Raw genomic sequence first — 57,671 nt, forward strand, 5'->3', positions numbered from 1 at the left:
TATCCATAAATGCAAAAACATGTTCATCTTCATAAACTTTCACGCTTGGGATTTCGCCTGCAATGATTTTGCAGAAAATACAATTTGTCATTGGTATCATCCTTTCCATTTCCCCCATTTTACCACAATGGACATATCCGAAAAGAATTCAGCAGCTGGTTTTGATACAATAGTTTAATAGAAAGAGGTGTTATGCATGGCAATTTTGGAAGTCGATGCGTTGACTGGAGGATATACACGCAAGCCGGTCTTGCAGGAAGTGACGTTTTCAATAGGAAAAGGGGAGCTTGTCGGGCTGATCGGTTTGAATGGTGCCGGAAAAAGTACGACGATCAAGCACATTATCGGATTGATGCAGCCGAAATCGGGGCAGATCCGTTTGAATGGAAAAACCTTTGAAGAAGATATGGACTCGTACCGTTCCTCTTTTTCGTATATTCCGGAGACGCCGGTATTGTATGAGGAGCTGACGCTGCGGGAACACCTTGAATTGACTGCGATGGCCTATAATCTAGATCCGAAGCTGTTTGAAAAGCGTTCTGCTGAACTCCTGAAGGAATTTCGGATGGAAAAGCGCCTGAAATGGTTTCCGTCGCATTTTTCGAAAGGAATGCGCCAAAAAGTGATGATCATGAGTGCATTTCTGGTGAATCCGGCTCTTTATATCATCGATGAACCTTTTGTGGGGCTGGATCCGTTGGGCATCAAATCTTTATTGGATCAAATGGAAAAGCAAAAGAAAAAGGGGGCATCCGTGCTGATGTCGACACATATCTTGTCGACTGCAGAGCGTTATTGCGACCGGATCATCCTTCTTCACAACGGCCGTGTGCGGGCCAGCGGGACCATGGATGATTTGCGGAAAGCGTTCAATATGCCGGACGCGTCACTTGACGATTTATACATTGCGATGACCGAGGATGAGCTAAATGAAGAATTTGCATGATGTTTGGTCACGGAGGCTCACTAAATACACAGCTGAAGTCCAAAATTACCTGAAATATATTTTCACCGGCCATATTGCGGTCGTGCTGCTTTTTGCACTTGGAGCTGCAGGATTCGCCTATAGTGAATGGATTCAGAATACCCCGCCGGATTTCCCAGGAGCGCTTGTCCTGGCAGTGATTTTTGGGGTGCTGTTAGCCATCAGTCCGCCGTCCACTTTATTGAAAGAAGCGGATTCGGTGTATTTTTTGCCTTTGGAAAGCAAGTTGGATGAATTTCTGAAGCCGGCATTGAAGTGGTCGTTCTTTTCGCAATTGTACTTGCCGGTCATCGTCTTTATTGTTTCATTGCCGATGGTCAACGCTCTCTATGGCCTGCCATCATCTTTCCTGATCGGTTTTCCGATTTTGCTGCTGCTGATTAAATGGTGGAATATCCAGACGGAGTTTGCTTTTAGGAGACAAGGAGCAGGAGACGGTGTCTGGTTGGATCGGCTGCTTCGCTTTCTGCTGATTGGATTATTTGTGTACTTTTATGTAGAAGAACAGTTGATCATTGCCATTGTTGTCTTGTTTGCCATCATTTTCTACGGCAAATGGATTGCCCGGAAAGCGGTCGGAAAGCCTTTTGCTTACGAACATTTTATCGGCTTGGAAGAAAACCGGATGCTTCGCTTTTATCAATTCGCCAATTACTTTACGGATGTTCCTCATCTGAAGGGTAAAATCAAAACCAGAAGCTGGCTGAACTGGGTTTACCGGTTTATCAAGCCGGGTCCGAAAAACGCTCATCTGTTTTTAGTCTGGAGAACGTTTATCCGATCGGATGAATTGTTTTACTTATGGGTGCGATTGACGGCAATCATTATGGTGGGGGCTTGGTTTATTCCGTTCCAGATTGGTGTCGCCTTATTTGCCGGTGCTTTGGCATTTGCAACGGTGATCCAGATTTGGCAGGGACTGACCCATACCCAGCATTTCCGGATGGATAATCTGTTTCCGCTGACACATTTCAGCAGGCAGCAGGCTGTCAGGAAACTCATCATGGCCATGCAGGTCCTGCAAAGCATTGCAGCCGCAGCTGTCTTATTACTGATGGGGGAACTGATTACCGCCTTGTTGACTTTTTGCGTTATTTTAGTCGTTTCTCTACTGACTGTTGCCGTATTGAAAAATAAAAAGAATTGAAACAAGCCCGGCCTCTCTTTTTAGAGGCCGGGCTTGTTTTTGATTTATTTATGGAAGTTGATTGCGGCAGTGCCAAGTGTTTTAGCTGCCAGCAGCATGGCTTCTTCTTTGAAATCGAATTTCGGATGGTGGTGAGGATAGACTTCGCCTTCAGGCATGGCGCCAGTGAAGAAGAAAGCACCTGGAATTTCCTCCAGGTAGTAGGCGAAATCCTCTCCACCCATCTGAGGCGGGCAATCATAGACCTCTTCTACACCAGGAATCGCTTCTGCAATGCTCTTAATATAGAGGGTTTCTTTTTCATGGTTGACGACCGCCGGATATCCCCGTTTGAAATTAAATTCATAGCGGCTGTTGTTGGCCATGCTGGTTCCTTCAATGACCCGTTCCATCTCCATCTCCATCAGGCTTCGGACATCTTCTTTGAATGAACGGACAGTTCCGGACAGTACGGCCTGGTCAGCAATGATATTGAACGGATTCTGCGCAACAAACGAACCGACGGACAAGACCGCAGATTCGAGGGGGTCCACACGTCTCGATACCAGCGGCTGAAGGTTCGAAACGATTTGGGAGCCGATAACGACCGCGTCGATGGTTTCGTGGGGGCTGGCGCCGTGCCCTCCACGTCCCTGGATATTCAGTTCAAAGCTGTCGGCAGCGGCCATGATGGGTCCGACGCGCGTATCGATTCTACCGAATGGCGTCGTAGACCAAAGGTGGGTTCCGAAAATGGCGTCGACCCCGTCCAGGACACCTGCTTCAATCATCGATTTAGCACCACCGGGTACCAGTTCTTCAGCATGCTGGTGGATTAATACATAAGTTCCAGCCAGTTCATGGCGCAAGGAGTGCAGGACTTTTCCGAGCACGAGAAGAGTCGCTGTATGGCCATCATGTCCGCATGCATGCATGACGCCATTGACCGTTGATTTATAGGGCACATCTTCTTTTTGATCTTGTATAGGCAAAGCATCAAAATCAGCGCGCAAAGCAATGGTCTTCCCAGGGTTAGCGCCTTCTATCGTGGCTACCACACCGTTTCCGCCAACACTGTGTTTGACATCGATGCCTAATTGCTCATAATATTGGCGGATGTAGCGGGCTGTTTTGATTTCATGGAACGATGGCTCGGGATTCATGTGCAGGTGGCGTCGGATTTCCACCATTTCAGGATAAGCAGCATCCAACTCAGCGTATAATTTATCAATCATTGTCAAAACCCCTTCCTCTTTTTAAAATCATATCATAACTAACTGTTTATTATGAGAAGTGACGCAACTTTGCAACACCCGTCCGTCAAGCAGAAAAGACTTCAGTGGATTCAACTCAGAACCCTGGAATTAACAAAGCGCAGCCAACTCCGTTTGCCGGAGTCATGCTGCGCCTTGTTTTGCTTAGTTAATAAGTGAAGTTCATATAAGATGCTGCAAAGTACACGATGAGAATAATCACTGATGGCAGTGCGTAAGATAATGTAGACTTGCTTTCTTTCCGGTAAAGCGAAAGCAAAGCCAGCAAGGACATGATCAGAACACCGACAGCGATGATCATATTCGCACCGGAAACACCCGAAATGATAGTTCCCGCAGTGTACACAGGGTCAGACAGGGCAAGGATGATCATGTTGAAGATATTGCTTCCGAGAATCGCACCGACTGCCATGTTGACATTGCTCAATCGAAGCGCTACAAAAACAGAAATGGCTTCCGGAAGGGAAGTTGCTGCTGCAATCAGGAAACTGCCGATAAAGCTGGAGCCGATGCCGGTGATGATGGCGATTTGGTCGCCGGTAATCGATAAAGCGGTACCGGCAGCTAAAATGACAAGTGCTGCGATGATAAAGCGGACAATCGCAGCTTTCGGAGATAGCGAAGCACTCGGATTGTCGGGTTCTTCTTCCGACTCCGCAATCGCTTCTGCTTCAGGATCCAATGAAGGCAGTTTGTTGATGGCCACCATACCGACAATATAAGTGATGGCGATAATCAGTGCATCAAGACCAACACCCAGAATTTGAGTATCCAGGCGCAGCCAAAGTGCCATGATCACCAGGACGGTCAATAAAATCCCAAGGAGGGAGGTATAAATGTTATTTCGGGAAGCCCGGTCTAAAATACGGCGCCTTCTGAGAAGGAAATCAAATCCCGCAAGAATAAATAGATTGAAAAGATTTGATCCGATCATGTTTCCAACTGCGATATCGGCATTGCCGATCGCGGCTGCCGAGAAACTGGTGGACACTTCCGGAAGGGAAGTGGCACCTGCAAGCAATAGTGTACCGACCATCATGCCGCCCATTGCTGTTTTCGAACTGATAACATCGGCGTATTGGGACAGCTTGATGGACGCGAAAACAGTCAATGCAGCTGCTACTATGAAAATAAAGAAAATCAAAAAAACCAAGTAATTTCCTCCTCTTTATATGTGCAAAATCTTGTTGAGTTATTCTTCTTCAGGTTTTGCTCGATACGTACTGATATAGGATACACCCGAGAAAATATTCGGACGCTGCGAACCGGCCGGACTTTCAGGCTTAGCGGAATGGGCTTCTGCAAAAGCCTGCGACTCTTTCCATTTCTCATAAAAAGCAGGGGATTCCCATTCAGTCAGGACCACATACGTATCCGAATCGAGCGGTCTCAGAACACGGAATGCAATATAACCAGGCTCATTTTCAATAGCACCTGCCCGATTCTTAAAACGATGTTCGAAAACAGGACGACCTTCATCGGAGACCGGTATATTATTGAAGACAAAAAATCCTTTTTCCTTCAGCTCACCAGTTCCGTCGACAACTTCATAGCGACGGGGAGTTTGGAAAATCGTTTTTCCTTCTGTTTCATGGATCATCAAGGTCGAATTTTCACCCTGCATGAGGACCATTTTCTCTGCTGGATTTTTGTCGCGCATTTTTTTCATATAATCATATGTTCCGGTTGTCATATAAAAATTCACTAATACCCCTCCTAATAATATGCTTACTGCTTACTATACATCCTTCCCTCTAGAAATCTACATGAAACAGGTTTGACAAACAAGTGAAAAGAGAAGCGTCTAATTTATGACAAATGCGCTGTGAATCTATACAATAAAGGGCGGAACGTCTATAGTATAGACGGATATAGGTAGACAAACAGTAGAGCAGAAGTTTGAAGGGATGAAAAATTCATGACATTTAATGATACTTATCTTCGCGCAGCGCGTGGAGAAAAAACGGATCATGTACCTGTATGGTACATGAGGCAGGCTGGACGTTCGCAGCCGGAATACCGCAAGATCAAAGAAAAATATTCATTGGAAGAAATCACGCATCAGCCGGAACTATGCGCTTACGTGACCAAACTCCCTGTAGATCAGTACAACAACGATGCAGCAGTTCTTTACAAAGATATCGTTACACCGTTGCCGGCAATCGGCGTTGACGTAAAAATCAAATCGGGAATCGGTCCCGTAATTGATAATCCGATCCGTACAATGGCGGATATCGAACGCTTAGGCGAAATCAATCCTGAACAAGACGTCGATTTTGTCCTGGATACGATTCGCTTGTTGACGCAAGAGCAACTGAACGTACCGTTGATCGGCTTTTCAGGCGCCCCCTTCACATTAGCCAGCTATATGATTGAAGGCGGCCCTTCGAAAAGCTACAACAAAACCAAAGCGATGATGGTATCGGAACCGGCTATGTGGTTTGCGTTGATGGATAAATTGGCAGACACGATCATTCCTTATGTGAATGCGCAAATCAAAGCAGGTGCTAAAGCGATTCAGATTTTCGATTCATGGGTAGGTGCTTTAAATGTAGAAGACTACCGCATTTTCATCAAGCCGGTAATGGATCGTATATTCGCTGAATTGCGTACAGAAGGTGTGCCGTTGACGATTTTCGGTGTCGGCGCAAGCCATTTGGCAAAAGAATGGCACGAACTTCCGGTGGATGTAGTTGGATTGGATTGGCGCCTGCCGATTTCTGAAGCACGTGCTATGGGATTGACAAAAACCCTTCAAGGGAATTTTGATCCAGCATACTTATTGGCAGACTGGCCAGTAATCGAAGAACGCGCGAAAAAGATCTTGGATATGGGCATGCAGAGTGATGGCTATATTTTCAATTTGGGCCACGGGGTATTTCCTGAGGTCAATCCGGATACATTGAAGCGCTTGACTTCATTCGTCCACGAATACAGTGCTGCTCATAAAAGTAAATTAAAATAGAAGAAAATTCATTTCGAGGTGATTATGTTGAAGAAGACAATGGGATTATTAGTGATGGCATATGGAACGCCATATTCAGAAGACGATATTGAACGCTATTACACGCATATTCGCCGCGGCCGCAAGCCGAGCGAAGAAAGTCTGGAAGACCTGCGCAGCCGCTACAAAGCGATCGGCGGCCTTTCACCTCTTGCAAAAATCACGCAAGACCAAGCAGAGGGCCTATGTCAGCGTTTGAACGAAATCCAGGACGAAATTGAATTTAAAATGTATCTTGGCTTGAAGCATATCGAACCATTCGTTGAAGACGGCGTGGAAGAAATGAAAAAAGACGGCATCACAGAAGCCGTTTCAATTGTATTAGCGCCTCATTTCTCGACTTTCTCTGTGAAATCATATAATGGCCGCGCAGCTGAGGCAGCTGAAAAAGCAGGCATTTCATTGACCTCAGTTGAAAGCTGGTACAAAGAACCGAAATTCATCCAATATTGGACTGAAAAAGTCAGTGCTTCATTCGCTGAAATGTCGGAAGAAGAACGTGCAAAATCCTGCTTGATCGTTTCAGCGCATTCATTGCCTGAGAAAATCATCGCAAATGGCGATCCCTACCCGGATCAATTAAAAGAAACAGCTGAAATGATCCAACAAGCTACAGGTGTTGAAAACGTAGAAATCGGCTGGCAAAGTGCGGGACAAACAGGCGAACCTTGGATTGGCCCTGATGTTCAGGACTTGACACGCGACTTGTTTGAACAAAAAGGATACACGTCTTTCGTCTACACACCGGTTGGATTTGTAGCGGATCACTTAGAAGTTCTGTTCGACAATGATTATGAATGTAAAGTTGTCTGCGACGAAATCGGTGCAAACTACCGCCGTCCGGAAATGCCGAACGTCCAGCCATTGTTCATCGATGGTTTGGCTGATGTGGTATTGAGAAAGCTGGCAGAAAAATAAACCAAGTGAAAGTGAGGATTAAACGTGACCGTAAAAGCGCATAAAGTAGTCGTCGTTGGCGGAGGAATTACAGGACTGTCAGCGGCATACTACTTACAAAAACAGGCAGTTGAGCAAGGTTTGGAGATCGACATCACATTGGTTGAAGTAGCCCATCGTCTCGGCGGGAAAATCCAGACTTTGCATAAAGATGGTTTTGTAATAGAGCGTGGTCCGGATTCGTTTGTCTCACGAAAAAACAGCATTCAGCAATTAGCTGGAGAATTAGGGATTGAAGACCAATTAATCCAAAGCGCCCCGGGGAAAACCCATGTGGCAGTCGAGAATCAGCTCTATTCGATCCCGTTGGGTTCAGTCATGGGCGTACCGACGAATTTCGGTTCGTTCCTTACGTCCGGCATCAGCTCTTGGTTTGGCAAGGCTCGCGCTTTAGGGGACTTCGTCCTGCCGGCATCGACAGTAGTTGAAGATCAGCCACTCGGTAAATTTTTAAGGCGCAGATTCGGCAATGAGTTGGTCGAAAACTTAATTGAACCATTATTTTCAGGCGTTTTTGCTGGGGATATTGACCGCTTGAGTTTAAAAGCGACGTTTCCTGAGTTGCTTGATGCCCAGCGCCAGCACCGCAGTTTAATACGGGGCTTAAAGAAAAATCAAGTAGCGGATTCCCGCCCCTTCAATACCGTAAAAGAAGGCTTATTCCAAACGTTTACAGGTGGACTTGAAACACTGGTACATACGCTGGAAAAAGAACTTGAAAACTGTACCATTCTAAAAGGCGTCAAAGTGGAAAGCCTGCAACAGCAGCAAAACCAGGTGAAGCTGAAGCTGAACAATGAAGCTTCCATCGTAGCGGATGGTGTCATTTTCGCCTTGCCGCATGCCAAACTGTTGCCGATCTTTGAACCTTTGGGCTTGTTGAAGGGCCTGAAAGGCATACCCTCCACTTCGATTGCAACGGTATCCATCGCTTTTCCGGAAGGTGCCATAGCGTCCGAATCTGATTGCATGGGATTTGTAGTGGCACGAAACAGCGATTTCACCATTACGGCGTGTTCAGCAGCACACTTAAAATGGCCCAGCTTAACACCGACTGGGAAAACCATGTATCGCTCATTTATTGGGCAGGTCGGTGATGAAGCGGTTGTGGAATTATCGGATAAGGAAATTATTAAAGCGGTTTTAGAAGACCTGAATAAATTGCTGGATATTCAGGGAGAACCGGAACTGACTGTCGTTTCCCGAATGAAAGAAGCGATGCCGCAATATTTAGTGGGCCATGAAGAGCGGATTGCTTCCGCCAAAAAAGAATTGCAGGATGCGCTTCCGATGGTACAGATTGCAGGGGGTTCCTTTGAAGGATTCGGATTGCCAGCCTGCGTTGACCAAGGGAAAGCGGCTGCCAATCAATTGATCGAACGATTTACTGCTGAATCTATCAGCACGGAGGGAAATGCATGATGAAAAAATTTATGTGGCTTGGATTGCCATTTTTATTGCTGGCTGGCTGCGGAACGGATGCAGCTGGTACTGGTGAGCAGATAGAAGAAGTGATGGTGGAATTCAACACTGAACAGCAGGCAGCTGTTGCTGAAGAAGTGGTGCTGTCCGTTTCTGTGACCCAGGGAGACGAAGCTGTGGAAGATGCAGATGAAGTCGTTTATGAGGTATGGGAATCCGGAGACCGCGATAACAGCGAGATGATTCCGGCTGAGCATAGAGAAGACGGAGTTTATGAAGCGGAAACCAGTTTTGAAGAAGAGGGCTTGTATTATATGCAGGCGCATACCACTGCACGGAGTTTGCACGTTATGCCGAAACAGGAAATCACGGTCGGCAACCCTGACCCGGATTCCATCGTTCCGGATGACAGCGAGGATTCGCAGGGCATGGATAAGATGGAAGGCCATTCCGGCCATTGATACAGATTACCAAAGGCATCGCTTAGGCGGTGTCTTTTTATTGTGAATAAAAGATTGGGAGTGGCGATTTTTACTGCAGTTCTATAGTCGCCTCGGTCGCTCTGGAGTGGGTTCCCACGATAAGCCGGGCAGCTGAAGGCCGCTGCCAGTCTTATCGCTCCACCCACTCCGTAGCCGCTCCTCAGCTGGGTGTGTAGTTGATAGGTGGATATCCTAGTTGTTTGGGAGAGATAGATGGGGAGTGGTTCTAAAATCGCTCGGCAGCGATGGTAGATGCGCCTTCGCTAAGCGGGTTTTGTGGATAAGTTGGTTTTGGTGAGGTTCTATAGCCGCTTCGGTCGCTCTGGAGTGGGTTCCCACGATAAGCCGGGCAGCTGAAAGACGCTGCCAGTCTTATCGCTCCACCCACTCCGTTGCCGCGCCTCAGCTGAGAGTGTTGAGATAAAAGGAGAGTCGGTTTGTTTGGAGTGGATAGGTAGATTGGGGTTCTAAACTTGCTCGGCAGCGATAGTGCACGCGCCTTCGCTCGGCTTGGGATGGAAGTGTGTGGATTTCGAGGCTTTACCTTACCAGTTCACGTTTCTACCTGAGAGACGTAAGATTTCTACCTTAATATTTTACTTTTCTACATGAAGTTTTTGTATTTCTACAAGAATTTATGGAAATATGATGTGAAAATAATTTGTTTAGTGGTTGAAAAATCCATTATTCACGGACTGTCCACAAACCAAAAGCGATCCGTTGCGCTTCTCCGACATGCCCGCTTTTCACAGGCGAAAAGCATAAGTGCAACTCATTTTTTCATCACTCCTCGAATGAATACGTCTGAAGCGATTTCTCCAACCTACTCAAATTATTCTAAATCTATTTAACACAAAAATTCAACACAAAAAACGAAGCAGCGCCACTTAGCGCTGCTTCGTTTTTTTATAAGTATGTTTTATTTGATCTTATAATTCGTTGCAGGAATCACATTGAGTACCATAACATTCATGTTGCTCTTCCATTTTTTCTCCACAAGACGCACACTGTTTCGGGGGCAAGTTCTTGAAAAATTCAACTACGTTTTCAATCATAACTTCCATCTCCTTTTGTTATAGTACTGTTGGTGTTTAAAACAGTGTATTATAACAGTTTGGATTCGTCAACCCTTAACCGTGAATTTATTTGAAAAATCCGTTAAACTAAATAAAGGAACGCAGCCAAAAGGAGAGAGATTATGTATTTCGTAGACAATAAAGGCATTACAGACCCGAGAATTAACCTGGCAATTGAAGAATATCTGCTGAAAACAATGGATGTTGAAAAAGATCCATTCCTTCTGTTCTATATCAATGAACCTTCCATCATCATCGGCAAGAACCAAAACACGTCAGAAGAGATCAATACCGATTATGTGGATTCCAATGGCATCCATGTGGTTCGCCGATTATCCGGTGGCGGAGCGGTTTATCATGATCTTGGAAATTTGAATTATAGCTTTATCACAGTGGACGACGGCAACAGTTTCCGCAATTTCCGTAAGTTCACAGAGCCTGTGGTCAAAGCGCTGCAAACCCTAGGCGTCAATGCGGAACTTTCTGGACGCAATGATTTGATGGCTGAAGGCCGGAAGGTGTCGGGCAATGCACAGTTCTCAACGAGAGGCCGGATGTTCAGCCACGGCACGTTGATGTTTGATACTGAAGTGGACGCGGTCGTATCTGCGCTGAAAGTCAGCAAAGAAAAAATCGAGTCGAAAGGCATCAAGTCGATCCGCAGCCGTGTCGCAAATATTTCCGAGTTTTTGAAAGAGCCGATGACAGTGGCGGAATTCCGCAACGCGATTCTGCATTCGATTTTTGAGGGTGAAGAAAATGTCCGTTATTATGAATTGACGGACGAAGATTGGAAGAACATCCACGAGTTGTCGAACGAACGCTACGGCAATTGGGATTGGAATTATGGCAAGTCGCCTAAGTTCAACATCAAACATTCCCACCGATTCCCGGTAGGCGGCATCGATGTCCGCCTGCAGGTAGAGAAGGGCATTGTCCAGGATGCCAATATCTATGGCGACTTTTTCGGCGTCGGTGACGTATCTGAAATAGAACAGGCCATCATCGGCTCAAAATACGAACGGGCTTCTTTGGATGAGGCGATTGCAGGAATCGACATTCCCAAACTTCTTGGGGGCATCACGACGGAAGAGTTTTTAAAATTAATTTATTAAGAATTCTCCAGAGCCTGCATTTATGCAGGCTCTTTTGTTAAAATGGAAAGAAAAAGGAAAGGGGGAATCATTGTGGCTGTTCAACGGATCTTCATTGTAGAAGATGATTTGAAAATTGCGGAGTTGTTGGCAGAGACCTTGCGGAAATATCATTATGAAGTGGAAACCGCAAAAGATTTTGATCAAATCATCGAAGAATTCGAAGCTTTTGATCCCCATTTGATTTTACTCGATATTAATTTGCCTTCTTATGATGGTTATTATTGGTGCCGCCAGCTTAGGCAGCAAACCACTTGTCCGATATTATTCATTTCTGCCCGTTCAGGAGAAATGGATCAGGTCTTCGCCTTGGAAAATGGCGGGGATGACTTTATTACGAAACCTTTCCACTATGAAATCGTCCTTGCAAAAATAAGAAGTCATCTGCGCAGAGCTTATGGCGAGTATGCGCCAAAGCAGGAAGAGCGATCGATTAAGGCCGGGCGTATTGTTCTTTTCATGGAACGGATGGAGCTGCATGTAAAATCCGAAGCCATTCCATTGCAGAAAAAAGAATGCACGATACTGGAACTTTTGCTGGCCAATTACCCGAAGGTGGTGTCGCGTGAGCAGCTGCTCGAGGAATTATGGGATGATCAGTCATTCGTGGATGAAAATACATTGAATGTCAACATGACGCGGGTCCGGAAAAAACTTTCCGACTACCACGTGTTATCTGCCATTGAAACCGTACGAGGGGCCGGATACCGCCTGCTGCTCCATGAGGAGGAAGCCTGATGCTGCGATTATTCCTGAAAGAGCATGCAGCATTCATTGTCTTTCAAATCGTGCTAGTGGCGTTCATCATGATGCTGTATTGGCTGGATGGCTTCCGCAATGTGGATACGGCCATCTATTCATTTGTCATCAGCAGCGTGCTGGTGCTGACGTTTCTGGCGGCGCGTTTTGTTAAACGCTATCAGTATTACCAACGGATTTTGGCGAAGCCGCAAAGCATGGAGCATGCACTGCAGCGCGAAGGGAAATCTCCCGAACAGATTCAAAACGAGATTTACCTCCAGGAACTGTATCGCCTGTATCAGCATGAAGTACAGTCGTTATACGCTACCCAGAATCGCCATCTTCAGTTCATGAACCAATGGGTACATCAGATGAAAACCCCCTTATCGGTCATGCACCTGTTGCTGCAGGAAGAGCAGGAACTGGATAAGAGCAGTGTCCGTGAAGAAATGGACCGCCTAAAAACCGGATTGGATACCGTTTTGATGAATGCGCGTTTGGATACGTTCGAGCAGGACATGCAGATTGAACAGGTCGCTTTGCGATCATTAGTCAGCGAAGTGGCCACCGAAAACAAACGGTTGTTCATTTCCAAGCGCGTTTACCCGGAAATTTCGATTGGAGAAGAGCATATCGTCGCGACCGATCAGAAATGGATGAAGTTCATTATCGGTCAATTTTTGACGAATGCGGTCAAATATACATTCGAACCCAATAAAAAAGTATTCATTACAGCTGAGTGTGCCAATGGCAATACTTTATTGACGATTCGCGATGAAGGGATTGGAATACCAGCTTCTGATTTGCCTCGCATAACAAAAGCCTTCTTCACCGGAGAAAATGGACGGAAAACAGGGGAATCCACAGGAATGGGCTTATATCTGGCCAATGAAGTTTGCCGCAAGCTGGGCCATGAACTGTCGATTTCTTCTGTTCAGGGAGAAGGAACGACGATCTCTGTACTGTTCTTCAACCAAGATTTTGCAACACAGGAGGAAAACGATGACAATAGTGAAAATCGACGAAGTGACAAAAGTATACGAGGGAAAAGTGACGCACCGGGCAGTCAACCAGTTGAGCTTCACAGTGGAAAAAGGTGAATTTTTGGCGGTGATGGGACCTTCAGGCAGCGGGAAAACAACTTTGTTGAACTTGATTTCAACCATCGACTCGTTGACTTCCGGAGAGATTTTAATAGATGGCATCAATCCGCATTTGCTGGATAAAAATGAGTTGGCGCTGTTTCGCAGAAGGCAGTTAGGATTTGTTTTCCAGGATTTCAATCTGCTGCAGATGCTGACGGTTGAAGAAAATCTGGTGCTGCCGCTGACGCTTGATTATGTGCCGATTGATGAAATGGCACGCAGAGTGCTAGTCATTGCCAAACGTTTGGGGCTGACATCGATCCTTCACAAGAAACCCAATGAAATTTCGGGAGGGGAAGCACAGCGTACAGCCATTGGCCGGGCGCTCATTCATCAGCCGGCTCTCATATTGGCTGATGAGCCGACCGGCAATCTGGATTCCAAATCATCACGTGACGTATTGGAGATTCTGTCGAATGCGGCCAATGACAGTGAGACGACGATCATTATGGTGACGCATGATCCGATTGCTGCGAGCTATTGCGATCGCGTCCTCTTCATCAAAGACGGTGAATTCTTCAATGAAATCTATGGAGATGAACGGCGCCAGACCTTTTATCAGCGGATTTTGAATGTTCTTTCGTTGCTGGGGGGATCCGTGAATGACCTTTCGGCAACTCGCCTACCATAACGTTGTCCGCAACCGAAGAAACTATGCGGCTTTCTTTTTAGCCAGTGTTGTTTCAGTCATGGTGTTTTTCGTCTACTCGATGTTTATTTTCCATCCTGCATTTGAAGAGGAAGGATTGCGGCTATTGGCAATCCGGGGAATGCTGATTGCCGAAGTCGTGCTCTATATTTTTACGTTGTTTTTCCTGTTTTATTCGATGAGCGCCTTTTTGCAGGCACGATCAAAGGAATTCGGAGTATTGATGCATTTAGGGATGACCAAAAAACAATTGAACAAATTGATTTTCTTTGAAATGCTGATTCTCGGGACTGTTTCAACTGTCACGGGCATTACTTTCGGCTTTGCTTTTTCAAAATTCTTTTTCATGATTGGCCGGGAAATCATGGAATTGGATGATTTGCCGCTGTATGTTTCATGGGAGCCGTTCCTGCTGACGATTGCAGCATTTGCCAGTTTGTTCATCATCATATCTTTTGTCAGTGTCGGCTTTATCCGAACCAAACGCGTGGTGGACTTGCTGCAGGGCTTCTGGAAAGTGGAGGAAGAGACGAAATCGTCGACGGCGCTATCCATCATGGGAGTTGTTTTTTTAGTTATTGCTTATACATTTGCTGCAAATGTGTCGGACCGCACTGTTTACCAGATGGTTTTCATCGTTCCGCCACTTGCCACTTTCGGTACGTATCTGTTTTTTACCCATACTCTGCATTCCTTGTTGCGGCTGTATAAACGGAAAAAGAATGTTTACTGGGAAAAAACGCGGTTGGTTTCATTGGCAGAGGCTTCGGTCAAACTGAAAGACAGTGCGCAAATGTTCTTCATCGTCACCATCGTGTCGACCGTTGCCTTTTTGACAGTGGGAACATTAGCGTCTTTCATGTCCTACACAGGTGATTTCCGTGAGTCGAATCCACTTGGGCTCGTCTATATTTCCTTTGATGGAAACGAACAGGAAGCCGAACATATCGAGCGCCTGACCAGCCAATTAGAAAATGAACAATTGTCTTATGATTTGGTCGAGTTGACGGTCAAGCGCCAAACCTCAGAGGCCACCGGAAACGATGTCGATATCTTATCCCTGTCCGAATTTAACCGTTTAGCGGCTGCGCTTGATTTTGAACCGGCGGAACTGCAAGAAGGTGAAGGGATGTTTGTGCCGTTTTCCTTGGATTCTTTAAAGGAGCTGGAAAGCACGAGCGTCGACACGGCGTTGTTCGAAAGTGGTGTGTCTTTATCGATCCGTTCAACTTATCCGCATGTCGTGTTTCCAATGCATACCTTGAATATCAATACAATCGTTGTCAGCGATGCCGATTATGAAGCAATTGATGAACCTCTACTCGGGTATGGACCAGGGAAGTCGGATTTTTCCTATTATGCATTTGATGTTTTGAATTGGACAGAAACAGTCAATATCGGCGACCGGTTAACAGAGACTGTAAGTGAAGCGGTGGAAAACGCTGATTTCAGCGGTGTCAATTTCTTCTTTGAAAATCCAGGGGATGATTACCGCTGGTTCAAATCCTCGTTCGCTTTGCTGCTGTTTATCGGGGTAATGGTGGCAGCCGTCTTTCTCTTGGCAGCCGGCAGCTTCATCTATTTTAAATTGTATACAGGTCTTGAACGGGACCGTAAGCAGTACAAATTGCTGATCCGCTTGGGTATGACGGATAAGGAACTGGGGAAAATCATCAATCGCCAATTGATTCCCCAATTCTTTTTGCCATGGGGACTGGCGTTGCTTCACAGTGCCTTTGCTTTTATTTCGCTGCAGGTTGTTTGGGAAGAATTCGCCGAACTGTCAATTCTCAGCGAGATGGCTATTGTCCTGGGCGGCTTTACAGTTGCACAAATTTTATATTTCTTTTTGATTCGTTGGCGCTATGTCGCCCACCTTCAGGCACCGTAATTTTACGGTGTCTGTTGTATTGTCTGAAGATTTATTTTATAATGAAAATAGCTCGAAATATGAATGAGTATTCATTCAACACGAAAGAGGGATGGAAATGGATTTAATGTCACGCGTTCATGAAATTGCAGAACAGGATTCTGCCAGAGTCGCCTATAGTTTTATGGGGAAAGATACGAGTTATGGAGAATTCGATCAGGCGATAGCGGTTTTTGCAGGTGCTTTAAAAGAGTTGGGCGTGGAAAAAGGGGACCATGTCGCATTTCTTTTGAGCAATACACCACATTTTTTGATTTCTTTATACGCGACAATGCGTTTGGGAGCTACAGCAGTTCCGATCAATCCTATTTACAGCCCGGATGAAATCGCTTACATAGTCAACAATAGCGATGCAAAAGTTGTAGTAGCACTTGACGCCCTGCTGCCGCTGGTGGAAAAAGCGCATAAAGCACTGCCTGTAGTAGCATCGTATATTATTTGTGAGACAGATCCGGCGACACCTGAAAAAATGGCGCTGCTTCCTGAAGATGTAAAAGGGAAAGTCCATTCCTTTACGGGCATGATGAGTAAGTCAGCGCCGCATGCTGAATTTACGGAAGTGAAAGCAGAGGATAATGCGGTTATTTTGTATACGTCCGGTACAACTGGGAAACCGAAAGGCGCCATGCTGACGCATCAGAATCTGTATTCGAATGCGCGTGATGTAGGGGAATACCTGCAGATTGGAGCAAACGACCGGGTGATTGCGACGTTACCGGTGTTCCATGTGTTTGCGCTGACTGTTGTTGTGAATGCTCCTCTGCTGCAAGGAGCGACCATTGTACTTGTGCCTCGCTTCAATCCGAAAGAGGTATTCGAAGCGATCAAGAAATACGAAGCAAGTGTTTTTGCGGGAGTTCCGACCATGTTCAATTTTATGAATCAATTACCGGATGTCGACCCGGCGGACTTCGCCTCTGTTCGCTTAGCCGTTTCTGGCGGTTCCGCTATGCCAGTCGCTTTGCTGCATAGTTTTGAAGAAAAATTCAATGTCCGCATTTCAGAGGGCTATGGTTTGTCGGAAGCTTCGCCTGTTACCTGCTTCAACCCGATTGACCGTGAGCGGAAAGCCGGCTCGATCGGTACATCCATCATCAATGTGGAAAACAAAGTCGTCAATGAGCTTGGCGAGGAAGTGGCTGCGAATGAAGTTGGTGAGTTGATTGTCCGTGGACCGAATGTCATGAAAGGCTATTACAAAATGCCGGAAGAAACCGCTTCGGCGATTCGTGACGGCTGGCTGTACACAGGCGACTTGGCCCGTGTCGATGAAGAAGGCTATTTCTATATTGTCGACCGCAAAAAAGACATGATCATTGTCGGTGGCTATAATGTCTACCCGCGTGAAGTCGAAGAAGTCCTATTCGCTCACCCAGCGGTATTGGAAGCAGCGGTTGTCGGCTTGCCAGATCCGGATTTCGGTGAAGAAGTCAACGCTTATGTTGTCTTGAAGGACCCGTCAGTGTCAGTAGAAGATTTGAAGGCATATTGTGCAGAACATCTAGCGAAATACAAAGTGCCAAGACAATTTGAAGTCTTGGATGAACTGCCGAAAAACACGACCGGGAAAATCCTGCGCCGTTCACTAAAAGACCAGGCGATGCAGAAATAAGTTTGCATTGTAACGAGAAGGCGAAAACTAGTTCTAAGCAAGAGGCTCCGGGGTTTCTCCTGGAGTCTCTTGCTTTTGCCTTGTTGTGTTAATTTTATCAAGCTGCACATAAAGTGGAATTTGATTGAAAAAACTGACATTTTTTATTATAGTTAAGGAGCAGTATTACGAAATTCGAAATAGTTGGATCCGAGGAGGAAATGGAATGGCGAAAAAAGCGATGGAAATTAAGGATTTAACGAAGTTAGTGTCAGTAACAGATCCCCGGATTTCACCGGATGGAAAAAAGGCGGTATTTGTCCATACACAAATTGATGAAGAGGAAAATACATACAGAGCCCATCTCCATCATATCGACCTGGTAACAGGCAAGCAGACCCAATGGACGTTCGCCAAGGAACGGGTGAGCTCCCCGCGTTGGTCGGCCGATGGAACAGCGGTCGCTTTTTTATCGGATCGGGATGAGAAAAATCAATTGTTTGTCATGTCTGCTGAAGGCGGAGAAGGCCGTTCGCTGACGGATTTCGAAAAAGGGGTCAACGGATTTGAGTGGTCGCCTTGCGGAACAAAAATCTGGTTTAATGCATTAACGAAGGAAGGGAAGACCTTCACGGATAAGGAAGAAAAAGAAGAAAAGAAACAGCCGGAACCTTACCATGTGGATAAGATGAAATACAAGATGGACGGCATGGGCTTGCTGCCGAAAGAATTCCATCGCCATATCGGGTCGGTTGAGCTTGAGTCGAAGAAAGTGGAGCAGCTGACAGAAGGAAAATTTCACTACAGCCTGGAAGCCGTATCGCATGAAGGAAAGAAATTGATTTATGGTGTAACGCGTGAAGAAAACCTGGATTTTGTCTTCCGCCAGCCTCTTTACATCTATGACGTGGAGACAAAACAAGAGTCGGTTTTAATAGAAGAAGAAGGCTATTTCGGTGGTGCGGCATTTTCGCATGACGATTCGAAAGTCGCATTTGTCGGCAATACCCGGCAATATGAGAATGCGACGCATACAGAAGTTTATGTAGCGGATTTAAAAGCCGAAACACGCGTGTGCTTGACTGAAGCGCTCGATGTACCTGTCGGTGACTATGTGGTGGCCGATCATCAGCAAGGTGCTGCTGCACCGGACGTGGTCTGGACGAAAGATGATCATCTGTATTTCCAGGTTTCGACGATGGGGGATGTGCGTCTGTATTTTGCGTCGCTTGATGGCATGATTTTCCCAGCGTCTCCTGATATGGAACACATTTATGGTTATGATATTTCCCGGACCGGCGAATTTGCGGTAGTGGCTATCAGTAATCCTATCAATCCCGGTGAATTATACCGTTTGACGATTGCTACGGGTGAACGCGAGGCTTTAACTCACTTTAATCAGGAATTCCTGGAAGAGACGGAGTTGGCCGAAGCACAGCCGATCATTACAAAAGGGGCGAAAGACTGGGCAGTCCATGGCTGGCTGATGAAGCCATACGGCTATCAGGAAGGTCGGAAATATCCATTGGTCATTAATATTCACGGCGGCCCCCACGCGATGTATGCCAATACCTTTGTCCATGAAATGCAATTGCTGGCAGCACGCGGCTTCGGGGTCCTGTATGTCAATCCGCGCGGCAGCCATGGCTACAGCCAGGAATTTGTAGACGCGGTGCGCAGCGACTACGGCGGCGGTGATTATGAGGACATCATGAACGCAGTGAACCAAATCGTGGAATCGAATGGCTGGATTGATGAGGACCGTTTAGGCGTCACAGGCGGCAGTTATGGCGGCTTCATGACCAACTGGATCGTCGGCCATTCCAATCTCTTTAAAGCAGCCGTGACCCAACGCTCCATCTCCAACTGGATTTCGTTCTTCGGCGTGTCGGATATCGGTTATTATTTCAGTGATTGGCAAATCGGTGCGGATATGACGGATGTGGATAAGTTATGGCAGCACTCGCCACTAAAGTACGCAAAAAATGTCGAGACGCCTTTGCTGATTCTTCATTCTGAAAATGATTACCGTTGCCCGATCGAGCAATCGGAACAATTGTATGTGACACTGAAAAGCATGAAAAAAGAAACGGAGTTTGTCCGCTTCCCTGAAGCCGACCATAATTTATCACGGACCGGCAAACCGAACCTCCGCTTTGCGCGTCTGGAGCAGATTACCGGTTGGATGGAAAAATACCTGTAAACAAAAAAACGGAGCAGCTGATAAAAGCTGCTCCGTTTTTTATTTCCCTTTGAATACCGGTTTGCGTTTCTCGCCGAAAGCGGCAAGCGCTTCAGCTCGGTCTTCTGTCGGAATGGTGATTTCATAAGCTTTGCGTTCGATTTGGAGGCCAGTCTGCAAATCGGTGTTCATGCCATTTTTGATGGCGAATTTTGCCTGTTGAAGAGCGACCGGACCATTGGCAAGGATCGAATCGGCAAAGGCACCGGTCACATCCGCTAGCTGGTCTCGTGTTGCCACACGTGTCACCAGTCCATATTCCAACGCTTCAGCCGAATTTAGGCGACGGGCAGTCAAGATCAATTCCAGTGCTTTGGTTTCACCGATTAAACGCGGTAAACGCTGAGTGCCGCCAGCCCCTGGAATGATCCCTAGACTGGTTTCCGTCAAACCAAGAAGCGTATCTTCAGCCACAATCCGGAAATCGCATGCCAGCGCCAACTCCATGCCGCCGCCAAACGCAAAGCCGTTCATCATGGCGATCGTCGGCTGCGGTAAACTCTCGATCGTAGAAAAAACCTCGCCGATTTTGAAGATATTGCGTTTGACCAGATCGTCGGTCATGTTTTTGCGTTCCTTCAAGTCAGCTCCCACACTGAAGGCCTTTTCACCAGCGCCTGTAAACACCACGACGCGGATATCCGGATTAATGCGGATTGCTTCCACGACCTGGCCAAGTTCGAGGAGCATATCATAATTGAAGGCGTTCAATGCTTCTGGTCGATTCAACGTAATAAATGCTAAATTATTTCGTTGTTCGTAATGAATTGTGTCCATTTTCATCCCCCTTGTATCGTTCCATCCGTTAAAAACATACCACTTTTTGGACTATTTCGCCATCAGTCTCTATAATGAAATCCATGGGAGGGACTGCACTTATGAATCAAATTACATTTATCCGCATCTTCCGGATTGTCTGGCTGGCAGTCAAAATCTTTTTACAAGTGACGTTCTTCCAACGGCGAAATCGCGGCAATTGGAATCCACTGGTTGAAAAAAGATGGAATGATATGATCACAAAGCAAGCAAAAGAATATAAGAACCTGGCTTTGAAGCTGGGTGGACTGATGATCAAGCTTGGCCAGTTCCTGTCAACGCGGGCGGACATCATGCCGCCGTCGTTTCTTGCGGAATTGGAAGGCTTGACCGACCGCGTACCATCTGTTCCAAAGAAGAGCATCGTCTCTGTGCTTGAACAGGAATGGAATACGCCCCACACGAATTATCTGGATCACCTATCGGATTCAGCTGTTGCTTCGGCTTCAATCGGTGAAGTATATAAAGCGGTATTGAAAAATGGGATGGAGGTCGCTGTTAAAGTCCAACGTCCCGGCACGGACCGGATTTTGCGCGCAGATTTCAAGGCTATCCGCATCGTCATCTGGATGGCTGAAAAATTCACTCCGTTTGCCAAACAAATCGACTTCAAACTTCTATATGTGGAAATGACTGAGACAATCGGCGCTGAGTTGAATTTTCTGAAAGAACTCCAAAATGGCCGTGCTTTTGCGGATCGTTTTGATGCGATGGAAGGCGTCCGCATCCCGCTTTATTTTGATGAATTTACAACACGCCGTGTATTGGTGATGGAGTGGATTGAAGGTGCACGCATTACAGACCTGGCATTCATTGAAAAAAATGAATTGGATCGCCATGAGATTTCAGAACGCCTCTTTATTTTATTCTTGGAACAGGTTTTGTACGGTGGACAATTCCACGCAGATCCACACGGAGGCAACATCCTGCTGGAACCGGATGGCGGCATCGTGCTGATCGATTTTGGAATGATCGGCAATATCACCCAAAAGGATTCTCAAGCAGTCTTGCGTGCGGCCGAAGGGGTCATCTTCAAAAACTACGATCAGGTCCTGGACTCGTTGGAAGAGTTGCGGTTCTTGTTGCCACAAGCAGATCGCGCAGTTCTCGGCGACGCCATTTCCCGGCTCGTAGCGGCCTATGAGTCCAACGAGCTGTCGCAGATGGACAGCTTTGTGGTGGAGCGACTGCTTAACGACATGCAGGAAATCGTCCGGACCCAGCCGGTTCAATTACCGGCGGAATTCGCCTTTTTCGGCCGGGCTGCTTCCATTTTTGTCGGCGTCCTGCATGTACTGGACCCGAATGTGGATCTATTGGCTCTGGCTCGTCCACGAATATTGGAATGGGCTTCCTCGCAGAAAGAAGGCAAAGGAATCTTCGGTAAAGAAGATGTCCTGCGCTGGGTATTGAACGCTACCGGACCGCTGCGTGTGCTGCCGCAGAAAGTCATTAATTACCTGGAAGAGCCGGAACGTCTCCGCCGCTATTACGAAAATCGCGACGGGCGTGAACGCGAATACCGGCGCGACTTGCAATCACGTATGTTTGCAGGAATTTTCACCATCCTGTCATTCACCGGTATTTCTGTATCGGTCTGGTTTTGGAATGAACCTTACCTATGGGTGTCATCGGTATTTTTTGTGGGCTCTTTATGGGTGTATCGATCGATTAAATAGGAATGGACAAGCTCCTTTATGGTGTAGAATTTGGCCAATGAAAAAAGAGTTTCCGCCTGAAGTCATTTAACCTGACTGTGGCTGGAGACTCTTTTTTGTGCTGTTCGATGTACGGGAATCTGATTTATGTACAACCTAGAGAAATAGGAGCGGACAGAATTGAAGGAGACGACGGTCCATATGCAGAATCGCCATAGGAAGAGGCTGTGCGGCAATGGGGGTGAAAATATTTTAGGAAGATTTTCGTGGTGTGAAAAAACACTTAATCACGTGGCTGCTGTTTCCGCGGTGGAAAGGTCCGTTTCGTTACATAGGCCATTGGATGATTGTGGACTCGTTGCGCCTTCTTGAAATAGCGGCGGAGTGAACCGGCAAAAGAGTGCTGGTTACGCAAGGCAATGGGTGATACGTCCAAATAAACCGTTTCGCTGTTGCTTAAATAAATGATACTGCCTTTGCCGCTGCTGTCACTTTCGATCAGATCGACGGCGTCATAATTGAACCAGACACATTCCTTGTTCTTTGGAGAGTGGGTCGGGAAGAAAATCAGTGGGTTGCCGTAATACTCGCCGATAATGATAGGGGGTTTATGTTTTACGCCGACTGCTTTTTGGGCATAGAGTGTAGCACTTTCAAGTGAAGCGCGATAGAAACGGCAGGAAGTGGTCACTGTTTTATAAACCGCCTCTTCAACCACTAACTCGCTTCGGTCTTCAATCACTCGCATCCATGTGCGGTGGCCATCCGTATAGGGTAAAAGAGCATACGTATTTGCACAGATGGTATACGAGAACGGTCTATGATTCTTTTTGCTCATGAAAAATAACCCCCTTAATTTACTTTACATACCTTATTATAATAAAAAATGGAAATTTCGCAATGCTCATTAGATTGAAAATAAAATTTTTTCTATTTCATCGGAATTTTCAAATAAATCTTGATTTATTCTATACCGCTAATGTATACTAATGAAAAGCATTCGGGGTGAGGAAGAATGGAAAACTATTATTCTTATGCTGATTTCATGAAAGCGATGGCTCAAACAAAAAAAATCACGGAAGCGGAAAAACTGCTGAACGATATTTATTTAGATCTGTTCTTAAAGCATGTACACCGTTCTCAGCAGGAAGCACAGCTTATGACCCTTATCGACGAAGCCCTGGATAATCATGACCAAAAAGCATTCACCATATATGCTGCTCAACTACAAACTTTAAAGCACGAAGAAACTGAATAAATGGCTGTCTTGAAATAGCCGGGGAAAGGGGAGTCAGGTTAAATCTGACTCCCCTTTTTTCTGTCTGTAATAATAGAAAAACTCCTGGGTTGGATGCACGCATTCCTTTTTTTAAACGGCAGTTTACCATTCTATACTGGCCAGCTTAAGTGCATTTTTTCATTTACTTTCATATAAAAAACATACGTTCGCTTTTTGTTAGTGGTTTTTTAGGGCATATGGTAAAGTAGAAGTAATGAAATAACGGAAGGACGTCTTAATATGAAACAGGAATTTAATCTTCAAGCACCTTATGAACCGGCCGGCGATCAGCCTCATGCCATTGCCGAACTGACGCAGGGCATCATCAACGGCAAGCGCTGTCAGACCCTGCTGGGAGCTACAGGTACAGGTAAAACCTACACGATGTCGAATGTCATCCAACAGGTGAAAAAACCGACACTCGTCATGGCCCACAATAAAACACTGGCTGGCCAGCTCTACAGCGAATTCAAGGAGTTCTTTCCTGATAACGCAGTTGAGTATTTTGTCAGTTATTACGATTATTATCAGCCGGAGGCCTACGTGCCCCAATCGGATACTTTCATCGAAAAAGATGCCAGCATCAATGATGAAATCGATAAGCTGCGACACTCCGCCACCAGTTCTTTGTTTGAGCGGGACGATGTCATCGTCATCGCATCCGTTTCCTGCATCTACGGGCTCGGTTCGCCTAAAGAATACCGTGAACTGGTCGTTTCCCTGCGCAAAGGGATGGAGATTGAACGCAATCAGCTGTTGAGAAAGTTAGTGGATGTTCAATATGAGCGCAACGACATCAATTTCATTCGCGGTACATTCCGGGTTCGTGGAGATGTGGTTGAAATTTTCCCGGCATCACGCGATGAAAGATGCCTGCGCGTCGAATTTTTTGGTGATGAAATCGATCGTATCCGCGAAGTGGATGCCTTGACTGGTGAAATTATCGGTGAACGCGAACATGTTGCCATTTTCCCAGCATCCCACTTCGTCACGCGCGAAGACAAAATGATCAAGGCGATTGCAAATATTGAAGAGGAATTGGAAGCGCGCCTGAAAGAAATGCGCGCGGAAGACAAATTGCTGGAAGCACAGCGCCTCGAACAGCGCACGCGTTACGATCTGGAGATGATGCGGGAAATGGGCTTTTGCTCCGGCATCGAAAACTATTCCCGCCATTTGACGCTTCGTCCGGCGGGTGCCCAACCTTATACATTGATCGATTACTTCCCGGAAGACTTTCTTTTGGTCGTAGACGAAAGCCATGTGACCTTGCCGCAAGTGCGCGGGATGTTCAATGGTGACCAGGCAAGGAAAAAAGTGTTGGTGGATTACGGTTTCAGACTGCCTTCGGCTATGGATAACCGTCCGTTGACATTCGACGAATTTGAAGAACATATCAGCCAGGCGGTCTTTGTTTCGGCGACGCCTGGACCTTATGAAATGGAGCATACACCGGAGATGGTGGAACAGATCATCCGGCCGACCGGCTTGCTTGATCCGACCATCGAAATCCGGCCGATTGAAGGACAGATAGACGACTTAATGTATGAAATCCGACAGCGTGCGGAAAATAATGAGCGGGTCCTGGTGACGACCTTGACCAAGAAGATGTCGGAAGACTTAACAGCTTATTTGAAAGATGCCGGCATCAAAGTCAATTATCTGCACTCTGAGATCAAGACCCTCGAACGGATTGAAATCATCCGGGAGCTGCGGATGGGAGTTTACGATGTGCTGGTCGGCATCAACCTGTTGCGTGAAGGTTTGGATATTCCGGAAGTTTCATTGGTGACCATTCTGGATGCCGATAAAGAAGGATTCTTGCGTTCAGAACGTGCATTGATCCAAACGATGGGCCGAGCAGCCAGAAACGCAAATGGCCACGTCATCATGTATGCTGATAGAGTGACGGATTCCATGCAGAAAGCGATGGATGAAACGACGCGCCGCCGCACGATTCAAGCGGACTATAATGAAAAACATGGCATTACGCCAATTACCATACAGAAGAAAATCCGTGACGTCATCCGCGCAACTGCCGCAGCGGAAGAGACGGAAGAATATGTTTCAAAAGCAGTATCCGGCAAAAAACTCAACAAAGAAGATCGCATGAAGCTGGTGACCTTGCTTGAAACGGAAATGAAGGAAGCGGCCAAAGCACTTGATTTCGAACGCGCTGCAGAACTGCGTGATACAGTGCTTGAATTGAAAGCGGAAGGATGATGGAAGTTGAAGAATCAGGAAATACGGATACAGGGCGCACGTGCGCATAATTTAAAGAACATCGACGTTGTCATTCCGCGTGACAAGCTTGTCGTCATGACCGGGCTGTCAGGCTCCGGTAAATCCTCCCTGGCATTTGATACGATTTACGCAGAAGGGCAGCGGCGTTATGTAGAATCGCTGTCTTCTTATGCCCGCCAATTTCTGGGCCAGATGGACAAGCCGGATGTCGACTTAATTGAAGGGCTCTCACCGGCCATTTCGATCGATCAGAAGACCACCAGCAAAAATCCGCGATCCACAGTGGCGACGGTAACGGAAATCTATGATTATATGCGGCTTATGTATGCCCGCATCGGAAAACCGATATGTCCGAACCACGGCATCGAAATTTCATCCCAGACAATCGAGGAAATGGTCGATCGTTTGATCGTTTATCCGGAACGCACGAAAATGCAGATTTTGGCGCCGATTGTCACTGGCCGAAAAGGAACGCATGTCAAGCTGCTGGAAGACATCAAAAAGCAGGGATATGTACGGGTTCGGGTCAATGGAGAATTGATTGATTTGGACGATGATATTACGCTTGATAAGAACAAAAAGCATTCAATTGAAGTGGTCATCGACCGGGTCGTCATGAAAGAAAATATTGCACCGCGACTCAGTGATTCTCTCGAATCTGCTCTGCGTCTGGGTGATGGCCGCGTATTGATTGATGTGATGGGTGAGGAAGAATTGCTGTTCAGTGAACATCACGCCTGTCCGGTCTGCGGATTTTCCATCGGTGAGTTGGAACCGAAAATGTTTTCATTCAATTCGCCGTTCGGGGCATGCCCCGAATGTGATGGTCTCGGGATGAAGCTGGAAGTGGACCCGGAATTGGTTATTCCGGATTGGAGTGTATCTCTCAACAAGGGGGCAATTGTTCCTTGGCAGCCGACGAGTTCGCAGTATTATCCCCAATTATTAAAAGCCATCTGCCAGCATTACAAGATAGATATGGATGTGCCTGTCAGCGATTTGCCTGAAGAACACATCAATGTCATCATGCGGGGATCCGGAAGCGACAAGATCCGGTTCCGCTACCAGAATGATTATGGACAGATACGGGACAATCATATTCAGTTTGAAGGGGTGCTTTCCAATGTGGATCGCCGTTACCGCGAAACCTCATCTGATTATATCCGTGAACAAATGGAAAAATATATGGGCGAGCAGCCGTGTACGGTTTGTGAAGGCTACCGCTTGAAGCCCGAAACATTGGCAGTTAAGGTCAACGACGTGCATATCGGAAAGGTGACCGAGTTTTCGATTGTTGAAGCTCATCAATTCTTCGATCAGCTGAAGTTGTCCGAAAAAGATCAACAGATCGCTAAATTGATCATTCGGGAAATCCAGGAACGCATCGGATTCCTGATCAATGTCGGGCTTGATTACCTGACCTTGAACCGTGCTTCAGGAACGTTATCCGGAGGGGAAGCACAGCGAATCCGCTTGGCGACTCAAATCGGCTCTAGGCTGACAGGTGTGTTGTATATTCTTGATGAACCGTCGATTGGGCTGCATCAACGCGATAATGACCGGCTGATTGAGACATTGAAAAGCATGCGCGATATCGGCAATACCTTGATTGTTGTCGAGCATGATGAAGACACCATGCTGGCAGCTGATTATTTAATTGATGTCGGACCGGGTGCAGGCGTACACGGTGGTGAAATCATTGCCGCCGGAACACCGGACAAGGTGATGAAAAACAAAAAATCACTGACCGGCCAATATTTGAGCGGTAAAAAGTTCATTCCCTTGCCTGCAGAACGCAGAGCTCCGAACGACCGGAACATTTCCATCCGCGGAGCCAATCAGAATAACCTGAAGAAAGTGGATGTCGATATTCCGCTTGGGTTGTTTACAGCTGTGACTGGGGTTTCTGGGTCCGGTAAAAGTACACTCATCAACGAGATCCTTTACAAGACACTGGCACATCGATTGAACCGGGCGAAAGCCAAGCCGGGCCATTTCGATTCAATAGAAGGAACTGAAGGGCTGGAACGCGTCATCGATATCGATCAGTCGCCGATCGGGCGGACTCCACGTTCAAATCCGGCAACTTATACCGGTGTTTTTGATGATATCCGTGATGTCTACGCGACGACCAACGAAGCGAAAGTCCGCGGGTATAAAAAAGGCCGTTTCAGTTTCAATGTCAAGGGCGGTCGCTGTGAAGCTTGCCGCGGAGATGGTATTATAAAAATAGAAATGCATTTCCTTCCGGATGTTTACGTGCCATGTGAAATCTGCCATGGCAAGCGTTATAACCGGGAAACCTTGGAAGTGAAGTACAAAAACAAAAGCATCTCAGATATCCTGGATATGACAGCGGAAGATGCTGCTTTGTTTTTCGAAAATATTCCTAAAATCAGCCGTAAATTGAAGACGGTGGTAGATGTTGGACTGGGCTATCTCACCCTGGGCCAACCTGCAACCACTCTATCCGGAGGTGAAGCGCAGCGCGTCAAGCTGGCATCAGAGCTGCATAAACGCTCAAACGGAAAATCCTTTTATATTCTGGATGAACCGACAACGGGTCTCCACGCCGATGACATTTCCCGTCTGCTTCTTGTTCTGCAGCGTCTTGTAGACAATGGCGATACGGTATTGACGATCGAGCACAATCTTGACGTCATCAAGACAGCGGATCACATCATCGATCTGGGTCCTGAAGGTGGAGACAAGGGTGGTACGATACTTGCAACGGGAACTCCTGAAGACATTGCGGCTGTTGAAAATTCCTATACGGGCAAGTACCTGAAACCGATACTTGAACGTGACCGGGCCCGTATGGAAGCCTTGGTCAAAGGCGCCAGCCGCAGAAAAAAAGCGGTTAAGTGAAACTTTTGCCGCTGGCAAACGTATCAATTAGAAGAATAGATCTGTTTGCCCAAGTGATTTTCACTTGGATAATCAGACAATGAGGAGGCCACAATACATGCAAAGCGAAAAAGAACGCATTTTGGATATGGTTGAGAACGGTACGATTTCTGCGCGCGAAGCCGTTGAGTTGCTGCGTGCTATAGATGGCAGCAGTTCTTCTTCGAATGAGCCGAATTATGGCCGCAATAACCAAAAAGACAAGTCAGCGAAGCGTGGATTTTTCAGACCGGAAGACATCGTCAAGAAAGTATCGAAGGATTTCTCGAAGAACGTTTCAAAGAATGTCTCAAAAAATGTTTCGCGTGACTTCAATGACTTGGGCACCCGGATGATGGATTTCATGCAGACTTCTGTCGGCAAATTAAAAACGATGGAATTCGACTCGCCATTCGGCGAAGCGGTTCAATTCAGCCATACGTTCACAGATGAAATGACGGACCTGAATACCATCATTGCGGATATCGCCAATGGCCAGTTGGAGATTTTCCCGTCCCAGGATGGCTTGCTGCGAGCTGAGTGCAGCGTCAAGGCATACCGTTCCGAGTCACCGGCACAGGCAAAAGTGGATTTTCTTGATAAGTTTGTCTTTATTGCCGATGACCATAAGCTTCGGATCATCAGCGATTTGAAGACCACCCAAGTGAATGTCATCCTGTATGTTCCCGAAGCTTCCTATGAGCACATCACTGCCCGTTTGTTTAATGGCGGATTCACCATGAAACGCATTGATGCTGCATTGGTCAAAGTAAAAACAGCAAACGGCAAAATCGACCTGAAGCATGTGGAATTCGATGATGCAGAATTGGAAACAGCGAATGGCGCCATTCACGTCCAGGAAACAAAAGGCAAAGTATTGGAAGCGGAAACCTTGAACGGGCGCATCTATATTGATGGCGATATTCAGACCATCGTATCCAAATCATTGAACGGCAATATTGTCGCGACGACAAGATGCAAAGAAGCACGTAAGTTGGAAACAAAAACGTTGGCAGGCAATGTCGAGCTTTACATTCCTTCCCACTTGCCTTTAAAAGGTGAAGTTTCTTCAAACTTGGGCAAGATGGATGTCTTGCTTTCCGACATCGACAGTACGCATGAACAAGGACAATTTATGCAAAAGTCGATCCGGTTCTCAAAACAGGGAACTGAACCGGCTGCTGCTCCGTTATTGGTCTATGGAGAAACCAAAACAGGTTCTGTCCTGTTGCGGTATTTAACAATCGAATAACTATTCTTCAAGTCGGCACTGGTATGCAGTGCCGGCTTTTTTTTCTAAATTCACATAGTTGGTGTTTTCGTGGCTTTTATTTTACTATTTGAATAAAAGAAAGGTTTTGGGATATGATTACGACTATTTTGATCGGCTTCACTGTCATTTTGATGCTGCTCCATCTGTATTACTTTTTCACGAATCAACAGCATAAAGAAAGCTACATCCATACTTCGCTATTTACAAAGTTATTCATCATCATGACAGTAGTGACCTTTGGCTTTGCGCTCATTTATTATTTATTGGCGTTCAACAACGATACTTTAAGGCTGAATGATGAAACAGGGAGAAGAGCAGGAGAAAATTTTTGGGATTATTTATACTTTAGTGGAGTGACAATGTTATCCATCGGTTATGGGGATTTGGTGCCGATGGGCTATGCCCGCTTTTTCGCTGTAGTTCAGGCAGCATTGGGATTGTTATTGCCGTCCGCTTATTTTGTTAAAGCATTCGATGAAATGGGGAGGCATGATAAAGAAGGACAAGGAAACCGAAGCGATAAAAAAAGTGAAGAAAACTAAATAGAATGAGGATGAGACATGGTGGATAAAAATAAGGCTGCTAGGATAAAAGAAGCTTTTGATGAATTGATGAAGGACACCGCGATTCAACAGGCACTCGCATTTATTGCACAGGACCATCAGCGCACAATTGAAGAACAGATTGCCTTGACAGAAATTCCGGCGCCGCCATTCAAAGAACAGCGGCGTGCTGATGATTTCATGATGCGTCTGAAGGATCTGGGTTTGGAAGAAGTCCGCATGGATCCGGAAGGGAATGTCTATGGATTGAGAAGAGGGAAAGGGCAAGGGCCGAAGGTTTTTGTGTCTGCGCACCTGGATACGGTTTTTCCTGAAGGAACCGATACCACAGTCCATCAGAAAGATGGCGTGCTTCATGCGCCTGGAATTGGAGATGATACGCGCGGTTTGGCCGAATTGCTGGCGGTAGTGAGGGCCTTCAATGAAGCAGCTATTGAAAATAGCGGAGATATCATCTTCGGCGGAACTGTTGGTGAGGAAGGAGCCGGTGATTTGCGTGGGGTAAAAGCTTTTTTTACGGAGCACTCGGATATTGATGCCTTCCTGTCACTGGATGGACCTGGCTCTAATGCCATCACCTATTTGGCCACAGGAAGCTATCGTTATAAAGTTACATATAAAGGACCTGGAGGACATAGTTTTGCGGCGTTTGGAACTCCCAGTGCGACGCATGCATTGGGGCGGGCGATGGCTGCAATCGCTGATTTGAAAACGCCGAGCGAGCCGAAGACGACTTTTTCAATCGGAGAAGTTTCCGGTGGAACATCGGTAAACGCTATTGCGCAGGAAGCCTCGATGCTGGTCGATCTTCGCTCCAATGAGCAACAGCAATTGGATAAATTAGAGCAGCATTTTCTTGAAATCGTAAAAGAAGCGGCAGACGCTGAAAATGCACGATGGAGTGATGACCGCCTGCAGGTCGAAATCGATCGTTTCGGCAATCGTCCACCGGCGAGTCAATCTGCGGACGAGCCGATCGTTCAAGTGGCGAGCGGGGCTATCCGGTCGCTTGGAGCAGCACCCGAGTTGAAGGAACCGAGCAGCACGGATGCCAATTATCCGATGAGCATCGGCGTGCCCGCCATCACTATTGGCCTCGGCGGAAAGTTTGATAACGCACACACCCTGGAAGAATGGCATGACCCGAAAGATGGGCATTTAGCTATCCAAAAAAGCTTGATGACAATTTTGGGCCTGGTTGGTGTTGAAGGGATCAGTCAGCCATTGCTTTGAGAAAATAAAAAATCCGGACGGCCTGTGATGGCTATCCGGATTTTTCACTTTTTATCTGGATACAAATCCTGCAGAAAATCGATGGACTGCCTGATCAATTGCTGTAGGACGTCGAGATCGATGTCATCGGTTTTATTGATGTAAACACAAGCTTTCCCACTGCTGTGCTTGCCGAATTTCTCGAGCAGCGGTCCGCGTTTCTCGTCTCCGGTTGCGAAATACAGGCTGATTTTCGCTTTGCGGGGAGAAAATCCGACAAGCGGCGCATCGCCTTCGTGACCCGTTTTGTATACGTAATGATAGCTTCCGAAACCGATGATGCTGGGTCCCCACATTTTTGCGGGAAAGCCGCTGGTCTGTTCGAATAGTTCAAGCAACTCATAAGCATCCTGGCGTTTCTTCGGGTTGTCGACCGATTCGATGAACTCGATGACATCGGCATCGGTTTCTTTTGTTTTTTGTTCGTACATGGCCTATCCCTCTTTTCCTTTAGCTGGATTCTACAGACAATGCATCGCTTTTTCTGCTTTTTGCCATGGCACTTTATAGCCTTGTCCTTTGGCACAGAAGATGGAAGTGGATGTATAGAGGGGATCTGCATCTTTGGCATAGCCGATCCGGGCAATCACTTCATCTTCATTATGACAGAAATCATAGCCGTCGAACAGCAGGCTGAGGGCTCCTTTGCCATGTGTGAAGGCAGCAAATTCCGAACCGTAATTCATGAATGTGGCAACTGGTACGCGGCCTTCAATCGTCGTTTTTCCATCTGTTGTTTCAGGTGCTTGAAAGCTGCCATAAGCCTGTTGAATATCAGAAAGCACTTTTCCCATCTGTTCGAGGTCGACTTTTATTTTGAACCGGTACATCGGTTCGAGCAACCGGTTTTGTGCCTGCTCCAAGCCTTGGCGAAGTGCGCGGAAAGCGGCCTCCCGGAAGTCGCCGCCGGACGTGTGCTGATTGTGGCCGCGTCCGGTCGTTAACGTCACTTTTACATCCGTCAATGGAGAGCCGGCCAGTAAGCCGTGATGATCGCGCTCAGTCAGATGGCGGAGAATAAGGTTTTGATGGCCGACCGATAATGCATCGGCATGGCAGACGTTGTCTAACTGGAAACCGCTGCCGCGTTCGCCGGGTTCGATTTTCAGATGAACTTCCGCGTAATGGCGAAGCGGCTCGAAATGGCCGTATCCCATGACTGGCAACTCGATGGTTTCTTTATACAGAATTTCAGGTTCTCCAAACTGAACCTTGTGGCCGAACCGTTCAAAAACCACTTGCTCCAAAACTTCCAACTGGATGGCGCCCATGACTTGGATTTGTATCTGTTGAAAATATTCATCCCAGTAGACGGACAGGGAGGGGTCTTCAGCACCGAGAATTTTGAAGCTGCCCAACACTTCTTTTACATGGACGGCCGAATCAAAAAGGACAGTCGATTTTAAGGTCGGCATCATTTGGAAGTTGAAACTCTCCTGCCTGACGCCGAGGGTATCGCCGATTGCAGCTTCTGATAAACCTGCGATGGCAAACAGTTCACCCGCCCGTGCCTGTTCAACGGTCTGAAATTTATCGCCGTTATAAACCCGGATCTGTGTGACTTTTTCTTCGAGGTCATTCGGACCATATGTCAATTTATCGCGAACTTGGAGTCTTCCGCTGAAGGCTTTTAGAAAACAGATCCGATTGCCGTTTTCATCATGGCGGATTTTATAGATTTGAGCGCCGAATTCTTCACTGTCGGAATAGGAACTGATCGTCAGTCCATCCAGCTGCATAAGGAATTCCTGAATGCCAGTATCCTGCAGGGCGGAACCGCTGGCGCAAGGGAAAATTTGATTGGCGGCAATCATGCGTTGAAAAGCTTTTAGCCAAAGTTCTTCATCGTACCCCGTTTCGAGATATTGGGCCAATAAGGCTTCATCCCGCTCAGCGATGAATTCAATTAGCTCTTCAGTCATGGTTCCACCGCGATAAGACTCCGTGATCATGCAGGAATCACCGGAAAGGTTTGAGCGGATTTCCTGCAGCACAGCGGCAGGATCAGCACTTTCACGATCGGTTTTGTTGATGAAGAAAAAGACCGGTATCTGGTGTTTTTGCAGAAGCTGCCAGACGGTTTCGGTATGGCCTTCAATGCCATCGACTGCACTGACGATGATGATGGCGTAATCCATCACTTGAACTGAGCGTTCCATTTCCGGGGAGAAGTCGACGTGTCCCGGAGTGTCGATAAGAAAATAAGTCGATCCATTAAATGAAAAACTAGCCTGATCAGCGAAAATCGTAATGCCGCGGTTTTTTTCGATGGCATGGCTGTCGAGAAAAGCGTTTTGGTGGTCGACCCGCCCGCGCTGGCGGATGCTTTTGGTGTGGTACAGCAATTGCTCTGAGAATGTGGTCTTGCCGGCATCGACATGCGCCAGAATTCCAATGGTTTTGTTCATGCGGTCACCTCTTTAGCTTCAGTTTAGCAGATTTTATATATGGAATACGAAAAACGCGAAAGCCGGTGTGGCTTTCGCGTTCAGGTATGGTTTAACCAATTGGAAAGTAATCAACTGATGGCATCATAACAAGCGATCCCAAAACAGATGCCCAGTGCACAGCGTTTCCGGTAAGCGGCAGATTTGAGCAGTTCCACCTCCTGTTTATGCGTCATAAAGCCGCATTCCACGAGGATGGCCGGCATATGCGTGTCGCGGAGAACAGCAAAATCACCTTGCTTGACTCCACGGTCTTTCCGGCCCGTCACCCGCACAAGAGCGTTTTGGACGATAGCTGCCAGCTGTTTGGTTGCTGGCTGCGGCCGGCTGTAGGTGAAGGTTTCCAGGCCATTGACCGAGTTGAAGGCATGGCCCATTGCATTGGCATGGATGGAAACGAACAAGTCCACCTTCAACCGGTTTGCGAGCGCTGTACGTTCGTGCAGCGGAACATCCAGATCGTTTTGATGGCTGAACAATACGTTGTGTCCGTCCAACATCAAGCGCTTTTTGACCTCTTCCGCAACGGCCGAATTAAAATGGAATTCCCTCAGCCTGCCATCGGGCGAACGCTTTCCGGGCGTGTCTGGCCCATGTCCGGCATCAATCATTATCTTCATTTTCAAAAACCTCCTTTTGCGGTCTATATAGTGGAAGAGACCGTCAAAGGGGACAAAAATCTTCAAATTTAATTTTTCCATGTTAAAATAAAAGCAAACCGCATGCAAAAAGAACAACTTCGATGAAAATTCGAAATAATGTGTGGATAAGGAATGAGGGGTAACAAATGGGACAAGTAACAACAAAACAAGTGATGGAAACGTTCGAGTTGGATTTGATCAGCGGAGAAGAAGGCATCGGCCGTCATATTCCCATCAGTGATATTTCAAGACCCGGTTTGGAAATGGCCGGTTATTTCACTCATTATCCAGCAAACCGTGTGCAACTGCTCGGCAAAACCGAGCTTTCTTTTTTTGCCATGCTATCGCCGAAGGAACGATTGGACCGGATGATGAAACTCTGCACTGACGATACGCCGGCAATCATCGTTTCACACGGTGTTCCCGTGCCGGCAGAATTGGTCACTGCTTCAAGCAATCGCCATGTACCGGTTATGACCACACCGATGTCAACAACGCGCTTTTCCAGTTTGCTGACGAATTTTCTGGAAAGCCAATTAGCTCCAACCACGGCTATTCATGGTGTGCTCGTTGACATATACGGCGTAGGCGTCCTGCTGACAGGAAAAAGCGGCGTCGGTAAGAGCGAGACGGCGCTGGAACTCGTCAAAAAAGGCCATCGCCTGGTAGCTGATGATTGCGTGGAGATCCACCAGGAAGGGGAAAATACTTTGGTCGGCCATCCACCGAAACTGATTGAGCACTTGCTCGAGATTCGCGGAGTGGGCATCATTGATATCATGACATTATTCGGAGCCAGTGCCGTCCGAACCTTCAAGCGGATTTCCCTGGTGATCGACCTGGAGCTATGGGATCCTGATAAAACCTATGATCGTCTTGGCTTGGAAGAAGAAAAGATGAAGATCATCGATACGCACCTGACGAAACTGACGATTCCAGTTCGCCCTGGACGAAACTTATCCGTTATCATCGAAGTTGCGGCGATGAATTATCGCCTGAAACGGATGGGCGTCAATGCGGCTGAAGAATTTTCGAAGCGCCTGGATGATGTCATAGCACAAGATACAAACTAAGCGAATGGGTAGGTGCACAAGATGTATTCAATACTAGCTTCAATAGACCCGACCGCTTTTTCACTGGGCCCGATTTCGGTCCAGTGGTATGGTGTCATCATCGCCTTAGGCATTGTCATCGCCTTTTTAGTGGGGCAGCGTGAAATGGTCAAACGGGGGTTGCACCCTGAGTATTTAACGGATTTATTGATTTGGGCGGTGCCGCTGGCAATAGTCGGCGCCCGCATTTACTATGTCGCGTTTGAATGGGACCATTACAAAGACAATCCCGGACAGATCATTGCCATCTGGAATGGCGGCATCGCGATCCACGGCGCATTGATTGCATCCATGATTGTCGCGTATCTGTTCACCAAAAAACGCAATACCTCCTTTTTGAAAGTGGCGGATATTTTGGCGCCGAGCATCCTGATCGGTCAAGCGATTGGCCGGTGGGGCAATTTCATCAACCAGGAAGCGCATGGTGGAGAAGTATCCCGTGCTTTTCTGGAAAATCTCTACATTCCTGACTGGATCATCAATCATATGTACATAGATGGAGCTTACTACCATCCGACTTTCTTATATGAATCCATGTGGAGCCTCGTGGGTATCATTATTTTGCTGCTGCTTCGGAAAGTCAATCTGGTACGCGGCGAAATGTTTTTCTTCTATATGATCTGGTATTCTGTTGGCCGCTTCTTTATCGAAGGCATGCGGACTGACAGCCTCTATGTGGTTGGTGAACTTCGGGCTGCACAGCTGGTGTCGGTTGTTGCCATTATCATCGCCGTGGTATTTATCGTGTACCGCCGCGCGGCAATCAAAAACCCACCGCGCTATAAAGACAAATAACATTGAAAAGAGCGATCAGATGTCGACGTTGAGAAATGGATTAAAAGCAGGGTTGAAGACGACCTGGGCATTGGGGAAAATCATATTCCCGATCACTCTTCTCGTCACCATGCTTCAATATACCCCGGTTCTGCCTTTTATCATCGATTTAGTGGCGCCGATCATGGGCTTGTTCGGTTTAAGCGGCGACGCTGCCATACCACTGGTCCTTGGGAACGCGCTGAATCTGTATGCCGGAATTGCCGGTATCCTGTCTTTGGAGCTGACGGTCAAAGAAGTTTTCATTTTGGCGGTCATGCTGTCCTTCTCCCATAATATTTTTATTGAAACGGGAGTGGCCCTGAAAGTAGGCGTCAAGCTGTGGGTGGTGTTGGTGGTCCGCTTTGGTCTTGCTGGATTATCGGCCATCATCATCAACCTGCTGTGGAAAGGCGGCGGCGAAGTAGCCCAATACGGCTTTGCTCCTGAAGCGGCTGCCGCACCCGAAAGCTGGATGGGGATCTTGCTGATCGGGCTGGAAAAAGCTTCGTTCGGCGTCCTGCAATTAGCGATGATCGTCATTCCATTGATGATCATGATTCAAATTTTGAAAGATAAAAAATACCTCCAGAAAATCTCCACGATGCTTGGACCATTGACACGTCTGTTGGGTGTAGAGAAGAACGCTTCTTTGACGCTTGCTTCCGGACTGATTTTCGGATTGGCCATGGGAGCAGGGGTCATGATCCAGGCGGTGCAGGAAGATGGCGTCAGCAAAAAAGATGCGACCTTGGTGTTCATCTTCCTGGTCGCCTGCCATGCCATCGTAGAAGATACGTTGATTTTCATTCCACTTGGGATCCCGATATGGCCGTTACTTGCCATCCGTGTGGTTACGGCACTCGGGCTGACCATTTTTGTTTCCTATATGTGGCGTAAAGCGGAAGAAAAAGAGAAGGAAGTGGTTTCTACATGACGGTAAAACAGATCAATACCTTATTATTCGATTTTGACGGCACTTTACTGGATACCAATGAATTGATCATCCAGACCTTCTTGACCGTTCTGGATGAGCATTATCCGGGGCGTTTCGGGCGTGAAGACGCTTTGCATTTTATCGGCCCGTCGCTAGAACAGACATTTACAGCCATCGATCCGGATCGTGTGGAAGAGCTGACAATTCAGTACCGCTCCCTCAACCGGATGATGCACGATGAATTGGTCGAGGAATACGACGGCGTGGCCGAAACGCTGCGCCTATTGAAAGCACAGGGCTTGAAAATGGCGATCGTCTCAACCAAAAGAAGCGAAACCATTCGTCACGGATTGGCATTGATGGGTGTCAGCGATGTGTTTGATGTGCTGGTCGGCCTGGATCATGTCAGCAACCCGAAACCGGATCCAGAGCCTTTGCATCTGGCGTTGGAGCAATTGGGCGCTTCCCATGACGAAGCTTTGATGATCGGCGACAACTCGCATGACATCGAAGGCGGCAAAAATGCAGGGGTACGGACGGCAGGCGTGGCCTGGGCGGCAAAAGGAGAGGAATTTCTGGCCGGGTACAAACCGGACTTCATGCTGCAGCATATCAGTGATTTGCTGGAATTGACGAAAGTGGCCGTCAAATGAGAAACACACAACGCCATTTTGTGGAAGGTCCAAACTCGCTTTGGCATATATACAAAACTGTCCCTTTCTGGAAGGTGGCCAAAAACTTTTTGGTGATCCAGACAGCCAGGTATACACCGTTTCTGCCGATGAAAAATTGGATGTATAAAGCTTTCCTTAAAATGAAAATTGGAGAGCATTCTTCTTTTGCGTTGATGGTCATGCCTGATGTCATGTTTCCGGAACGGATTACGGTCGGGAAAAACTCAGTAATCGGCTATAATACAACAATACTTGCACATGAATATTTAATAGATGAATATCGGCTCGGCGACGTAGTCATCGGAGACCGCGTCATGATCGGAGCAAACACCACGATTTTGCCCGGCATCACCATTGGAAACGGCGCAATCGTTTCCGCTGCCACGCTCGTCCATAAAAATGTGCCAGCTGGAGCTTTTGTCGGTGGAAATCCGATGAGCATCATCTATACAGCTGAACAAATGGCAGAGCGCCAAGCAAAATCCTGAAAGCAACCACTGCTTTCAGGGTTTTTTTCGAGGATATCTCTTGACGATGGATGGAAAAATGCGCTAAAATAATAATTACTTCACCACATTAGCGAACTAAAGTAAAATAACCAATATTAGGGAGTTTTATGAATGACCATACAAATGTTCGAAAAACCGTTAGGCATGAGAGACGATTTCCCATTTATCGCGAAAAAGAAAGCGGAGCTCCGCACAAATGGAACGTCCATTATTCAACAGGCAGGCTATGACCTGCTGCAGACTCCGACGTTGGAATATTACGAAACAATCGGCAAAATCTCGGCCATCGCTGATAATGCGTTGTTCAAATTATTGGACAGCCAAGGAGAGACGTTGGTTTTGCGGCCGGATATGACTTCACCGATCGCCCGTGTAGCTGCTTCCAAGTTACTGAAAGAAAAGATGCCGGTCAGACTCGGCTATTATTCGAACGTTTTCCGCGCCCAAAAGCGTGAAGGCGGGCGGCCTGCTGAATTTGAACAGATGGGTGTGGAACTGATCGGCGACGATTCTTTGTACGCCGATGCAGAAGTCATCATTCTGGCCTGGAATATCTTAAAGAACCTGAATATCAAATCCAGCCGCTTTGTGATCGGCCATACGCAATTGCTGCAGCTGATCCTGCAGGATTTCGGCTTAGACCAGGAGCAGATCGAAGAAGTCCATGCTGCTTTTGTTTCGAAGAACAGCGTTGGATTTGAAAGTTTGGCCAAGCAATTGCCGATAGAACCTTCCAGACTGGAATCGTTCATCGGATTGATGTCCACGTCAAACGTCGAAGAATGGCAGCAATGGATCGATCCCCACAATGCGAAACAAAATTCTTTATTCGAAGACATGAAGAAATTGAAGAAAATATTGGATCGCAGCGGTTTGTCCGACGCGATCACCTACGACTTATCATTTAACAGCCACATGACCTATTACACCGGATTGGTGTTTGAAGTATATGGAGCAGGCAGCGGCTTTTCGCTTGGCAACGGCGGACGTTATGACGGTCTGATGAAGCAATTCGGGCTGCAGGTCGGCGCAACGGGCTTCGGGCTGCGTGTCGACCGGCTGCTGGAAATCATCTCTGCTGTTCCAGAGAAGGAAAATCATACCTTGATCCTCTTTGATGAACAGGGTGAAGACCAGGCGTTCGATGAAGCACAGAAACTCCGCGAACAGGGAGTCCGGGTCACGCTGCAATTTGCGCCAGCAGTTTTAGCGATCGATGAATTCAGCGGGCTGTTCAGTAAAGTCCTACGAATGGAAGGTGCCAATTGATGGATGCATTAACGATTGCCATGCCTAAAGGGCGTATATTTGAAGAAGCTTACGAATTATTAGTGAAGGCCGGCTACGACCTGCCGAAGGAACTCGACGATTCACGCAAATTGATTGTGGAAGCGCCGAATGAGAATATCCGTTTTATTCTTTCCAAGCCGATGGATGTTCCGGCATATGTGGAACATGGAGTAGCGGATATCGGCATCGCCGGGAAAGATGTCATGCTCGAGCATGACCGGGATGTCTATGAATTATTGGACCTTGGCATCAGCCGCTGCTACATCGCGACTGCCGGCATGCCGGACACTCCGATGAATGAAGTGACGCCGCGTGTCGCGACCAAATACCCGAAAGTGGCTTCGCAGTATTATAGAGGCAAAGGTGAACAAGTCGAAATCATCGAATTGAACGGTTCCATTGAACTGGCGCCGATGATCGGCTTGGCGGACCGTATTGTGGATATCGTCTCGACCGGCAAAACCTTGAAGGAAAATGGCTTAGTCGAATATGAGAAGATCGTCGATATCACGTCGCGTTTGATTGCCAATCCGGTAAGCTACCGCTTGAAGCAGAAGCGCATTACGGAATTGGTTGAGAAGTTGAGAAAGCAGGCGAGCGTATGAAAGTAACTCGTTTATCAGCAGGAATCTCCATCAGAAGAACCATCGCAGAAGGCACCGGACAGCAAGTCGCAGCTGTGAAAGACATCATCCAGGATGTTCGGGATAATGGAGACCAGGCCATGTTTCGCTACGCTGAAAAATGGGACGGCGCCAAACTTTCTTCCCTGCGCGTAACGGATGAAGAAATTGCACAGGCGGTCGAGCAATTCGACCGTCAATTGCTGGAGGATTTGACAGAAGCGGCAACAAATATTCGCAGCTACCATGAAAGCCAGCAGCAACAAGGCTACCGGTTGGACAATGAAGACGGTTCGTACGTTGCCCAGCGCGTCACAGCGATTGAATCTGCAGGACTTTACGTGCCAGGCGGAACAGCAGCCTATCCATCGTCCGTACTGATGAACGTCATCCCGGCTCAAGTAGCTGGAGTGGCGCGCATCGTGTTGATTTCGCCTCCGGGCAAAGACGGCACCTTGTCCGACGGGGTTCTGGCGGCTGCCCATATTCTGGGTATCACGGAAGTCTACAAGTCGGGCGGTGCACAGGCCATTGCGGCTTTGGCATATGGCACACAATCCATCATGCCGGTCGATAAAATCACGGGTCCCGGAAACATTTTCGTGGCTTTGGCCAAACGGGAAGTCAATGGCGACGTCGCCATTGATATGATCGCCGGACCGAGTGAAATCGCCATCATCGCGGATGATTCCGCTTATGCCGACGAAGTAGCTGCGGATTTATTATCGCAGGCAGAACACGATCCGATGGCCAGCGCTGTCTTATTGACGGCCAGCGAAAGATTGGCTGATGCGGTTTCCAAAGAAGTGGACCGGCAACTGTCGCTTTTGCCGCGTGAAGCCATTGCCAGTCCGGCAATGGCGGACCACGGCATGATCTATCTCGGTGAGACGATGGGCCAATTGATCGAAGCTGCCAACCAACTGGCTCCTGAGCATTTGGAGATCATGACAGAGGATGCGGAAGCAGTAGCGGATAAAATACGGCACGCCGGCGCCATCTTTATCGGGCGCTATTCGTCAGAACCGATCGGCGATTATTTTGCGGGGACCAACCATGTCCTGCCGACCAATAGTACGGCACGTTTTTCGAGTGCATTATCTGTCTATGATTTTATAAAACGAACCAGTATTATCCGCTATAGCGAACAGGCTTGGCAAAATAATAAAGATAAAATCGCACGGCTTGCGCGCCTGGAAGGTTTGGAAGGCCATGCGCGTGCAGTCGAATCGCGGTCCTGGGAAAAGGGGAATGGACAATGAGACAAGCTGAAATCAAGCGAAATACCAATGAAACCAAAGTAGCCATCAATTTTTCATTGGATGGAGAAGGCAAATCGACAATCGATACAGGCGTTCCATTCATGGATCATATGCTGGATCTTTTCATCAAGCATGGCTTGTTTGATGGCGACATCAAAGCAGATGGAGATACCCATATCGACGATCACCATACGACAGAAGACATCGGCATCGTACTCGGCCAGGCTGTTAAAGAAGCGCTTGGCGATAAAAAAGGCATCCGCCGTTACGGCAATGCGTTTGTGCCGATGGATGACGCACTGGCGCAAGTGGTCATCGACTGTTCGAACCGGCCGCATCTGGAGTTCCGCTGCGAACTTCCAAACGAAAAAGTGGGGACATTCGACACCGAGCTGGTTCAGGAATTCCTTTGGAAATTCGCACTTGAGGCCCGCATGAATGTCCATGTCATCGTTCATTACGGAAAAAATACGCATCATATCATCGAAGCGGTGTTCAAGGCATTGGCACGGGCGCTTGATGAAGCGACAGGCATCGATCCACGGGTCAAAGGCGTGCCGTCGACGAAGGGGCTGTTGACATGATCATCGGCATCATCGATTACGGCATGGGCAATTTGTTCAGTGTTGAGCAAGCATTGAAAAAATTGGAATGTACGGTCATCGTATCGGACGACCCGGCAGTACTGCTGGAAGCAGAAGGGATTCTTCTTCCAGGAGTTGGTGCTTTTCCGGATGCCATGGAGCTGTTGGACCAAAAAGGTCTTTCGGAATTCATCCGATCGTTGCCGGAGAAAAACATTCCGCTGCTTGGCATTTGCCTCGGCATGCAATTATTATATGAAGATAGTTCGGAAGTGAAACCGACCAAAGGGTTGGGCTTGTTGAAGGGCCAAATCCGCCGTTTTGAAAAAGGGACGTACCGGATTCCGCATATGGGCTGGAACCGTCTCGAATTTTCACGTGTCCCCTACTGGTTGGATGAAGTTTTGAGCGATACGCATGTTTATTTTGTCCATTCCTTTTTGGCGGTCAATACCGATGATCAGGAAATCTGGGCGACAGCAAGCTACGGAAACCACGACGTTCCAGGAGTAGTCGGAAACGGATTGATTACAGGTATGCAGTTCCATCCGGAAAAATCAGGCGATTTTGGCCATTATTTATTAGAACAGTGGATTGCAAATGTCAGGAGGAACCTACATGACTAAGTTTCAAATTTATCCCGCTATCGATTTGCGGGATGGAAAATGTGTACGCCTATTCCAGGGAGATTATGCCCAGGAAACCATCTACGGTGATTCTCCGGTCGACATGGCGAAGAAATTCGTGGAGGCTGGAGCACAGTGGATACATATGGTTGATTTGGACGGTGCGAAAGATGGTGTTCGGATCAATGATCAAGTCGTTATCGAAGCTGCAAAATTGGGTGCAAACGTCCAGGTAGGCGGGGGTATCCGGACACGTGAAGATATCGAACATTATTTATCGAATGGTGTTGCACGTGTCATTATCGGAAGCCTTGCCATCCGCAATCCAGAGCTTGCCGTGTCATTTATCGAAGAGTTCGGTGCTGACCGGATCGTCATTGGCATAGATGCGAAAAATGGGATGGCCGCGACAGAAGGCTGGATCGAAACGTCGGGTCAGGCGGCAACGGAAGTGGCGAACTATTTCGCTTCTAAAGGTGCTAAGCATTTTATCTACACAGATATCGCAACAGATGGAACTTTAGCTGGACCGAATATCGAAGCGAACAGAGCGTTGGCTGATTCTGAAGAAGCGCAAGTCATTGTCTCTGGCGGCATCGGATCATTGGAGGATGTCCGCAATGTAAAAAAGGCATCTACCCATAGCAATATTGCCGGTGTTATCATAGGGAAAGCACTGTATGAAAAACGTTTTACCTTGGAGGAGGCATTGTCATGCTGACAAAACGCATCATTCCCTGCCTGGATGTCAAAGAAGGGCGCGTCGTTAAAGGCGTCAGCTTCGTTTCACTGCGGGATGCAGGCGATCCTGTAGAACTGGCTCGTTTTTATGACAAGCAAGGAGCTGACGAATTGGTGTTTCTGGACATCTCGGCTTCACATGAAGGCAAGGAAACTATGGTCGAAGTGGTCAAAATTGTTGCGACGGAGCTGTCAATTCCCTTTACAGTGGGAGGGGGAATCCGCAGCCTGGAGGATATGAAACGCATGCTGCGGGCTGGCGCCGATAAAGTCTCTTTGAACACGGCGGCTCTCGATCGTCCGGAATTGATCAAAGAAGGGGCGGACTTCTTCGGCTCCCAGTGCATCGTCGTCGCCATCGACGCTAAGAAGAATGGCGACAGTTGGGACGTCTATACACATGGCGGGCGCAATAAAACCAAGTGGAATGCCATTGAATGGGCGAAAAAAAGCGTGGAACTTGGAGCCGGCGAACTGTTGTTGACCAGCATGGACAAAGACGGCTCGAAAGACGGCTTTGACCTGGAATTGACGCAAGCCGTACGTGAAGCGGTGGAAGTACCGGTCATTGCCAGCGGCGGAGCAGGAAACAAAGAGCATTTCAGCGAAGTCTTTAAAACGGTGGATGCCGACGCTGCACTGGCCGCATCTATTTTCCATTACAAAGAAACCAGCGTAGCTGAAGTAAAAGAATTTTTACGGAAAGAGGGAGTGAACGTCCGATGACAACGATACAATATGATCAAAACGGGCTGATTCCCGTTATTATCCAGAATGCCGAAACAAAAGAAGTCCTGTCGTTGGCTTATGCCAATGAAGAGGCAGTCCAAAAAACGATGGACACCAATGAAACGTGGTTGTACTCAAGAAGCCGCAGCGAACTATGGAACAAAGGAGCAACCAGTGGCAATACCCAAAAAGTGACGGCCGTGCGTCTGGATTGCGACGGCGATTCGCTGATCTATGAAGTGATCCCGAACGGACCTGCTTGCCACACCGGCAAGGACAGCTGTTTCTTCGAGACCATTCATGGCGAACGCAACGAATCTCCAGGAGATATGTTCGCTCAGCTGACTTCTTTGATCAAAGCACGTGAAGAAGAAATGCCTGAAGGCGCGTATACAACCTATCTCTTTGAAGAAGGCGTAGATAAAATCTGCAAAAAAGTCGGGGAAGAAGCGGCTGAAGTCATCATTGCAGCAAAAAATCGGGATGCTGAGGAACTGGCTATGGAAACAGCCGATTTGTTCTATCACACCTTGGTGCTGCTGCAGGAACAAAAAGTGGGAATCGATCAAGTGGTCAATGTATTAAAAGACCGCCACGCTACAAAAACGACAAGTAAATAATAAGGAAATATGCTATAATTACAGCACATTTGAGTATAGGGGCGATGTTAATCGTTCCTTTTACTTTTTCGGAGGCATATTTTGGAGAATAAAAAAAGAAACTACAAGAATGTACTGTCTTTCATTCCGACGGGGGAATTTTATTACAGAAAAGCGCTGAAAGAACTTCAGCGTGAAAATCATCCAAAAGCACATAAGTATTTACGCCGCGCGACAGAACTGAGCCCGAAGGATCCGCTTATTCTGACGCAGTACGGCATCGTGCTGATGGAAATGGAAGAATTCGAACAGGCGATGGAGATGCTGCATGCGGCGTATGAACTAGATCCAAAAGAGCCTGATATCCTATTTTTCCTCGCTGAAGTCCATGCACATATGGGCTTATTTTGGGATGCACGAAAATACGCCAAAAAATACCTGGTGTACGAAACGCAAGGCAAATACACGGCTGAAGCTATGGAAATCGTTGATTTTGCGGAACAGGAAGACTGGCAGCTTTTTGATGACGATGGTGAAGCGCAGGACAGCGAATATTATTATCGCCAGGAAAAGGCGCGCCGCATGATGGAACAGGGTGATTTTGCTGGAGCCATCGAGCTGCTGGAAAAACTGGTCGAAGAAAAGACGGATTTCTGGGGAGCCTATAATAATCTGGCGCTGGCTTATTTTTATATCGGAGAAGCCGAAATGGCCAAAGCACTGCTTCACGATGTACTGCGGAGAAATACAGGCAATCTGCACGCCCTCTGCAATTTAGCAGTCTTTCATTATTATGAAAAGAATGCGGAGTTGGAAGACGTCCTTGAGCTGTTGAAGAAAATCCAGCCTTACGTATTCGAGCACCGCTACAAACTGGGAGCGACGTTTGCGCTGGTCGGCAAATACAAGGAAGCTTATCGCTGGCTGAAAAGCTTGCAGAAACGCGGTTTTGATGGAGACCCCGCTTTCTATTTCTGGTTGTCGCATGCCGCCTACCATTCGGGACATGAAGAGGCATCCAGACAGGCATGGGATCAATTGAAGAAAATGGATCCCGGCAAAGACGGCTATGAGCCGTGGAACGACCATTCCGCGATGCCTCATGCAGATGCGCTGGAGCATGACAGGGACTATCTCGTCGGAAAGCTGGATCATGAGAAGAAAAGTGAACGGCTATTCGGCTTGTTTCTGTTGGGCAAATCCGTGCACAAGCAGGAAATCATCTCACATCCGAATTGGTTGGCATCGGATCAGCCTTCCGTCCTGGAAACCTTTGTCCTCGGCTACGCATTGGGCCACCCCTTCAAAGAGGAAGTTCCAGCTGAACATGCGTTCATGCGGGCGATGGAGACGGCCGAGCTTCTTTATATGCAAAGTGGAATGGTGACAAAGCAGCGGGCTGAAGTTTTTCAATTGTGGTTCCTGTTGGTCGAAGAGGCTTTCAGCCGGAATTATCGGTTTAAGAACCCGGCGGCATTAGCGGCAGCAGTAGACTATATGGCCAAATCCTCTAAAAATGAAAAAATGATAAAACGGCACCAGGCGGATCGTTTTGGTATATCGGTCGCTACCTTGTCGAAATATATAAAAGAGATAGCCATTTACTTGCCGAATCTCGGCTCACAGGCATAAAAGTTGAAGCTTTTGCCGGAATCTTATACGATTTAGCTACTGAGAAATAGGAGGCCTATTGTTATGACTGAAACGAATACAATTTATGATGTAATTATTATTGGAGCAGGACCAGCAGGCATGACTGCCGCTGTCTATACTTCCCGTGCCAATCTGACAACCTTAATGCTTGAACGCGGTATTCCAGGGGGCCAGATGGCCAATACGGAAGAAATTGAAAACTATCCAGGCTTCGACCATATTCTTGGGCCGGATCTGTCGACGAAAATGTTCGAACATGCTAAAAAATTCGGTGCTGAATACGCCTACGGTGACGTAACTGAAATTGTTGATGGAGAAGAATACAAAACCATCAAAGCTGGATCAAAAGAATACAAAACACGCGCCATCATCGTGACGACGGGTGCAGAGTACAAAAAAATGGGCATCCCCGGTGAAAATGAACTGGGCGGACGCGGCGTAAGCTATTGCGCAGTTTGTGATGGGGCTTTCTTTAAACAGAAGGAATTGGTCGTTGTCGGGGGCGGAGATTCAGCTGTTGAAGAAGGAGTCTATTTAACCCGTTTTGCCGATAAAGTCACGATCGTCCACAGACGTGACGAGCTTCGTGCACAGAAAATTCTTCAGGACCGTGCATTTGCCAATGACAAAATCGACTTTATCTGGAGTCATACCGTCAAAGAAATTCACGATGATGGAAACGGCAAAGTTGGAAGTGTCACTTTGGTGTCCACTGATAATGATGCAGAAAGAGAATTCAAAGCAGATGGCGTCTTTATCTATATCGGTATGCTGCCGTTGACAAAACCGTTTTCGGAATTGGGCATCTTAAATGATGAAGGCTATGTTGTAACCAATGAGAAGATGGAAACCAAAGTGCCTGGTATTTATGCAGCAGGCGATGTTCGTGAAAAAACCTTGCGCCAAGTAGTTACTGCAACAGGTGACGGCAGTATCGCAGCACAAGCAGCTCAACATTATATTGAAGAACTGGTAGAAAAAATCGGGATGAAAACGAAAGCTTAATTGTTTCTTAATCATTTTGTAACGCGCTTGTCATGAACAAGGGTTATAGTAGGAAGAGTAAATTGACCCCCTTTTTATAAAGAATTTTTGATGGGCCATCTTTCGAGCTACTCGGAAGATGGCCTCTTTTTTTGCATTCTTTTGCATGACACACCAGGATACATGTATAATGGAGTAAGTTTACAATAGATGCGGAGTGTCGAATGTGCAGCGAATCGCGAATTTATTAGTCATCAAAAATGGGCAAGTCTTATTATTGAAGAAACCACGGCGTGACTGGTATGTGGCACCCGGTGGGAAGATGGAGGCCGGAGAGTCGATTTTCGAAGCGGCAGTCCGTGAGTTCAAAGAAGAAACGAACGCTACCCCGATCGGTACACATTTAAAAGGGGTCTATACGATGATGATCCAGGAAAATGACCAAATTGTGGACGAGTGGATGTTGTATACATTTGCTGCAAATAATTTGGCTGGAGATATATTTGAAGAAACAACTGAAGGATTGCTGGAATGGCATCCAGTCGGGGAACTGGCGTTTTTGCCGATGGCAGAAGGCGATCGGACCAATCTGCAATTTGCAGCCAACCGGCCAGGCATTCAATATGGAACTTTCTATTACACGCCGGAATTCCAGCTGATCAAAGAGAACATCCAATCATCAACTGAAGAGGTGAACCACCAGAATGGATAACCGTAAGGAAGAAACTGAGTTAATCATCATCACTGGCATGTCAGGCGCAGGAAAGACTGTCGCAATCCAAAGCTTCGAAGATCTGGGTTTTTTTACAATTGACAATTTACCGCCTGCATTATTGCCTACTTTTATCAAATTGATGAGGGATTCAGGGAAATCGATGAAGCGGGTAGCGGCCGTTATGGATTTGCGCGGCGGTGACTTTTTCGATAGCCTCTTGGACGCAATCGACCATTTGTCGCAGGAACCGAACGTTTCCATCACCGTTCTATTTCTGGATGCGGAAAATCAGACATTAGTGAGCCGTTACAAAGAAACGAGAAGATCCCACCCGTTGTCTCCAGGCGGATTGGTCTTGGGCGGTATCAAAAAAGAACGCGATATGCTGAGCGACCTTCAAGGAAGAGCGCAATTTATCTATAATACTTCCGGTATGACCCCGCGTCAGCTGAAAGAAAGAATCATCGCCGATTTTTCATCAAAGACCAGTAATGTCTTCACAGTGAATGTGATGTCTTTCGGATTCAAGCATGGGATGCCAATCGATGCCGACTTAGTGTTTGACGTCCGCTTTTTGCCGAATCCTTACTATATTGAAGAGTTGAATCCCTTGTCAGGCCTCGATGAACGGGTCTCAAGCTATGTACTGAAATGGCAGGAGACGCAGACACTCCTAGAAAAACTGACGGATTTACTGCAGTTCATGATTCCGCAGTATAAAAACGAAGGAAAAGCGCAGCTGGTCATAGCGTTTGGCTGTACGGGCGGCCAACACCGTTCAGTGACTTTGGCCGAATACTATGGCAAGCTTCTGGCTGAAAACAATAAAGTCATCGTGACGCACAGGGATGTCAAAATAAGAAAGGATTGAGTGCATGGAACGCAACCAGCACCGGAAACGCGTCGTTATTTTAGGAGGCGGAACGGGACTTTCAACACTTTTGCGCGGATTGAAGTTGTATCCGTTAGATTTGACGGCTATCGTAACTGTTGCGGATGACGGAGGAAGTTCAGGCCGTTTAAGAAATGATTTGGATATTCCTCCTCCAGGTGATATTCGAAATGTCCTTGCGGCATTGTCGGATACGGAACCTTTAGTTGCTGAAATGTTCCAATATCGCTTTAAACATTCCTTAGACCTCGATGGGCACTCCCTAGGAAATTTGATGCTTGCAGCACTTACGGATATTACGGGAGACTTTTCCCATGCAGTCCGTGAAATGAGCCGGGTATTAAGCGTCAACGGAACTGTCTTGCCTGCAGCCAATCAAATCGTGACGCTCAATGCGGAATTGGAAGATGGGACCATCATCAAAGGCGAGTCTAAAATCCCTGCCTACCTGCAGCCGATCAAACGGGTGTTCATCGAACCTCACGATGTGAAAACTTTGCCTGCCACTATCGCAGCGATTGAAAGTGCGGATGTGATCGTTGTCGGGCCAGGGTCTCTTTATACCAGTATTTTACCTAATCTATTGGTGAAGGATATCAAAAAAGCAGTAATTGCTGCGAAGGCTAAGAAAATATACATCTGCAACCTAATGACACAAGCGGGTGAAACCTATAAATATACAGCCTCTGATCATGTGAAGGCATTATATGAGCATGTAGGGGAGAGTTTTCTGGATGCCATTTTGCTTGATAAAGTCCAAATGCCGCCGCTCGTTGCCGAGCGTTACAAAAAAGAGAAGGCATCGCCGGTTGAATACGATGAAGAGCGGCTAAAGCAGATGGGACTTGAAGTCTATAGAAAAGACATTGCCAACATCTTTGGCGAAACTGTCCGGCATGAGCCAATGAAAGTGGCGGAATGGTTATTTGAATATGCTGGAGGCCGTGCCAGTGAAGATTCGAAGCAGCTTTATTTCTAGTGCTTTGAAAGGGGGAACGAATTTTGTCTTTTGCATCTGAAACCAAAAAAGAAATGACGCAATTAGAAGTGGATGATTGCTGTGGAAAAGCAGAGTTGTCCGCAATGATCCGGATGAATGGAACCCTATCGTTTTCCAATCGGCAATTGAGCCTGGATATCCAAACCGAAAATGCGGCAATTGCCCGACGCATCTACACACTTTTAAAGCGTTTCTACAAAGCATATCCTGTTGAATTGCTCGTCAGAAAAAAGATGCGCCTAAAAAAGAACAACATCTATATTTGCAGAATCCGTGAAGGCGCCAAACATATTCTTGAGGATCTGGAAATTTTGACGGAAGGCTTCCAGTTCCAGCATCAGATCGTCAAGTCGCTGATTGAGAAGAACTGCTGTAAACGCTCTTATCTGAGGGGAGCTTTTTTGGCGGGAGGATCCGTCAACAATCCCGAAACTTCATCCTACCATTTGGAAATCTATTCACTTTACAAAGACCATGCAGATTCTCTGGTTGAGTTGATGAACGAGTTCCATTTAAACAGCAAAACGATCGAGCGGAAAAAAGGGTTTGTGACTTATTTGAAAGAAGCAGAAAAAATCTCTGACTTTCTGAGCATCACAGGAGCACATTCCGCTCTATTGAAGTTTGAGGATGTCCGAATCATTCGGGACATGCGCAACAGCGTCAACCGTCTTGTGAATTGTGAGACCGCTAACTTAAACAAAACCATCGATGCTGCATTGCGGCAAGTGGAAAACATCCGTTTTATCGATCAAACAATCGGAATCGATCAATTGCCTGAAAGATTGCGTGAAATTGCCCGACTTCGGGTAGAGTATCAAGACGTGACTCTTAAAGAATTAGGGGAAATGGTATCAGGTGGTACGGTAAGCAAGTCGGGAGTAAACCACCGGCTGCGGAAAATTGATGAGATTGCAGCGTCATTGAGAAAAGGAGAAATGATCGGCCGCTAAATAAGGGCTGTTCTTTCATATAAATGAGAGCGAAGTTTTCGGAGGAGGATATGTATGGTTGAAAAACAGGTGAAAGTACTATTAAAAACAGGTCTTCAAGCAAGGCAGGCAGCTTTATTTGTTCAGGAAGCGAACCGGTACACTGCGGATGTCTATTTAGAAAAAGACAATAAAAAAGTAAATGCCAAAAGCATCATGGGAATCATGAGCCTCGCCATCAGCAAAGGCACAGAGGTAAAAATTTCGGCAGATGGATTGGATGAAGAGAAAGCGGTTCATGCTTTATCGGAAATCATCGAACAGGAAGCTTAATCATCATTAAACAGAAAAAAACTCACAGCCATGGGCTGTGAGTTTTTGTTTTAGATATCTTTTTTATGGTCTTCAGGCAACTTGCTGCGTGTGATGACCTGGTCGATCAAGCCGTATTCAAGTGCACGTTCTGCTGTCATGAAGTTATCGCGGTCTGTATCTTTGGAAATGACATCGATTGGCTGACCTGTGCGTTCAGAAAGAATCTGGTTCAGCTTCTCGCGAAGGTGAAGAATACGTTTCGCGGCAATTTCAATTTCAGTTGCTTGGCCTTGAGCACCGCCAAGTGGTTGGTGAATCATGACTTCAGCATTTGGAAGCGCCAAGCGTTTGCCTTTTGTTCCTGCTGCAAGTAAGAAAGCTCCCATTGAAGCGGCCATGCCGATACAGATTGTTTGAACATCGGGACGAATAAACTGCATTGTGTCATAAATCGCCATTCCGGCAGTGATGCTGCCGCCCGGGCTGTTGATGTAAATTGAAATATCCTTATCTGGATCTTCTGCTTCCAAGAACAAAAGTTGTGCAACAATTGAATTTGCAACATTATCATCAATGCCGCTGCCCAGCATAATTACGCGGTCTTTCAACAAACGTGAATAGATATCATAAGCACGTTCACCTCGGCTAGTTTGTTCAATTACTGTAGGAATTAAGTTCATAGAATAGTTCCTCCTCGATTAAGTGGTTTGCAAACAATGCTGAAAGTTCTCTCAGCTGTACTATTATCATACACATGATGGTCAATGAAGGTCAAATCTAACGAATCAAAAAAATAGACTTGATTAAGTTGAAATACTTTTGTATAATAGAAAAGTCGCTAATAGCGAAAACGCCCTCGTAGTGTAATGGATCACACGTAAGATTCCGGTTCTTGAGATGGAGGTTCGATTCCTTCCGAGGGCATAAAAAAAGCAAAGCTCATTTTACCTTATCCGGTAAAATGGGCTTTTTTTGTGGCGGTAGTAAGATTTTCAAATCGGTTACAACTTATTAAATAGAAATAGACATCTGGGACGGCTATAAATTTCACTTTCCAATCCATAATCGCTCTATCTTTTTTTTATGACTAGTCAATCTCTATAGTTTGCTGTCCGGTATCTCCCAGTGAAACCATTTGCATTTATGTTTCAAAAAGAAACGTTTAAAAGAACTCCAGCAAAGGGAAATGATTAGTAATACATACTAGTGAAGAGGTGGAGCTTTTGAGAAAATTATTGATTCCCATCATTATTGTGATTGCGATTATTGTCATCATCGCGGCAATTTTGGTGCCGAGTTATAACAGCTTTGTGCAGCTTGAAGAGGATGTCAATCAGTCCTATGCTCAGATTGAAAACCAATTGCAGCGCAGGCTTGATTTGATTCCGAACCTGGTTGAGACGGTGAAAGGATTTGCCGACCAGGAACAGGATGTCATTGATAGTGTAACGGAGGCCCGTTCGAATTTAGCCGGGGCTGAAGGCATCAGTGAGCAAGCTGAGGCGGATGCCGAGTTGAGCGGGGCATTGAGCCGTTTGTTGGTGGTGGTGGAGAACTACCCTGAAATTCGTTCCAGTGAAAATTTCCAGCAGCTTTCTGATGAATTGGCAGGTACGGAAAATCGGATAGCGGTAGCCAGACAGGATTATAATGGAACGGTTTCTGAATTTAACCGCAAAGCCAGAAGTTTTCCTGGAAACATGATTGCGGGAGTTTTTGGTTTTGACGAGAAAGAGTATTTTGAAGCGGATCCGGATGCTTCTGAAGCACCGGAAGTCGATTTCGGAACTGATGAGGATGAACAATGAGACGCAGAATAGTGCTCATCTGCTTCCTGCTGCTGATGGTCAGTGGGCGTGGCTTGGCAGCTGACTTTCCGGAATTGACGAATGATCTCTATGTTCAAGACGAAGTCGGTATTTTGACGGAGCAGCAGAAAGAAGAAATCCGTCAATTGGGTCGTGGGCTGGAAGACGCCACAACTGCTCAAATCATGTTGCTGGTGATTCCGACACTTGAAGGCGAGCCGATCGAAAGCTACGCCAACGAAGCGTTCCGCCATTATGGCATCGGAGCGGAAGAGGAAAACAACGGCGTTCTGGTGGTGGTGTCACTGGATGAACCGGATAATCGGGAAATCTATGTGGAAATCGGCTACGGCCTTGAAGGTGCGTTGCCGGATGGAAAAGTCGGCCGGATTTTGGATGAATACGCGATTCCTTATTTGAGCCAAGGCAATTATAGTGAAGGCGTCATCAATTTATATGAAGTTCTCTATCAGGAAGTCGCTGCTGAATATCAATGGAACGGTGAACCTGTAGAACCGCAGGCAGCCACTTCCCAACAACCGCAGGAAGGGCTTCCGCCGTTCATGACCATCCTGATCGTGTCCGCGATCCTCATTCTGATTACTGGGGGTGGAGGCGGCAAAGGTGGTGGACGTGCGAGACGCCGAGGCGGAAGAGGCGTTTATATGGGCCCCGGAAGCTTCGGCGGTGGATTTGGTGGAGGAGGCTTCGGTGGTGGTGGTTTCCGCGGGGGCGGAGGCGGCTCATCCGGAGGCGGCGGCGCTGGCCGAGGTTTCTAAAGGTTTAAGAAAGTATGGTTTTTAGCTTACGTTCCTTTATACGGGCGCTTACGCTTTTCTTTGTCCAGACTCCAGCAGCCAGCCCCTCGAGTCGCTTCAGCCTTGCCAAGAATGGCTGAAGAACGCCATTACCGGCAAGGCTTCCAGCGCTCGTCGGCGCTTAACGGCTGCTTGCGCTTTTCTATTAGAAAGAAGGTATACAATGTTAACTTTATACACACGTTCGAACTGTCCATTATGCGATGAAGCCAAACTGATGATCCAGCTCGTTAACGAAGACTTTCCATTGCCTTATCAGGAAGTTGATATCGAAAGTGACGAAGCATTGCATGAAAAATACATGCTAATGATTCCCGTACTGGAAAAAGACAATGAAATATTGCTATATGGAAATATCGGTTACGTAGAATTACTGGAAGCGTTAGAAATTTAACGCTTCTTTTTATTTGCAATTAAAAGAATCATTAGGTAGAATGATTTTAGTGGGACACAAAATATTATATTGGGACAAAAAACGTCCAGCTAGAACGGAGTGAAAACATGGATGCATTATCTGACGCTCAGCAAAAACTGATGCCGGAAATGTCCGAACTCCTGAAAAAGCGTTACCAGATTTTACAGACAATCAATTTGGAACAACCGATCGGCAGACGAACTTTAAGTGAAGTTGCCGGTGCAACAGAGCGGGAAATCAGAAAAGAAACCGATCTGCTGCGCAATCAGCAGTTGATTGAGATGAAGACAGCAGGCATGACAGTTACTTCTCAGGGTCTGGAAGTGCTGGAAAAGTTAAAGGTTTTCGTTCGCGAAATGTCTGGATTGACAGACATGGAAAAACAGCTGCAAACAATTTTGAAGATCTCGAAAGTGGTCATTTTGCCGCAGGACAGCGATGAGATTCCAGCAGTGAAAACCCATATCGGCAAAGAAGCTGCCCGTCTTTTGGAAGCATTATTCATCCGCCATAAGAAAATAGCTGTTACTGGCGGCAGCACAATGGCTGCCATTTCCAAAGAATTATCCATCAGCAAACCTGATCGGGCACTTCAATTTATCGCAGCCCGCGGTGGATTGGGAGAAGATGTACTTCATCAGGCCAATACGATCGCAGCGGCATTTGCCGAAAAAACAGGTGGTTCGTTCAAAACGCTTTACTTGCCTGATCACTTAAGTGCCGAAGCATTTGCAATGATGATGAAAGAGCCCGTGATCAAGGAAATGATGGACTTGTATGATCAGACTGATGTAGTGGTCCATGGCATAGGCAATGCGGAAGAGATGGCGGTCCGCCGCCACTCTTCTTTAGAAGAAGTAGAGAAGATACGTTCGGGCGGAGCGGTTAGTGAGGCTTTCGGCTATTATTTCGATAAAGACGGAAAAATTGTTTATCGCATCCGCACAGCGGGCATTCAATTGGAGCAGGTACAAAAAGCTTCGACTATTTTAGCGGTTGCCGGTGGAGGTTCCAAAGCAAGAGCGATTTTATCTTATTTCAAGAATGCGCCAAAACCGACAGTGCTGGTCACAGACGAAGGCGCCGCACGAAAAATACTTGGATTGACTAAAAAATTGGAGGAATTATAAATGACTTTAAAATTAGCAATTAACGGATTTGGACGTATTGGACGCATCGTATTTCGTGGAGCAATGGCAAACGAAGAAGTGGAAGTTGTTGCAGTAAATGACTTGACTGACGCTAAAATGTTGGCTCACCTTCTAAAATACGATTCTATTCACGGAACATTGGATGCAGAAGTTTCAGCAGAAGGCGACAACATTGTTGTCAACGGCAAAACAATCCGTGTATTCTCTGAAAAAGATCCATCAAACCTTCCTTGGGGAGAGCTTGGCGTAGACATCGTTGTCGAATCGACTGGATTCTTCACAGACACAGCTTCTGCTTCGAAACATATCGAAGCTGGCGCGAAGAAAGTCATCGTTTCAGCACCGGGTAAAAACGGCATGAAGACACTTGTTATGGGAGTTAACCATGAAACATACAACCCTGAAGAGCATGATGTGGTTTCAAACGCTTCTTGTACAACAAACGGCCTTGCCGGCATTTCTAAAGTATTGAATGACCGTTTCGGCATCAAGCATGCAATGATGACAACGATCCACTCTTACACAAATGACCAAATCCTTTTGGATTCTCCACACAAAGATTACCGTCGTGCACGTGCAGCTGCAGAATCAATGATTCCGACAACAACTGGAGCAGCAGTAGCTGTATCACAAGTGTTGCCTGAATTGAAAGGCAAAATTGATGGAATGGCTATCCGTGTACCAACATCAAACGTTTCATTGATTGACCTGGTAGTGGATCTTGAGCAAAAAGTAACTGCTGAAGACGTCAATAATGCTTTGAAAGAAGCGACTGAAAACGAATTGAAAGGTTACCTTGAATACAGCGACCTTCCATTAGTTTCAAAAGACTACAACGGCAATACTGCTTCTTCAACAGTTGATGGTTTATCAACAATGGCACTTGGCGATAACATGGTCAAAGTCCTAGCTTGGTACGACAATGAATCCGGTTATTCAGGACGTTGTATCGACCTTGCATTGCATATGTATAAAACGGGCTTGTAATCCCAAAATCATAGCTTAATTACCAATGAACCTCTATAATAAAAGAGGGTAAAAGGGGCGGGGACATACCCCGCTCCTTATTTTTTTGAATACAAATAGGAGGTATTTTCATGCAGCAGAAAATGACCATGAAAGATTTGGATTTGAAAGGAAAACGTGTATTTTGCCGTGTCGATTTCAATGTACCGATGGAAGAAGGCAAAGTGACGGATGATACAAGAATCCGCGCAGCTGTGCCAACCATTGAATACTTGATCGAACAAGGAGCAAAAGTTATTTTGGCGAGCCATTTGGGCAGACCTAAGGGCGAGGTCAACGAAGACATGAGACTGGCTGCCACAGGTGTCCGTTTGGGTGAATTGTTACATAAAGAAGTGAAAAGCCTAGACGAATCGATCGGGGAAAAAGTCGAGCAGGAGATTTCAGCAATGCAGGAAGGCGACATCATCCTGCTTGAAAATGTCCGCTTCCATCCGGGAGAAGAAAAGAACGATGAAGAGCTCGCAAAAGCATTTGCTGCGCTGGCGGATGTCTTCGTCAACGATGCTTTCGGTGCAGCTCACCGGGCACACGCATCAACAGCCGGCATTGCAAGCCATTTGCCAGCCGTGTCAGGTTTGCTGCTGGAAAAAGAACTTGATGTTT

At 46.8% G+C, this 57,671-nt stretch carries 57 protein-coding genes and 1 tRNA gene (2 of these 58 cut by a window edge); 47 read left to right on the forward strand and 11 right to left on the reverse strand.

All coding sequences use genetic code 11. From position 1 onward, the window contains the following. On the reverse strand, positions 1-91 hold the start of the coding sequence (locus ACRC6Q_RS16055; RefSeq protein ID WP_223641647.1) for an HIT family protein. Its footprint begins 341 nt before the window's first position; only the first 91 of its 432 coding nucleotides appear in the window; its start codon is at positions 89-91; its stop codon lies beyond the left edge, outside the window. 105 nt (positions 92-196) lie between these two features. Here ACRC6Q_RS16055 and ACRC6Q_RS16060 point away from each other — a divergent pair, with 105 nt between their 5' ends. Then, on the forward strand, positions 197-946 hold the full coding sequence (locus ACRC6Q_RS16060) for an ABC transporter ATP-binding protein (protein ID WP_223641649.1): 750 nt from the start codon (positions 197-199) through the stop codon (positions 944-946). Continuing rightward, on the forward strand, positions 930-2,132 hold the full coding sequence (locus ACRC6Q_RS16065) for an ABC transporter permease (protein WP_431467020.1): 1,203 nt from the start codon (positions 930-932) through the stop codon (positions 2,130-2,132). The genes ACRC6Q_RS16060 and ACRC6Q_RS16065 overlap by 17 nt, the downstream gene beginning before the upstream one ends. A gap of 44 nt (positions 2,133-2,176) precedes the next feature. On the opposite strand, the gene ACRC6Q_RS16070 is transcribed toward ACRC6Q_RS16065, so the two are convergent. From ACRC6Q_RS16070 to ACRC6Q_RS16080, 3 genes are all read right to left on the reverse strand, one after another. After that, the gene (locus ACRC6Q_RS16070) at positions 2,177-3,346 is read right to left on the reverse strand and encodes a M20 metallopeptidase family protein (RefSeq protein ID WP_431467021.1); all 1,170 of its coding nucleotides are present in this window, start codon (positions 3,344-3,346) and stop codon (positions 2,177-2,179) included. Positions 3,347-3,533: 187 nt separating this feature from the next. Continuing rightward, on the reverse strand, positions 3,534-4,529 hold the full coding sequence (locus ACRC6Q_RS16075) for a sodium:calcium antiporter (protein ID WP_431467120.1): 996 nt from the start codon (positions 4,527-4,529) through the stop codon (positions 3,534-3,536). Between the two features lie 48 nt (positions 4,530-4,577). Beyond that, positions 4,578-5,090, reverse strand: coding sequence for an antibiotic biosynthesis monooxygenase family protein (locus ACRC6Q_RS16080; protein WP_223641655.1), 513 nt, complete (start codon positions 5,088-5,090; stop codon positions 4,578-4,580). A gap of 213 nt (positions 5,091-5,303) precedes the next feature. Here ACRC6Q_RS16080 and hemE point away from each other — a divergent pair, with 213 nt between their 5' ends. From hemE to ACRC6Q_RS16100, 4 genes are read left to right on the forward strand one after another with little or no spacing between them, the layout of a single operon-like run. After that, positions 5,304-6,350, forward strand: coding sequence for a uroporphyrinogen decarboxylase (hemE, locus tag ACRC6Q_RS16085; protein WP_223641657.1), 1,047 nt, complete (start codon positions 5,304-5,306; stop codon positions 6,348-6,350). 24 nt (positions 6,351-6,374) lie between these two features. Then, entirely contained in the window at positions 6,375-7,307 is a 933-nt protein-coding gene (gene hemH, locus ACRC6Q_RS16090; RefSeq protein WP_223641659.1) for a ferrochelatase, read from the forward strand. A 24-nt stretch (positions 7,308-7,331) separates the two neighbouring features. Beyond that, complete coding sequence (gene hemY / locus ACRC6Q_RS16095; protein ID WP_431467022.1) at positions 7,332-8,768, forward strand: protoporphyrinogen oxidase; 1,437 nt, start codon at positions 7,332-7,334, stop codon at positions 8,766-8,768. Further along, the gene (locus tag ACRC6Q_RS16100) at positions 8,765-9,229 is read left to right on the forward strand and encodes a FixH family protein (protein WP_223641670.1); all 465 of its coding nucleotides are present in this window, start codon (positions 8,765-8,767) and stop codon (positions 9,227-9,229) included. Before hemY ends, ACRC6Q_RS16100 begins: the two co-directional genes overlap by 4 nt. Before the next feature lie 950 nt (positions 9,230-10,179). Here ACRC6Q_RS16100 and yhfH read toward each other — a convergent pair. Beyond that, positions 10,180-10,305 carry a protein YhfH gene (yhfH, locus tag ACRC6Q_RS16105; protein ID WP_215102079.1) on the reverse strand — a complete coding sequence of 42 codons (126 nt, stop codon included), beginning with the start codon at positions 10,303-10,305 and terminating at the stop codon, positions 10,180-10,182. A gap of 143 nt (positions 10,306-10,448) precedes the next feature. Here yhfH and ACRC6Q_RS16110 point away from each other — a divergent pair, with 143 nt between their 5' ends. From ACRC6Q_RS16110 to ACRC6Q_RS16140, 7 genes are all read left to right on the forward strand, one after another. Beyond that, complete coding sequence (locus tag ACRC6Q_RS16110) at positions 10,449-11,441, forward strand: lipoate--protein ligase (RefSeq protein WP_223641672.1); 993 nt, start codon at positions 10,449-10,451, stop codon at positions 11,439-11,441. Positions 11,442-11,513: 72 nt separating this feature from the next. Next, positions 11,514-12,218, forward strand: coding sequence for a response regulator transcription factor (locus ACRC6Q_RS16115; protein WP_223641674.1), 705 nt, complete (start codon positions 11,514-11,516; stop codon positions 12,216-12,218). Then, a complete protein-coding gene (locus ACRC6Q_RS16120; protein ID WP_223641676.1) occupies positions 12,218-13,321 on the forward strand; it encodes a sensor histidine kinase in 1,104 nt (367 codons plus the stop codon). Before ACRC6Q_RS16115 ends, ACRC6Q_RS16120 begins: the two co-directional genes overlap by 1 nt. After that, on the forward strand, positions 13,224-13,997 hold the full coding sequence (locus tag ACRC6Q_RS16125) for an ABC transporter ATP-binding protein (protein WP_223641678.1): 774 nt from the start codon (positions 13,224-13,226) through the stop codon (positions 13,995-13,997). Before ACRC6Q_RS16120 ends, ACRC6Q_RS16125 begins: the two co-directional genes overlap by 98 nt. Continuing rightward, on the forward strand, positions 13,969-15,906 hold the full coding sequence (locus ACRC6Q_RS16130) for an ABC transporter permease (protein ID WP_431467023.1): 1,938 nt from the start codon (positions 13,969-13,971) through the stop codon (positions 15,904-15,906). The genes ACRC6Q_RS16125 and ACRC6Q_RS16130 overlap by 29 nt, the downstream gene beginning before the upstream one ends. A gap of 97 nt (positions 15,907-16,003) precedes the next feature. Beyond that, complete coding sequence (locus ACRC6Q_RS16135) at positions 16,004-17,557, forward strand: fatty acid--CoA ligase family protein (protein ID WP_223641682.1); 1,554 nt, start codon at positions 16,004-16,006, stop codon at positions 17,555-17,557. Between the two features lie 205 nt (positions 17,558-17,762). Then, positions 17,763-19,739 carry a S9 family peptidase gene (locus ACRC6Q_RS16140; protein WP_431467024.1) on the forward strand — a complete coding sequence of 659 codons (1,977 nt, stop codon included), beginning with the start codon at positions 17,763-17,765 and terminating at the stop codon, positions 19,737-19,739. Between the two features lie 39 nt (positions 19,740-19,778). Here ACRC6Q_RS16140 and ACRC6Q_RS16145 read toward each other — a convergent pair whose 3' ends face one another. After that, on the reverse strand, positions 19,779-20,555 hold the full coding sequence (locus tag ACRC6Q_RS16145; protein ID WP_431467025.1) for an enoyl-CoA hydratase-related protein: 777 nt from the start codon (positions 20,553-20,555) through the stop codon (positions 19,779-19,781). A 101-nt stretch (positions 20,556-20,656) separates the two neighbouring features. Here ACRC6Q_RS16145 and ACRC6Q_RS16150 point away from each other — a divergent pair, with 101 nt between their 5' ends. Continuing rightward, complete coding sequence (locus ACRC6Q_RS16150) at positions 20,657-22,273, forward strand: ABC1 kinase family protein (RefSeq protein WP_223641695.1); 1,617 nt, start codon at positions 20,657-20,659, stop codon at positions 22,271-22,273. Between the two features lie 262 nt (positions 22,274-22,535). Here the strand turns inward: ACRC6Q_RS16150 and ACRC6Q_RS16155 are convergent, their stop codons facing one another. Then, complete coding sequence (locus ACRC6Q_RS16155) at positions 22,536-23,090, reverse strand: competence protein ComK (protein ID WP_223641698.1); 555 nt, start codon at positions 23,088-23,090, stop codon at positions 22,536-22,538. 177 nt (positions 23,091-23,267) lie between these two features. Between ACRC6Q_RS16155 and ACRC6Q_RS16160 the strand changes: the two genes are divergently transcribed. From ACRC6Q_RS16160 to ACRC6Q_RS16185, 6 genes are all read left to right on the forward strand, one after another. Continuing rightward, entirely contained in the window at positions 23,268-23,510 is a 243-nt protein-coding gene (locus ACRC6Q_RS16160) for an IDEAL domain-containing protein (protein ID WP_223641706.1), read from the forward strand. A gap of 261 nt (positions 23,511-23,771) precedes the next feature. Continuing rightward, a complete protein-coding gene (gene uvrB, locus ACRC6Q_RS16165; RefSeq protein WP_223641708.1) occupies positions 23,772-25,754 on the forward strand; it encodes an excinuclease ABC subunit UvrB in 1,983 nt (660 codons plus the stop codon). A gap of 6 nt (positions 25,755-25,760) precedes the next feature. Continuing rightward, on the forward strand, positions 25,761-28,643 hold the full coding sequence (uvrA, locus tag ACRC6Q_RS16170) for an excinuclease ABC subunit UvrA (RefSeq protein ID WP_223641710.1): 2,883 nt from the start codon (positions 25,761-25,763) through the stop codon (positions 28,641-28,643). 97 nt (positions 28,644-28,740) lie between these two features. After that, the gene (locus ACRC6Q_RS16175) at positions 28,741-29,913 is read left to right on the forward strand and encodes a DUF4097 family beta strand repeat-containing protein (RefSeq protein WP_223641713.1); all 1,173 of its coding nucleotides are present in this window, start codon (positions 28,741-28,743) and stop codon (positions 29,911-29,913) included. Positions 29,914-30,026: 113 nt separating this feature from the next. After that, a complete protein-coding gene (locus tag ACRC6Q_RS16180) occupies positions 30,027-30,476 on the forward strand; it encodes a potassium channel family protein (protein WP_431467026.1) in 450 nt (149 codons plus the stop codon). A gap of 21 nt (positions 30,477-30,497) precedes the next feature. Then, positions 30,498-31,730, forward strand: coding sequence for a M20/M25/M40 family metallo-hydrolase (locus ACRC6Q_RS16185; RefSeq protein ID WP_431467027.1), 1,233 nt, complete (start codon positions 30,498-30,500; stop codon positions 31,728-31,730). Between the two features lie 44 nt (positions 31,731-31,774). Here the strand turns inward: ACRC6Q_RS16185 and ACRC6Q_RS16190 are convergent, their stop codons facing one another. The 3 genes from ACRC6Q_RS16190 to ACRC6Q_RS16200 form a co-directional block, all read right to left on the reverse strand. After that, complete coding sequence (locus ACRC6Q_RS16190; protein WP_431467028.1) at positions 31,775-32,200, reverse strand: DUF1801 domain-containing protein; 426 nt, start codon at positions 32,198-32,200, stop codon at positions 31,775-31,777. Between the two features lie 30 nt (positions 32,201-32,230). Next, positions 32,231-34,177, reverse strand: a complete 1,947-nt coding sequence (locus ACRC6Q_RS16195) for a GTP-binding protein (RefSeq protein ID WP_431467029.1) — start codon at positions 34,175-34,177, stop codon at positions 32,231-32,233. Positions 34,178-34,287: 110 nt separating this feature from the next. Further along, positions 34,288-34,836 carry an N-acetylmuramoyl-L-alanine amidase family protein gene (locus tag ACRC6Q_RS16200; protein WP_431467030.1) on the reverse strand — a complete coding sequence of 183 codons (549 nt, stop codon included), beginning with the start codon at positions 34,834-34,836 and terminating at the stop codon, positions 34,288-34,290. A 167-nt stretch (positions 34,837-35,003) separates the two neighbouring features. Between ACRC6Q_RS16200 and hprK the strand changes: the two genes are divergently transcribed. From hprK to ACRC6Q_RS16300, 20 genes are all read left to right on the forward strand, one after another. Then, a complete protein-coding gene (gene hprK / locus ACRC6Q_RS16205; RefSeq protein ID WP_223641732.1) occupies positions 35,004-35,930 on the forward strand; it encodes an HPr(Ser) kinase/phosphatase in 927 nt (308 codons plus the stop codon). A 21-nt stretch (positions 35,931-35,951) separates the two neighbouring features. Then, complete coding sequence (gene lgt, locus ACRC6Q_RS16210; protein WP_431467031.1) at positions 35,952-36,764, forward strand: prolipoprotein diacylglyceryl transferase; 813 nt, start codon at positions 35,952-35,954, stop codon at positions 36,762-36,764. Positions 36,765-36,783: 19 nt separating this feature from the next. Then, positions 36,784-37,719: a nucleoside recognition domain-containing protein gene (locus tag ACRC6Q_RS16215; protein ID WP_223641736.1), complete on the forward strand. Its 936-nt coding sequence runs from the start codon at positions 36,784-36,786 to the stop codon at positions 37,717-37,719. Continuing rightward, positions 37,716-38,372: a pyrophosphatase PpaX gene (ppaX, locus tag ACRC6Q_RS16220; RefSeq protein WP_431467032.1), complete on the forward strand. Its 657-nt coding sequence runs from the start codon at positions 37,716-37,718 to the stop codon at positions 38,370-38,372. The genes ACRC6Q_RS16215 and ppaX overlap by 4 nt, the downstream gene beginning before the upstream one ends. Further along, positions 38,369-38,881 carry an acyltransferase gene (locus ACRC6Q_RS16225; RefSeq protein WP_223641740.1) on the forward strand — a complete coding sequence of 171 codons (513 nt, stop codon included), beginning with the start codon at positions 38,369-38,371 and terminating at the stop codon, positions 38,879-38,881. Before ppaX ends, ACRC6Q_RS16225 begins: the two co-directional genes overlap by 4 nt. 132 nt (positions 38,882-39,013) lie before the next feature. Next, positions 39,014-40,171, forward strand: coding sequence for an ATP phosphoribosyltransferase regulatory subunit (gene hisZ, locus ACRC6Q_RS16230; RefSeq protein ID WP_431467033.1), 1,158 nt, complete (start codon positions 39,014-39,016; stop codon positions 40,169-40,171). Beyond that, entirely contained in the window at positions 40,171-40,797 is a 627-nt protein-coding gene (gene hisG / locus ACRC6Q_RS16235) for an ATP phosphoribosyltransferase (RefSeq protein ID WP_215102112.1), read from the forward strand. The genes hisZ and hisG overlap by 1 nt, the downstream gene beginning before the upstream one ends. Beyond that, positions 40,794-42,077 (forward strand): histidinol dehydrogenase, encoded by a 1,284-nt coding sequence (gene hisD, locus ACRC6Q_RS16240; protein ID WP_431467034.1) that lies wholly within the window; start codon positions 40,794-40,796, stop codon positions 42,075-42,077. Before hisG ends, hisD begins: the two co-directional genes overlap by 4 nt. Beyond that, positions 42,074-42,661, forward strand: coding sequence for an imidazoleglycerol-phosphate dehydratase HisB (gene hisB, locus ACRC6Q_RS16245; protein ID WP_223641761.1), 588 nt, complete (start codon positions 42,074-42,076; stop codon positions 42,659-42,661). The genes hisD and hisB overlap by 4 nt, the downstream gene beginning before the upstream one ends. Continuing rightward, entirely contained in the window at positions 42,658-43,287 is a 630-nt protein-coding gene (gene hisH / locus ACRC6Q_RS16250) for an imidazole glycerol phosphate synthase subunit HisH (RefSeq protein ID WP_223641763.1), read from the forward strand. Before hisB ends, hisH begins: the two co-directional genes overlap by 4 nt. Next, positions 43,280-44,008, forward strand: a complete 729-nt coding sequence (gene hisA / locus ACRC6Q_RS16255; RefSeq protein ID WP_431467035.1) for a 1-(5-phosphoribosyl)-5-[(5-phosphoribosylamino)methylideneamino]imidazole-4-carboxamide isomerase — start codon at positions 43,280-43,282, stop codon at positions 44,006-44,008. Before hisH ends, hisA begins: the two co-directional genes overlap by 8 nt. Then, entirely contained in the window at positions 44,002-44,754 is a 753-nt protein-coding gene (gene hisF / locus ACRC6Q_RS16260) for an imidazole glycerol phosphate synthase subunit HisF (protein WP_223641767.1), read from the forward strand. The genes hisA and hisF overlap by 7 nt, the downstream gene beginning before the upstream one ends. Beyond that, positions 44,751-45,377 carry a bifunctional phosphoribosyl-AMP cyclohydrolase/phosphoribosyl-ATP diphosphatase HisIE gene (hisIE, locus tag ACRC6Q_RS16265; protein WP_223641769.1) on the forward strand — a complete coding sequence of 209 codons (627 nt, stop codon included), beginning with the start codon at positions 44,751-44,753 and terminating at the stop codon, positions 45,375-45,377. The genes hisF and hisIE overlap by 4 nt, the downstream gene beginning before the upstream one ends. 81 nt (positions 45,378-45,458) lie before the next feature. Next, entirely contained in the window at positions 45,459-46,988 is a 1,530-nt protein-coding gene (locus ACRC6Q_RS16270) for a tetratricopeptide repeat protein (RefSeq protein ID WP_223641771.1), read from the forward strand. A 63-nt stretch (positions 46,989-47,051) separates the two neighbouring features. Further along, the gene (gene trxB, locus ACRC6Q_RS16275) at positions 47,052-48,014 is read left to right on the forward strand and encodes a thioredoxin-disulfide reductase (protein ID WP_223641772.1); all 963 of its coding nucleotides are present in this window, start codon (positions 47,052-47,054) and stop codon (positions 48,012-48,014) included. A 205-nt stretch (positions 48,015-48,219) separates the two neighbouring features. Continuing rightward, on the forward strand, positions 48,220-48,705 hold the full coding sequence (locus ACRC6Q_RS16280; protein WP_223641774.1) for an NUDIX domain-containing protein: 486 nt from the start codon (positions 48,220-48,222) through the stop codon (positions 48,703-48,705). Beyond that, positions 48,698-49,579 (forward strand): RNase adapter RapZ, encoded by an 882-nt coding sequence (rapZ, locus tag ACRC6Q_RS16285; protein ID WP_223641776.1) that lies wholly within the window; start codon positions 48,698-48,700, stop codon positions 49,577-49,579. Before ACRC6Q_RS16280 ends, rapZ begins: the two co-directional genes overlap by 8 nt. Positions 49,580-49,583: 4 nt before the next feature. Continuing rightward, positions 49,584-50,579 carry a gluconeogenesis factor YvcK family protein gene (locus ACRC6Q_RS16290; RefSeq protein WP_223641778.1) on the forward strand — a complete coding sequence of 332 codons (996 nt, stop codon included), beginning with the start codon at positions 49,584-49,586 and terminating at the stop codon, positions 50,577-50,579. A 23-nt stretch (positions 50,580-50,602) separates the two neighbouring features. Continuing rightward, entirely contained in the window at positions 50,603-51,553 is a 951-nt protein-coding gene (gene whiA, locus ACRC6Q_RS16295; RefSeq protein ID WP_223641789.1) for a DNA-binding protein WhiA, read from the forward strand. Between the two features lie 54 nt (positions 51,554-51,607). Then, on the forward strand, positions 51,608-51,865 hold the full coding sequence (locus ACRC6Q_RS16300) for an HPr family phosphocarrier protein (RefSeq protein WP_298831982.1): 258 nt from the start codon (positions 51,608-51,610) through the stop codon (positions 51,863-51,865). A 50-nt stretch (positions 51,866-51,915) separates the two neighbouring features. Here ACRC6Q_RS16300 and clpP read toward each other — a convergent pair whose 3' ends face one another. Beyond that, positions 51,916-52,527 carry an ATP-dependent Clp endopeptidase proteolytic subunit ClpP gene (clpP, locus tag ACRC6Q_RS16305; protein ID WP_223641794.1) on the reverse strand — a complete coding sequence of 204 codons (612 nt, stop codon included), beginning with the start codon at positions 52,525-52,527 and terminating at the stop codon, positions 51,916-51,918. A gap of 172 nt (positions 52,528-52,699) precedes the next feature. Between clpP and ACRC6Q_RS16310 the strand changes: the two genes are divergently transcribed. From ACRC6Q_RS16310 to ACRC6Q_RS16340, 7 genes are all read left to right on the forward strand, one after another. Beyond that, positions 52,700-52,771, forward strand: a tRNA-Arg gene (locus ACRC6Q_RS16310). Between the two features lie 299 nt (positions 52,772-53,070). Then, positions 53,071-53,655, forward strand: a complete 585-nt coding sequence (locus ACRC6Q_RS16315) for a LemA family protein (protein WP_431467036.1) — start codon at positions 53,071-53,073, stop codon at positions 53,653-53,655. Next, positions 53,652-54,434 carry a TPM domain-containing protein gene (locus tag ACRC6Q_RS16320; protein ID WP_431467037.1) on the forward strand — a complete coding sequence of 261 codons (783 nt, stop codon included), beginning with the start codon at positions 53,652-53,654 and terminating at the stop codon, positions 54,432-54,434. Before ACRC6Q_RS16315 ends, ACRC6Q_RS16320 begins: the two co-directional genes overlap by 4 nt. A 202-nt stretch (positions 54,435-54,636) precedes the next feature. After that, the gene (locus tag ACRC6Q_RS16325) at positions 54,637-54,867 is read left to right on the forward strand and encodes a glutaredoxin family protein (RefSeq protein ID WP_298831971.1); all 231 of its coding nucleotides are present in this window, start codon (positions 54,637-54,639) and stop codon (positions 54,865-54,867) included. 107 nt (positions 54,868-54,974) lie between these two features. Next, the gene (locus ACRC6Q_RS16330) at positions 54,975-56,018 is read left to right on the forward strand and encodes a sugar-binding transcriptional regulator (RefSeq protein WP_223641800.1); all 1,044 of its coding nucleotides are present in this window, start codon (positions 54,975-54,977) and stop codon (positions 56,016-56,018) included. Beyond that, positions 56,019-57,026, forward strand: coding sequence for a type I glyceraldehyde-3-phosphate dehydrogenase (gene gap, locus ACRC6Q_RS16335; RefSeq protein WP_223641801.1), 1,008 nt, complete (start codon positions 56,019-56,021; stop codon positions 57,024-57,026). A 110-nt stretch (positions 57,027-57,136) separates the two neighbouring features. Then, positions 57,137-57,671: the 5' end (the start) of a phosphoglycerate kinase gene (locus ACRC6Q_RS16340; protein ID WP_223641803.1), read on the forward strand. 650 nt of this gene lie beyond the right edge of the window; the window shows 535 of its 1,185 coding nt (coding positions 1-535); it begins with the start codon at positions 57,137-57,139; its stop codon lies off the right edge, out of view.

Origin of the sequence: Planococcus sp. SE5232 (assembly GCF_050686535.1) — a bacterium.
Classification (GTDB): domain Bacteria; phylum Bacillota; class Bacilli; order Bacillales_A; family Planococcaceae; genus Planococcus.

What these genes read in the sequence shown, in the direction of transcription:
- ACRC6Q_RS16330 (WP_223641800.1), top strand. Translation starts at nt 54,975, where the DNA reads ATGGATGCATTATCTGACGCTCAGCAAAAACTGATGCCGGAAATGTCC.
- ACRC6Q_RS16195 (WP_431467029.1), bottom strand. Translation starts at nt 34,177, where the DNA reads ATGAACAAAACCATTGGAATTCTGGCGCATGTCGATGCCGGCAAGACC.
- ACRC6Q_RS16070 (WP_431467021.1), bottom strand. Translation starts at nt 3,346, where the DNA reads ATGATTGATAAATTATACGCTGAGTTGGATGCTGCTTATCCTGAAATG.
- gap (WP_223641801.1), top strand. Translation starts at nt 56,019, where the DNA reads ATGACTTTAAAATTAGCAATTAACGGATTTGGACGTATTGGACGCATC.
- ACRC6Q_RS16300 (WP_298831982.1), top strand. Translation starts at nt 51,608, where the DNA reads ATGGTTGAAAAACAGGTGAAAGTACTATTAAAAACAGGTCTTCAAGCA.
- hisH (WP_223641763.1), top strand. Translation starts at nt 42,658, where the DNA reads ATGATCATCGGCATCATCGATTACGGCATGGGCAATTTGTTCAGTGTT.
- ACRC6Q_RS16130 (WP_431467023.1), top strand. Translation starts at nt 13,969, where the DNA reads ATGACCTTTCGGCAACTCGCCTACCATAACGTTGTCCGCAACCGAAGA.
- ppaX (WP_431467032.1), top strand. Translation starts at nt 37,716, where the DNA reads ATGACGGTAAAACAGATCAATACCTTATTATTCGATTTTGACGGCACT.
- hisB (WP_223641761.1), top strand. Translation starts at nt 42,074, where the DNA reads ATGAGACAAGCTGAAATCAAGCGAAATACCAATGAAACCAAAGTAGCC.
- hemH (WP_223641659.1), top strand. Translation starts at nt 6,375, where the DNA reads ATGTTGAAGAAGACAATGGGATTATTAGTGATGGCATATGGAACGCCA.
- hisA (WP_431467035.1), top strand. Translation starts at nt 43,280, where the DNA reads ATGACTAAGTTTCAAATTTATCCCGCTATCGATTTGCGGGATGGAAAA.
- ACRC6Q_RS16200 (WP_431467030.1), bottom strand. Translation starts at nt 34,836, where the DNA reads ATGAAGATAATGATTGATGCCGGACATGGGCCAGACACGCCCGGAAAG.
- ACRC6Q_RS16325 (WP_298831971.1), top strand. Translation starts at nt 54,637, where the DNA reads ATGTTAACTTTATACACACGTTCGAACTGTCCATTATGCGATGAAGCC.
- hemE (WP_223641657.1), top strand. Translation starts at nt 5,304, where the DNA reads ATGACATTTAATGATACTTATCTTCGCGCAGCGCGTGGAGAAAAAACG.
- ACRC6Q_RS16225 (WP_223641740.1), top strand. Translation starts at nt 38,369, where the DNA reads ATGAGAAACACACAACGCCATTTTGTGGAAGGTCCAAACTCGCTTTGG.
- ACRC6Q_RS16120 (WP_223641676.1), top strand. Translation starts at nt 12,218, where the DNA reads ATGCTGCGATTATTCCTGAAAGAGCATGCAGCATTCATTGTCTTTCAA.
- hisZ (WP_431467033.1), top strand. Translation starts at nt 39,014, where the DNA reads ATGACCATACAAATGTTCGAAAAACCGTTAGGCATGAGAGACGATTTC.
- ACRC6Q_RS16110 (WP_223641672.1), top strand. Translation starts at nt 10,449, where the DNA reads ATGTATTTCGTAGACAATAAAGGCATTACAGACCCGAGAATTAACCTG.
- ACRC6Q_RS16060 (WP_223641649.1), top strand. Translation starts at nt 197, where the DNA reads ATGGCAATTTTGGAAGTCGATGCGTTGACTGGAGGATATACACGCAAG.
- ACRC6Q_RS16215 (WP_223641736.1), top strand. Translation starts at nt 36,784, where the DNA reads ATGTCGACGTTGAGAAATGGATTAAAAGCAGGGTTGAAGACGACCTGG.
- trxB (WP_223641772.1), top strand. Translation starts at nt 47,052, where the DNA reads ATGACTGAAACGAATACAATTTATGATGTAATTATTATTGGAGCAGGA.
- clpP (WP_223641794.1), bottom strand. Translation starts at nt 52,527, where the DNA reads ATGAACTTAATTCCTACAGTAATTGAACAAACTAGCCGAGGTGAACGT.
- hisF (WP_223641767.1), top strand. Translation starts at nt 44,002, where the DNA reads ATGCTGACAAAACGCATCATTCCCTGCCTGGATGTCAAAGAAGGGCGC.
- yhfH (WP_215102079.1), bottom strand. Translation starts at nt 10,305, where the DNA reads ATGATTGAAAACGTAGTTGAATTTTTCAAGAACTTGCCCCCGAAACAG.
- ACRC6Q_RS16190 (WP_431467028.1), bottom strand. Translation starts at nt 32,200, where the DNA reads ATGTACGAACAAAAAACAAAAGAAACCGATGCCGATGTCATCGAGTTC.
- ACRC6Q_RS16135 (WP_223641682.1), top strand. Translation starts at nt 16,004, where the DNA reads ATGGATTTAATGTCACGCGTTCATGAAATTGCAGAACAGGATTCTGCC.
- hisD (WP_431467034.1), top strand. Translation starts at nt 40,794, where the DNA reads ATGAAAGTAACTCGTTTATCAGCAGGAATCTCCATCAGAAGAACCATC.
- ACRC6Q_RS16150 (WP_223641695.1), top strand. Translation starts at nt 20,657, where the DNA reads ATGAATCAAATTACATTTATCCGCATCTTCCGGATTGTCTGGCTGGCA.
- ACRC6Q_RS16320 (WP_431467037.1), top strand. Translation starts at nt 53,652, where the DNA reads ATGAGACGCAGAATAGTGCTCATCTGCTTCCTGCTGCTGATGGTCAGT.
- lgt (WP_431467031.1), top strand. Translation starts at nt 35,952, where the DNA reads ATGTATTCAATACTAGCTTCAATAGACCCGACCGCTTTTTCACTGGGC.
- rapZ (WP_223641776.1), top strand. Translation starts at nt 48,698, where the DNA reads ATGGATAACCGTAAGGAAGAAACTGAGTTAATCATCATCACTGGCATG.
- hisG (WP_215102112.1), top strand. Translation starts at nt 40,171, where the DNA reads ATGGATGCATTAACGATTGCCATGCCTAAAGGGCGTATATTTGAAGAA.
- hprK (WP_223641732.1), top strand. Translation starts at nt 35,004, where the DNA reads ATGGGACAAGTAACAACAAAACAAGTGATGGAAACGTTCGAGTTGGAT.
- ACRC6Q_RS16065 (WP_431467020.1), top strand. Translation starts at nt 930, where the DNA reads ATGAAGAATTTGCATGATGTTTGGTCACGGAGGCTCACTAAATACACA.
- ACRC6Q_RS16180 (WP_431467026.1), top strand. Translation starts at nt 30,027, where the DNA reads ATGATTACGACTATTTTGATCGGCTTCACTGTCATTTTGATGCTGCTC.
- ACRC6Q_RS16145 (WP_431467025.1), bottom strand. Translation starts at nt 20,555, where the DNA reads ATGGACACAATTCATTACGAACAACGAAATAATTTAGCATTTATTACG.
- ACRC6Q_RS16155 (WP_223641698.1), bottom strand. Translation starts at nt 23,090, where the DNA reads ATGAGCAAAAAGAATCATAGACCGTTCTCGTATACCATCTGTGCAAAT.
- ACRC6Q_RS16160 (WP_223641706.1), top strand. Translation starts at nt 23,268, where the DNA reads ATGGAAAACTATTATTCTTATGCTGATTTCATGAAAGCGATGGCTCAA.
- hisIE (WP_223641769.1), top strand. Translation starts at nt 44,751, where the DNA reads ATGACAACGATACAATATGATCAAAACGGGCTGATTCCCGTTATTATC.
- ACRC6Q_RS16290 (WP_223641778.1), top strand. Translation starts at nt 49,584, where the DNA reads ATGGAACGCAACCAGCACCGGAAACGCGTCGTTATTTTAGGAGGCGGA.
- ACRC6Q_RS16140 (WP_431467024.1), top strand. Translation starts at nt 17,763, where the DNA reads ATGGCGAAAAAAGCGATGGAAATTAAGGATTTAACGAAGTTAGTGTCA.
- uvrB (WP_223641708.1), top strand. Translation starts at nt 23,772, where the DNA reads ATGAAACAGGAATTTAATCTTCAAGCACCTTATGAACCGGCCGGCGAT.
- ACRC6Q_RS16175 (WP_223641713.1), top strand. Translation starts at nt 28,741, where the DNA reads ATGCAAAGCGAAAAAGAACGCATTTTGGATATGGTTGAGAACGGTACG.
- ACRC6Q_RS16125 (WP_223641678.1), top strand. Translation starts at nt 13,224, where the DNA reads ATGACAATAGTGAAAATCGACGAAGTGACAAAAGTATACGAGGGAAAA.
- ACRC6Q_RS16100 (WP_223641670.1), top strand. Translation starts at nt 8,765, where the DNA reads ATGATGAAAAAATTTATGTGGCTTGGATTGCCATTTTTATTGCTGGCT.